Source organism: Halosimplex carlsbadense 2-9-1 (assembly GCF_000337455.1).
Lineage (GTDB): Archaea > Halobacteriota > Halobacteria > Halobacteriales > Haloarculaceae > Halosimplex > Halosimplex carlsbadense.
Genome location: NZ_AOIU01000031.1, coordinates 281,945 through 324,625, shown reverse-complemented (window position 1 = coordinate 324,625; position 42,681 = coordinate 281,945). Strand labels below are relative to the sequence as shown.

Sequence of the window (42,681 nt, the reverse complement as noted above, 5' to 3'; positions counted from 1 at the left end):
GCGCAGCCAGTCGGGAAGCTCCGCCAGCGTGTCGACCGCCCCCTCGAAGTGCTTGACGTGGGAGTTGACCGTCCCCACGAGCGCCTTGTTGTGCAAGACGAGTTCGTTGTGGATCCGCCCGCCGTCGACCTCGAACTCCCAGGAATCGGGGATACCCAGCAGCGCGCCGACGCCGTTGGGCGCCAGCGCCTCGACCGTCTCGAAGGCGTGGGGCGCGTAGCCCGTCGCCTCGTAGACGAAGTCCATCGGTTCGTGAGCCTCGGGAACGGTCTCCAACGGCGTTTCGTTGGAGTTGACGTAGGTCGCGCCTATCTCGTCGATGATGTCGACGGTCGGGTCGGGGCGCTCCCGGCGGCCCAGACAGTAGGTCCGTTCGAAGTCGTGAGCGGCGAACGACCGGTCGCTGTCGACGCCGTACTCCAGCATCGCGAGGGTGAGCAGGCCCAGCGAGCGGTTGCCCAGCACCAGGGCGGACTCGGGCGTCCACTCGAAGGCCGACCGGGCGGCGTAGGCGTGTTCCATCGCCTTCTCGGTGATGCTGATCGGTTCGACGAGGAAGCCGACCTCCCACAGCTCCTCGGCGATCGACACCAGATACTCCGGCCGGCTCGTGACGTACTCGGCCATGTAGCCGTGGTCGCCGACGATCCCGCGCTCGACGTACTCGCCCTCGGGCGCCATGTCTGGCTCGCCGCGCTCGAAGTACTCGTTGGACCCGTCTGCCGGCGGCCGCCGGACGGTCGGGACGACCACGTCGCCCTCGTCGAGGTCGGTGCCGTTCGCGTCTTCGACGACGGCGACGGCCTCGTGGCCCAGCACCATGTGGTCCTCGCCCTCGGGGAACCCGCCGTGGGAGCCGCTGATGACCTCGTGGTCGGTGCCGTCGACGCCGACCCTGAGCGTCCGCAGTAGCGCCTCGCCCTCGTCCGGTGTCGGTCGCGGCTTCTCTATCAGCGTCGGGCCATCGGAGCCCCGCTGGACAGCGATCGCTTTCATCAAGGAAAATAAGTACTCTATCCCGAGTTAAACCTTTCCTCGCGGGTCGGAAACCGGAGTCGGTCGGCAACAGATCGACCGACACGACGCTGTTCGGGGGTGGCAGCGTTCACGGACGGGATGTGTCGGTGGACCGCGGTCAGTCCTCGACCGGGACGGCTTCGCCGGTCTCGCTGGAGCGGTAGATGGCCGAGAGGACGCGCTGGACGGTCAGCCCCTGTTCGACGGTGTTCCGTTCGGGCGTCTCGCCGCGCGCGCAGTGTTCGAGGAAGTAGCCCTGCTCGGCCGCGTGGGCGTCGTTCCCGCGCGTCTCGACTTCGGACTCGACCATGTGGCCGGCCCCCTGGATGCCCGACTCGTGGAAGGTCACGCCCTCGCCCGGGCGGAACGTCGCACCGGACTCGGTGCCGCGGAGGACGTACTCCTGTTTCTTCGGGCGGTTGACGGCCCAGGCGACCTCCAGGGAGATGGTCCGGTCGTCGGCACAGCGGATGAAGGCGGTCGCGGAGTCGTCGACGTTGAACCCCTCGGGGCCCTGGTCGTCGCCCCACATCTGGATGTAGGTGTAGTCGTCGCGGCCGCCGAACTGCGAGCGTGTGACGCCGCTGACCTCCTCGACTTCGGGGTAGCCCAGCAGGTACAGCGACAGGTCGACGGCGTGGACGCCGATGTCGATGAGCGCGCCGCCGCCGGCGACCTCCTTGCTCGTGAACCACGACCCGCGACCGGGGACGCCCCGGCGGCGGATGTAGTTCGCCTCGACGTGGCTCAGGTCGCCGAATCGACCCTCCTGGCGGTAGCCGTTGATGACCTCGACCGGGTTCTCGAAGCGGGTGTGGAAGCCGACCATGCAGAAGCCGTCGGCGGCGTGGGCGGCGTCGGCGATCCGCTCGGCCGCCTCCAGGGTGTTGGCCAGCGGCTTCTCGACGAGCACGTCGAGCCCCTGTTCCAGCGCGTCGACGACGTACTGCTCGTGGAACTTGTTGGGCGTCGTGACGGCGACGGCGTCGACCTCGTCGTACAGTTCGTGGTGGTCCTGATACGTGGGGACCCCGAACTCGTCGCCGAAGGAAGCGCGGGCGCCCTCGGCGATGTCGACGCCGCCGACCAGGTTGGCCCCCTGGTCGACGAACCGCTCCGCGTGGTGGTGTCCGATGTTACCCAGACCGACGATGCCGAGTCTGACAGATGAGATATCGACCATAGTGTTGACTCCGTTCGGTTCTCACGGAAACCTACACGCCGACTGCCGTAAATCTCCCGCGATCGGACGCTGAACGCCGCCCCAGGTCGAACGACCGCCGACACCGTTCGACTTCCCGGGACACACAGCGCCGCTCGCCCGTGAATTCCGCGGTCACTCGACGGCGACCAGTCTGTCGAGCGCGTACACCGTCCGCAGCACGTCACCGGCGTCACCGGCGGGGAAGACCAGGTCGTCGCGCTCGCGGACGTGGTCGAGGACGACCGAGGAGGCGTGCTCGGGCGCGGCGGCGATGCCCGCGTCGCGCTCGGCGACCCACTCCATCACCCGCAGGTCGCTCTTGCTGTCGCCCAGCACGAGCGCGAACGGGTCGTCGACGCCCAGCACCTCGAACGCCGCCTCGACGCCGCCGGGCTTGTCGAGTTCGCGGCTCACGACTTCCGCCGCGTCGCCCTCGTAGTAGGCCACGTCCACGCGCTCGAGGAACGCCGCGACCGCGTCGGGAATCTCGGTGTCTGCGGGTTCCCTCTCCCCCGGGAGTTCCCCGCGCTCGCCGAGCGCCGCCGCGATCTCCGGATCGCGGGCGGCGTAGAACGCCCGGGTCCACTCGCCCGCCGCCGCGCCGAGGACGCCGTCGTCGTGTTCGGCCGAGCCGGCCGGCCCAGCGTCGTCGACGCGGTCCGCGACGACGACGCCGAGGAGGTCGAGCAGGTAGACGAGCGCGTCGTCGATCACCGCGACCGCGTCCTCGCTCCCCGTCTCGAAGTTCGGCTTGAGCGTGACGTTGAACTCGTTGCCCTGGAGGTGACAGCCGCGGGCGACGGGCTCGGGCGCCTCGGAGAGCACGCGCTGGCGCAGGCGGTCGAACACCGCGCGGACCGTCTCGTCGAGGTCCTCGTACAACAGGCGCTTGGTGTCGGGGCCGTGGCCGGGCGTGAACACGCCGGTCCCGCTCTCGTAGACGACGCTCACGTCGCCGGAGTTGACGACGGCGTTGCCCAGCCCCTGGCTGAGAAAGCCCTTGACGTTCTCGAGGGTCTGGCCGGTGCAGACGACGATCGGCACGCCGGCCTCGTGGAATTCGGTCAGGAGGTGGAGCGTCTCGCGCGGGATCTCGTTGTCGGTCGTCCCCGCCGAGCGCAGCGTCTCGTCCACGTCGAGGACGAGGGCGTTGACCGACCGGTCGTACTTCGTCGCGAGGTCGAGCCCGGCGAAGGCCTGGTCGCGGGTGGCGTGGGCGGCCACGTCGGCGTAGGTCTCGCCCGTGCCTGGGAAGGCGTCGCGGATCTCGCCGCGTAACTCGTCGAGTTCGTCGCTGGCGTCCTCCCAGTAGGTGAGCGCCACTCGCGAATCCAGCGGCGGGAACAGGTCGACGAACGCCTGGTGGGCGCCCAATCGTTCGGCGTCGAACTCCTCGTAGAGGCGATAGAGCTGGTCGTAGCGTTCCATTACTCGGACCTACCGTCGGGGCGCGTTGTGTAGGTTGGGGTCGGCGCTCGCGGCCCGACGGATCCGCGGTCGGTTCCGAGAGGCGGCCCGCTCGGTGGGACGGCGACCCGAGCGCGGCCGGTCGCGTACACGCGGTGTGCGGGACGGCGATGGGAACCCACAACGGGTAACACCCCCGCGTGCGAAAGAACAGGTAAGACGCATGAAGAACATCGACGATCTCATCGACAGCGCGGCGGAGCTGGCCGAAGGGGGCCTCTCGAAGGGCGAGATCGCGGACGAGCTCAACGTCTCGAAGGAGACGGCCTCGTGGCTCGTCTCGCGCAGCGGCGCCACGACGACGACGGCGACCGCCAAGACGTCCCAGAGCCCCCACGACATCCACGTCGACTGGTCGGCGATCGGCCGCGACAGCGCCCGGCTCACCCACGTCGGCCGCGCCGTCGCCGACCTCCTCTCCAAACAGGGCGAGGAGGTCGACCTGACCATCGGCATCGAGAAGGCCGGCGCGCCCATCGCGACGACGGTCGCGCGCGAACTCGACACGGACCTGGGCACCTACGCGCCGAGCAAACACCAGTGGGACGACGGCGAGAGCGAGGAGCTCTCGGGGTCCTTCTCACGCAATTTCGCGGGGATCCGCAACCGCGAGTGCTACGTCGTCGACGACACCATCACCAGCGGCACGACGATGACCGAGACGGTCGAGGCCGTCCGCGACCGCGGCGGCGAGCCCGTCGCCTGCGCGGTGCTGACGGACAAGCGCGGCGTCGAGGAGATCGAGGGCGTCCCCGTCTACTCGCTCGTGCAGGTGCTGCGCGTCGGGCAGTCCGAGTAATCGGGCGCGACCGGCCGACTCAGGGTTCGACGTCTTCCCAGTACGTCGAGGTGATGTGGGCGTCCGGCTCGTCGGGCGAAGACAGGGTCAGTTCGTCGTCGGTCCACTTGACGACCAGCTCGGGCCGGTCCTCGGACGGGCCGTCCCGGTCCGGCGCTTCGGCCGCCTGGGCGCGGACGAGGTCGTCGGTGACGGCGCGGCCGTCGCCCTCCACGACTTCCTCGGTGAGTCCGACGCACTGCACCGAACGCGCGCGGTCGGTTGTCTCCGCCTCGTCGACCGCCTGCGCGCGCTCGAAGGCCGACCGCTCCTCGTGGCCGGCCAGCGATCGGAGCCGGGCGCGGAGGGATCGGCCGACCGAACGGAGTCGTGCGGCGAAGCGACTGACGAGCGAATCGGGCTCGGTTCCCCGGTCGGGGTCCCCGACGGTCCGACCCTCCCTGTCGGACCCGTCGACGGGGGTCTGGCTCATACCTGTCCTTGGTGTGGAACGGTAAAAATCATTGTGCTAATCGGTGACACGGCCGTGGTACTACCGGGTTCCCGTCAGGTCCGCTCGGGAGCGACGGGAGCGGCTCCCGGTCGGCCGGTCGTCGCCGCCTCCGGCGCTCAATCGCCCGCCGGGGCGACGCCCTGGGGCGCGGGTTCGACGGTGTAGAGGCCGAAGAAGGCGAGCGCCGCGACGACGATGAACGCGCTGGCGGTGAAGAAGGCAGCGAAGACGGAGGTGGCGTCCCACAGCGCGCCGACCGAGACCGGGCCGACCACCTGCCCGACCTTCCAGGCGATAGACCGTAGCGACATGCTCCCTGCGACCGCGTCGAAGTGCTCGCCCTCCTCGACGAACAGCGCCATGCTCGCCGGGAGGCGGAGGCTGTCGGCGACCCCGCAGACCGCGAACGCGCCGAACAGCGGGAAGAAGGCGGGCGCCAGCGTCGTCGACAGGCCCGCGACCGTGACCGTGAACGGCGCGAAGTAGCTCGCGGCGTACTCCGCGAAGGGTATGATCGCCGCGCCGACGGCGTACAGCACCGCGCCGACGAAGACGAAGACGTGCTTGTGGCCCAGTTTGTCGGTGTACGAGCCGACGATCCCCTGGGTCAGCGACTTGGTGAGTTTCCCGCCGGCGAGGATGCCGCCGACGAGGACGGGGCTCATGCCGAAGCGGGTCCGCGCGTAGATGGGCAGGAAGAGGATGACCGCCATCTTCCCGAAACTCAGGCCCAGGCGGAAGACGACCAGCGCGCGGATGGCCGCCCGGCCGAGCAGCAACCGCAGGGTTTCGACACCGGTCGCATCCTCCGGGTCGGCCTGGCCGCCGGGGTCGTCCCGGAGGAAGAAGTACACCCCGACGAACGCCAGCAGCGTCACGCCGCTGAGGACGCTGTAGGTGAGGGCGAACCCGCTGGTCGCGAGCAGGATGCCGCCGACGAGGTCGCCCGCGAGGCTGGAGAACGCGCCGACCTGATTGTAGGTGCCGAGCCACTGGCCGCGCTCGGCGTCCGGGCTTATCTCGCCGACGACGGTCGAACCGGTGATCCACAGCAGGCTCGCCCCAAGCCCCTGGAACACGCGCATTATCACGACGTGACTCACCGTCTCGACCATCGCGAAGCCGACGAACACGGCGACGTTCAGCGCGAGTCCGACCAGCAGATACCGCTTGGCGTTGCCGGTGTCTATCTTCCGCCCGAGCGGCAGGACGATGATCAGCTGGATCAGCGCGAAGGCGGTCCCGAACAGGCCCTCGACGGTTCCCGAGGTAGCGAACTCGTCCGCGTACAGCGCGAGGGCGATCGCGATCGTCGAGTACGCCTGTGACCGCGCGAAGGCGGTGCCCGCCAGGGCCACGAACTCCGCGTTCCCGAACAGCCGCAGCGACCCGCCCGAGCCGTCGCTCACGATCGACCGGTTCGGCTACGACCGAAAGGGCGTTTCGTCTCCGGCGGACCCTTCCGGCAGTTCACGCCTCGCGAACGGCCCGAGCGGAGGATACCCGTCGCTACAGCTCGATCCGCTCGACGATGTTCTCGCCGCCCTCGGAGGTGTTGACGGCGACGATCCGGACGTCGTCCTCCAGCCCGGACCCGCGGAGCTTCGCCTTCAGCAGCTCGTCGACCTGGTAGACGCCGGCGGCGTTGTGCATCTCGATCTCCACGAGGACCGCCGCGCTGTCGCCCGCCTTCAGCGTCACCGACTCGATGGCCTGGCTGGAGACGGTGTTGATGCCGCGCCCGCCCCGTTCGTAGGGGTAGCGCGACCGACCGTGTTCCATGTCGAGCCCGTCGGCCAGCCGGAGGATCCCCGCCTCGGTCGTCAGCGGCGTCTCCGCGGTGTGGTGACAGAGGATCGCGTGCAGCACCTCGCCTTTCATCCGGACGGCGTCGGCCGTGTCGTACCACTCGTCGAGGATCCGGTCCAGCAGGTCGGCCGCCAGCGGGATCGAGTAGTAGGGGTGTTCGTCCCGGTGGACCACGTGGCCGATGTCGTGCAGCGTCGCCGCGAGGGCGACGATGACCGGCTCGTCCGCGGCGTCGAGCCCCTGATCGGCCGCACCGTTGAACTCCACGCCGCCTTCGTAGCAGAGGTCGTACAGCGTCAGCGCCCGGTCGCGGACGATGCTGACGTGTTTGGCGCCGTGGTCGTTGTAGCGCATCCGCGCCACCGGGTTGACGTTCTGGGCGTCGAGATACGTCTGGATCTCCTCGTCGCGCTCGACGAACGCGAGCACGTCGTTGAGCCGCTCGTCGGGGAAGGCGTGGTCCGCGTCGGGGTCGTACGACTGGTCGTCGACCGCGTCTCGGTCGTCACTCATGTCTCCACTGTCCGTCCGGGCGCGCAAAAACCCTCCTGCCTGCTCGGACTCCGCGGCCGACCCGCCGTCGCGACCGCGCGACAGTCACTTCAGTTCAGCGCTGCGACGGCGTCGCGCACCTCGTCGTAGTCCGGTTCGATGCTCGGGTCGCCCGCGACCCACTCGTAGCGGACGACGCCGTCGCCGTCGACCACGACCACCGCGCGCTTGGCCACGTCGTCGACGCCCAGCGACGCGAAGTCCATGGCGAGGTCGTAGGCGTCGACGATCCGTCTGTTCGTGTCGCTGATCATCCCGAACGTGAGGTCGCTATCCTCGCGGAAGGCGTCGAGGGCGAACGGCGTGTCGACGCTGACGCCGTACACCGTCGCGCCGAGGTCGTCGAACTCGCCGAGGCGGTCCTCGAAGGTCTCCATCTCGTGGGTGCAGGTCCCGGTGAACGCGCCCGGGAAAAAGGCGAGTACGAGCGGGGCCTCGTCGAGCCGGTCGGACAGCGTGAACTGTGTCACGTCGCCGTTGGCCAGCGGTGCGGTGAAGTCGGGCGCGGCGTCTCCCTCGTCGACCATACCGGACGGAACCGCTCGCGCGGCAAGGGTGTTGGGACACCGGCGGGCGCGGCCGGATCCGGGCCCGGCGAAAGATTGATGATATGAGGACCAAGCGGGGTGATAGACAGCAAAAAGGTTATAATTGGCGTCGAGTAAGCGTCGGGTAGAGATGATGGACACACTCATCCCCCTGTTCCCGGTCGGGGGCATGCCGGGCGGGACGGAACTGATCGTGATCCTGTTGATCGCCGTGCTGCTGTTCGGCGCCAACAAGATTCCGAAACTCGCGCGGTCGACCGGTCAGGCCATGGGCGAGTTCCAGAAAGGTCGCGAGCAGGTCGAAGCGGAGCTCGAGGAGATGAAAGAGGGCGCGACCATCGACGACGACGGCAACATCGTCGACGAGGACGGCGAGATCCTCAAGACCGAGGCCGAGCGCGAGACCGAGGCGTCCATCGAGTCCTCGGATTCGTCGTCGTCCTCCTCGGACTAACGGTTCCGTTCTTTCCACTTTCGCCGTCGGTGAGCAACAGCAAGGTTCTTTCTCCCGGCGGTCGCTGTCCTCCGTAGGGCGTGTGGCCTAGGGGACAGGGCGAGGGGTTCCTAACCCCTCGATCGCGGGTTCGAATCCCGCCACGCCCGCTTCGCGGTTCCTCGCGTCCGCTCGGAACACGCTCGCGGGCGTGGCGACCTTCGCGAAACCTCCGGTTTCGCTCAGTCCCGCCACGCCCGTGCAGGGAGCGCGAGCCGCTGGCTCGCGCGACCGAACCGGAACGGGATTCGAACCCTGGAAGTCGCGCGCAGCGAGCGAAGCGAACGCACCCGGGGAATCCTGTGGCGACACGACCGATCGGAGCGTTCGGAACGTGTCGCCGACACAAGATTTACCCCGTACAGACGACGACTCGTGATAGATGGACCACGAGCGCACACCAGCGGACGAGACGCGCGACCTCGGCGGCCTGCTCGTCGCGTTCGTGCTCGTGGGCTTGCCGATCGGGGGCACCGTGGCCGCCGTCGCCGGGCCCGCGGGTTATCCGTTCGGGCTGTCGATGACCGAAACGATGCTGGTGACCGGCGCCGTCCCGATCGCGCTCGCGGAGGCGACGGGCAACCGGCCCGACGCGGTCCAGTCGGTCGCGTTTTTCGTCGCCTTCGGGGTCGGACAGATCTCGACGGTGCTCGTCCTCGCGCTTCTCTTCGTGGGTCCGACGCCGTGGGCTCTCACTCACCTGTTCCCACTGCTGGGTGCGTACGGACTCGCGATCCGGTGGGGACCAGCCGAAACGGCCCGCCGGCTCCGGGCCGGGCTGGGCCGACTGACGTGGATCCCCGGCGAAGAGCCGCCGACGGACCGGCGCTGACGCGACTTACTCCCGCTCGTGTACCCGCATCTGCACGGGCTTTCGCGGCCGTGTGGTGATGGTCGCGATCAGGTCCAGTTCCGGAGCGGACACCAGTTCGAGGTGGTACCGCTGGAGCAGCGTCGCCAGCACCACTTTCGCCTCCAGCATGGCGAACCGGTCGCCGACGCAGCGCCGCGGTCCGGCCGAGAACGGGAAGTACGCGAGGGCGGGCAGTTCCTCGCGCATGTCGTCGGTCCACCGTTCGGGTCGGAAGGCCATCGGGTCGTCGTAGAACCTGGGGTCGCGGTGGACCGACCACTGGTTGATCGAGACCGTCGCGCCCTCGGGGATCGTGTAGCCGGCGATCTCGTCGCGGGCGGTCGCCTCGCGGACGATGCCCGGGACGGGCGGGTACAGGCGCATCGACTCCTCGACGACCTGCTCCAGATACGGCAGGTCGCGTATCTCTCCGATCGTCGGCGGGTCGCCACCGAGCGTCTCGTCGAGTTCCGCCAACAGGCGTCGCTCGACTTCGGGACGTTGCGCGAGCAGGAAGAACGTGAACGTCAGCGCGAGCGCGGTGGTCTCGTGGCCCGCCAGCAGGAGCGTCATCACCTCGTCGCGGATCTGCTCGCGGGACATCCCCTGGCCCTCGTCGTCCTCGACGGAGAGCATCCGCGAGACCACGTCGTCACCGGGGTTGCGGGCACGCTCGTCGATGATCCGGTAGACCACGTCCTCCAGGTCGTCGACGGCCCGTCGGAGGCGGATCTTGCCGGGCGTCGGCACGTCGACGGGGAGCATGTCCGCCGAGACGCCCTCCTGGTAGTTCATGACGACTGCCAGCGAGTCGGCGACGGTGTCCACGTCGCGGCCCACGTCGACGCCGAACAGCGCGTCGGCGACGATCTCGAGGGTGAGTTCCATCATGTCCTCGTTCACGTCGCGAACGGCGCCGTCGCGCCACCGCGCGGCCGTCTGCTCGGTGCGCTCGACCATCGTCTCGGCGTACTCGGCGATGCGGCCGGGCTCGAACGCGGGACCGATGAGGTGGCGCTGGCGGCGCCAGAACTCCCCCTCGCTGTTGAGCAGCCCGTTGCCGAGGACGGGGCCGAGCGACTCTTGGAACAGCTCGCCTTTGACGTAGTTCTCGTTGTTCTGCACGAGAACGTGTTCGATACCTTCCGGGCTGTTTACCTGGTAGAACGGCGTCCCGAGGACCTCGTAATAGGCGAGGTCGCCGTACTCGCGGGCGAGGCGTTCGACGAACTCGTACGGGTCGCGGACGTACTCGACGAGATTTCCGACGACTGGCTTTCCGCTCGGTCCCGGCGGACGAACTATCTCGCTCTCGGTCGCGGATCCGACCATGGTCCTGTTACGAGCGCGATAGCAATAACCGCTCACCCGACGCTCACTCAGTCGTCGATTCGAGACAGTCGGGTACGCTCCCCGGAACCCGGATCGCGGTCCCCGCGGGAAGCCGCCCGAGTCTCGGCGACAGTCCCGGTCACGGTCGGAACGCCGGTCGCTCGGCTGTTTCGGTGGTGGGGGAACGAGAGCGGGAGCAGCGAAAAGGGCACACGGACTCCTGGAACGACGAACTCCGGGCGGTCGATCGGTCGCGGTCGGCCGACTACAGCTTCTTCTCGGCGTCCTCGGCGAGTTCCTTCATGCGCTTGCCGACGCGGCCGGCGTCGGAGAACTCGTCTTCGCTCATCGCGGTCGCGAGGGCGTTGCCGAGGACGAACACGGCGTGTTTGTGCTCGCTTTTGGACTTGTGAACGTCCTCGGGCGTCACGTCGAGTTCCTCGTAGGGGTCGAACAGCGTGGCGTCGACGTCTTCCAGCCCGGCGAAGTAGTCCTTGATCGTGAGCATCTGCGCGTGGAGTTCGAGGAGTTCGTCCTTGTGCATGGGCGTCCCTATGTGAACCGTCGGTTTAACGATTGTCCGTCAGAGGGTCACACGCAACTCCCGGCGGTCAGAAAACGTACTCGTCCTCGTGGCCCATCATCCCGTCGTCCTCGTAGCCCCCCGCCTCGTCGTCGTCGTCCATCGGACCGCTCGTCTTGTACGCCTTCAGCCCCGTCGACAGCAGGTCCTCGATGGCTTCCTCCCGGTTGAGGAACTCACCCTGCTCGACGAGCTGGGTGATACGCATTTCGAGGTGTTCGGGGATCGTGAGATCTACCTTGGGCATCGGATCGGTCGATGCTTCGGGAAGGGGGTATTTAACTTTGGCGGGGGTGAGAGCCGAATCGATCACGGCACAGCGGTCGAATCGGTCGGCCCGCCTCCTCCGTCGGCGGACCGCCGCCTCGCTGGGCCGAGCGATCGCCAACTCGACGGGGTGACGGACCGCCGCTTCGGCGGGGTGACTGGCCTCAGTCGAGGATCCGGCGTCGCGGCGCGAAGTAGTTAGGCTGAAAGGCGTACGGTCCTAACCGCCTGGAGATGGAACCTCTCCGTGGTGACGAGTCGTCGGTCGAACCCGACGAGACGACCATCGCGACGCGCGGACGCGAGGTCGACGGCGTCGCGCTCGGGACCGTACTCGGCGAACTCCCGCGACCGACGGTCGCCTGGTCGGCCGAGGGCCAGCGAGTCGCCGCCGGCGGGTCGGCGGCGACGATCACCGCCGACGGTCCGGACCGCTTCGACCACGTCCGGCGGGCCGGCGAGGCGCTGTTCGCCGGTCGCGCCGTCGAGTCCGACCTGCCGCGGGCCGCCCGGCCGCGACTGTTCGGCGGCTTCGCGTTCCACGAGGGCGACAAAGACGAGGGCGAGTCGCCGTGGGACGGCTTCCCCGACGCGCAGTTCGTGCTCCCGGCCGTCCAGGTCGTTCGGACCGACGACGGCTCGACCTGGGTCGTCGCGACCGCGACCGGGCCGTCGGCCGGGACCGAGGCCGAGGCGCGACTCGACGAGTGGGTCGACCGCGTCGAGGGGCTCGAGGACACGCTCCCGGAGGACGGCCCCGGGATCGAGCGCCGCACGTTCACCCCCGACGACGCCGGCTGGCGCCGGCAGGTCGAGGCCGCCGTCGAGCGCATCCGCCGCGGGACGCTCCGGAAAGTCGTCCTCGCCGGGGCGCTGACGGTCGACCTGCGCGACGAGCTGTCGGTCCCGTCGGTGTACGAACGCCTCTCTGACACCTACCCCGACTGCTTCCGCTTCCTCGTCGCCCCCGAAGGCGGCGGGCACTTCTTCGGCGCGACACCCGAGCGGCTGATCAGCCGGGACGGCCGGACCGTCAGGACCGAGGCGCTGGCCGGTTCGACCGGTCGGGGCGACACCCCGGAGGAAGACGAGTGGCTCGCCAGCGAACTGCAGGACAGCGAAAAGGACCGTCACGAGCACGATCTGGTCGTCGAGGCGATCAAGTCCCAGTTGTCGCCGTACGCCACCTCGATCTCGACGGGCGACCGGACCGTGCGCCGGCTCGCGACGGTCCAGCATCTCCAGACGCCGGTGACGGCCGAACTCGCGGAGGACGACCACGTCCTCTCGCTGGTCGAGGCGCTGCATCCGACGCCGGCCGTCGGCGGCCTCCCGCCGGACGAGGCCCTGGAGACGATCAAGGACGCCGAAGCGTTCGACCGCGGCTGGTACGCCTCGCCGGTGGGTTGGTTCGACGCCGAAGGCGACGGCACCTTCGCTGTCGCCATCCGCTCGGCGGTCGCGACCGAGCGACGGGTGACGCTGTTCGCCGGCAACGGCATCGTCAGCGACAGCGACCCGGACCGCGAGTGGGACGAGGTACAGCTGAAGTACCGCCCGGTGCTGGACGCGCTCGAATGACCGCGCCCAACCGCGCGACGCTGTGGGGGCGGACGCTCGTCGACGAGCTCGCGAAGAGCGGCGTCACCGCCGCGGTCGTCTCGCCGGGGAGCCGCTCGACGCCGCTGACCGTCGCGCTCGCCGAACACGACGATATCGAGACGTACTCGGTGCTCGACGAGCGATCGGCCGCGTTCTTCGCGCTCGGTCGCGGCCGCCGAACCGGCGAGCCGACTGCAGTGGTCTGCACGTCCGGGACGGCCGCGGCCAACTACCACCCGGCCGTGATCGAAGCCAATCAGTCCCGCGTCCCGCTGCTGGTGCTCACGGCGGACCGACCGGCGGAACTCACCGACAGCGGCGCCAACCAGACCGTCGACCAGGCGAAGCTCTACGGCGACGCAGTCCGGTGGTACAAGACCCTGCCCGAGCCCGCGCCCGAGGCCCGACGACTCCGGTCGCTGCGGGTCGCCGCCGACCGCGCCGTCGCGGAGACGACCGGCTCCGATCCCGGTCCGGTCCACCTGAACTTCCCGGTGGCGAAGCCGCTCGAACCCACGGAAACGCCCGGCGACGTGCCCGACTCGCTGGCCGACGAGGCGCCGCTGGCAGTCGACGGCCGGGACGGGCCGTTCGTCCGGACGACGAGCGGGCGGCTCGAACCGAACGACGCCGCGATGGACGAGATCGCCGCCGCCCTCGGATCGGCCGAGCGCGGCCTGATCGTCGCCGGGCCGCTGAACCCGGGCGTCACCGACCCCGAGGTCGTCGGCGAACTGCTCGACGCGACCGGTGTCCCGCTGCTGGCCGACCCGCTCTCGGGGCTCCGGCACGGGCCGCTCGTCGCCGACCGACCGGTCTTCGGCGGCTACGACTCCTATCTCGACGCCGCGGGCTGGCCCGACCCCGATATCGCCCTCCGGATCGGCGCCTCGCCCACGTCGAAGGTACTGCGGCGGTACCTCGCCGAGGCGGACGCGCGGCAGGTCGTCGTCGATCCGGCGGGCGACTGGCCCGAAGCCGAGTTCACCGCGACCGACTACGTCGAGGCCGACCCCGGCGCGGCGGTTTCGGCGCTCGCGGAGCGAGTCGAAGACCGGTCGCCGGCCGACGGCGACCGGGGCGGAGACGCCTCCGCCGCGGCGTGGCGCACCCGCTTCGAGCGCGCCGAGGCCGCTCACTGGAATCTCCTCGACGAGGCCACCGAGTCGGCGACCGCCGGGACGCCCTTCGAGGGCGCCGTCCTCTCGGAAGTCGTCACCGGTGCGCCGGACCCGGCGACCGTGTTCGTCTCGAACAGCATGCCAGTCCGCGACTGCGACCGCTTCGGACGCCCGCGGCGCGCCGACCTCACCGTGCTGGGCAACCGCGGCGCCAGCGGCATCGACGGGATCACGAGCACCGCGCTTGGCGCCGGGAGCGCGACCGAGGGCCCGCTCGTGCTCGTCACCGGCGACCTGGCGTACTACCACGACGCGAACGGGCTGCTCTCGGTCGCCCGCTGCGGCGTCGACGCGACGATCGTCCTCATCAACAACGACGGCGGCGGTATCTTCCACATCCTGCCCATCGAGGCGTTCGACCCGCCGTTCACCGAGCAGTTCGTCACGCCCCACGGGCTGGACTTCGAGCACTCGGCCGACATGTACGACCTGTCGTTCCGGCGCGCGACCGACATCGACGACTTCGCAGGGGCCTATCGCGAGTCGCTCACCAGCGAGGGGACGCAGGTCATCGAGATACGGACCGACGGCGAGGCGAGCCACCGCCGGCGCGAGCGACTGCACGAGCGCGTCTGCGAGCGAGTCGCCGAGGACCGTTGACGTTCGCCGCGGCCGCTCTCAGGACCGCACGAGCGTGAACGTCAGCACCGACATGCCGAGCGGGACCCACGTCGCGGTCAGGCCGATCACGCCGGCCAGCGAGAAGACGGCGAGTCCCGGCACCGCGAGCAGGAGTATCGGCACGACGACGCTCCAGAGGCCGAACACGAGGATGGCGACCTCCGGGATCGACAGCAGGTAGGCGAAGGTCAGGAGCGTGCAGACGCCGACGGTCGCCCGGGCGACCAGCGGGAAGGCGGGGAACAGCGTGGCGGCGACGAAGAAGGGGTAACAGACGAACGTCGACACCAGCAGGACGACCGACTGGTCGACCGGGAACAGGCGGCTGAGTCGGAGCCCGCCGCCCCCGTCCGGGCCGTTCCGAACGGCCCAGGCGCCGGTGGCGTCCCACGCGTTCCACGACCAGTCGACGTTGGGGCCGTTCGAGGCGCCCGCGGCCGCCTGGCGCCGGGCGGAGGGGGAACTACCGCTCTTGGCCCCTCCGGCGCCGGCGGCCGCGCCGCTCGACTGCCAGGACGGCCCCGTCGACCCGCCCGTCGAACGGGTCGTCCCGTCGGCGGCCTCCCCGGCCGTCCCGCGGCCGTCCGCTCGTCCCCGCCCACGCGTTCGCTCGCGGCGATGCCGGTCCGTCCCGCCTGCCGACCGGCCGGCCCCCGAGCGCCGGCCGCGCTGCTGGGACCCGCGCCACGTGTTCCCGTCGCGACCGGACCGGTCCGTTCCGGTCGCGGTGTCCGAACTCGGACCGCCGGTTCCCGACTCGCCAGTTCTCGACGCCGTCGTCGCGGATCCGGAACCCGGGTCGGACTCGGGCGCCGAACCCGACCCGGTGTCGCCGCTCCCGGCGGCCGTCCGCGTCGACCCGGCGTCGGGCGTCCCCTCGCCGGTGTAGGCCGCGTGCCCGAGGCGGTCGTACCTGGCGCGCTCCGCCCCGTCGGTCAGCACGCGCTTGGCCTCGTTGAGTCGCTTCGTGCGCTCCCCGGCGTCCACGTCGTCGCTCACGTCCGGGTGGACCCGTTTTATCGCCTCGCGGTAGGCGTCCTCGATCTCCTCGGTCGTCGCGTCGGCGTCGATACCGAGGCGGTCGTAGAAGGTCTCTGTCATGGGGAACGCCCTGAATCGTCTCGACTTCGTGGGCCGACGATAAAATCCCTGTGCCCGAACTATCGGGATCGATAGCGTCCGGCTCAGGCGGCCTCGTCCGCGACGACCGGAACGCACTTTTCGACGCCCTTTCAGGTCACCCATATGTCACGGGGAACCGTCTCCAGCGGCACCGAGTGGGAAGCGCACGTCGGCTACTCGCGGGCGGTCGCGGTCGACGGACAGGTCCACGTCGCCGGCACGACTCCGGTCGACGAGGGCGGCGAGGTGGTCGGCGAGGGCCCCTACGAACAGACGAAGGCCGCGCTGGATATCGTCGACGGGGCGCTGAAAGAGGCCGGCGCGAGCGTCTCTGACGTGGTTCGAACGCGCATGTACGTCACCGATATCGACGACTACGAGGCCGTCGGTCGCGCCCACAGTGAGGTGTTCGACGAGGTGCGTCCGGCCGCGACAATGGTCGAGGTGAGCCGCCTCGTCGACGAGGAACTGTGCGTCGAGGTCGAGGCGACGGCGGTCGTCACAGACTGACTGCGCGGGGACGTGCGGGAACGTGCGAGAACGTGGGGAAACGTGCGGGAACGACCGGGTCGCCGCCGACTGAGGAATCTTTTTGCGCGGTCCGACCCGAGGGCCGCCATGGTATCCGAGATCTTCGACCCCGACCGCTGGGAGCCGGTCGACGCCGTCGACTTCCGCGACATCACCTACCACCGCGGGACCGACACCCCCGCCGTCCGCATCGCCTTCGACCGCCCGGAGAAGCGCAACGCCTTCCGCCCGGGCACCGTCGACGAACTCTCCACCGCGCTCGACCACGCCAAACGCCAGTCCGACATCGGCTGTGTCCTCCTCACGGGCAACGGCCCGTCGCCGAAAGACGGCGGCTGGGCCTTCTGCTCGGGCGGCGACCAGTCGGTCCGCGGCGACGACGGCTACGAATATCGCGACGACGACGCCGACCGCGAAGACGCCGCCGAGGCCGGGCGCCTCCACATCCTCGAAGTCCAGCGCCAGATCCGCCACATCCCCAAACCCGTCGTCGCCGTCGTCCCCGGCTGGGCCGTCGGCGGCGGCCACTCCCTGCACGTGATCTGCGACCTCACCCTCGCCAGCGAGGACCACGCGAAGTTCCTCCAGACCGACCCCGACGTGGCGAGCTTCGACGCCGGCTTCGGCTCGGCCTACCTCGCCCGGCAGGTCGGCCAGAAGAAGGCCCGCGAGATATTCTTCCTCGGCAAGACCTACGACGCCGACGAGGCCGCCGACATGGGCATGGTCAACGAGGCCGTCCCGCACGAGGAACTGGAGACGACGGCGCTCGACTGGGCCGACCGCATCACCGGCAAGTCGCCGATGGCCATCCGGATGCTCAAGTACGGCTTCAACGCCGCGGACGACGGCATGGTCGGCCAGCAGGTCTTCGCCGGCGAGGCCACGCGACTGGGCTACATGACCGACGAAGCCAAAGAGGGTCGCGACGCTTTCAACGAGGGCCGCGACCCCGAGTTCGACGACTACGACTGGTTTTACTAGGAGCCATCTTTTTGCCGCCCGGGTTCCCCGCAGCGCGCCAGAGGCGCGCGAGGAAACCGGGCGGCAAAAACTGGGTGAAAACACCGCCAGAGCAAGCTCTGGCGGGCCTTCGCTCGCGATGCTCGCGAAGAAGGCCGGACGACTCGCCCACTGCGTTCGCTCGCGTCCGGTGCTCGCCCTGGTGTCACCGCTACCGCCACCGCAACCGCGACCGCAACGCCCTCCCATTTTCGAACCGAGCTCGATCCACTACGGAGCCGCTCGAAAACTGTCCGCTCGGGAGCGGGCCCTACCGCTCCCCATCGCTACGTACGGCCATTATCAAGTTTCAATTGGTGGTTGTTTTGATGTGTAGGTGAACCGTGTCTACAGATCAGTCCCAATCGAGTCGCACAGTTCTCGCAGTAACGATGGCGGTGCTGCTGGTCGGGTCGGCGGTCCCGGCCGTCGTCCCGACCGCGGCGGCCCAGTCCGGCAACGCACAGGTGGCAATCGAGGAGATCCAGCGACCCGACGGCGCGACGGACGCCTCGCCGTACGCCGGGGAGACCGTCACCACGGCGGGGACGGTGACCGCCGTCGTCAGCGAGGGATACTACGTCCAGAACGGCACCGGCGCCTACAGCGGCGTCTACGTCTACACCGGGAGCCAGCCGAGCGTGGCGCCCGGCGACGCCGTCGCAGTGACGGCGCCGGTCACCGAGTACTACAACCTGACCGAACTCGACGCGACCGCCGAGAGCGCGTCGACGACCGTGACCGGTACGGCACCGGCGCCCGACCCGGTCGCGCTCGACACCGGTGCGGTCGGCGCCGAGCGCTACGAGGGCGTGCTCGTCACGGTGTCGAACGCGACCGCGACCGCCACGCCCGGCCAGTACGGCGAGTGGACCGTCGACGACGGCTCCGGTGCGGTCGCGGTCGACGACGTGACCGCCGGGGACGCGACGACGCCCAACGAGACCGGACGGGTCGTCACGAACCTGACCGGCCCCCTCTTCTACAGCTTCGGCGCGTTCAAGATCCAGCCACAGGCCGTCGGGCCGATCACCGCACCGCCGGACGACGGTTCGGAGGGCGACGATGGGTCGGCGGGCGACGGCGGTGCGCCAGGTGCCGGAACGCCCGCGAACGCGACGACGCTGACGCTCCTCTCGTACAACGACGTACAGACGGCGGCGTCGAATCCGACCGCGATGGGCCGGCTCGCCGGCGCGGTGAACGAGCGACGCGGGGCCCACGACAATCCGACCGTCGTGGTCGGCGGCGGCGACCAGGTGAGCCCGAGCTCGCTCTCGCCGGTCAGCAACTGGACGGTCCCGGTCGCGGCGACGAACGCCATCGACCCCGCGGCGGACGTGGTCGGCAACCACGACTTAGACTACGGCTTCGACGCCGTCCCGAACTACACGGCCGCCTCGGAGTACCCGTGGCTGCTCGCGAACGTCCGCGCCGAGGACGGCGGCGGCGTCCCCGGGACGGAGAACTACACGATCGTCGAGCGCGACGGCGTCCGCGTCGGCATCGTCGGCCTCGTCGACGAGGCCATCGAGCCCAAGACCGCCGTCGACTTCGACGAAGCGGGCTACGAGGTCGCCGACTACAGCGAGGTCGGCGCCGAGGTCGCGACCGAGCTGAAGACCGAGGAGAACGTCGACGTGGTCGTCGCCGCGGCGCACATCGGCGTCGGCGACTCGAAGGAACTCGCCCGCGAGACGGAGAACATCGACGTGATCGTCACGGGCGACGACGAGGTCGCCTACGAGCCCCAGGTCACCGACGGCGCGGTGATCATGGAGGCCGAGGGCCGCGCGGCCTACCTCGGCGAACTCAACCTCACCGTCGGCGCGAACGGCAGCGTCGCGATGGCCGACGGCCGGCTGCTGTCCGTCGCCGGCGAGGAGTCGGTCCCGGTCAACGAGACGGTCGAGGGGATCGTCTCCTCGGCCCGCGGGGAGTACCTCTCGGCGGTCATCGGCCGGACGACGGTCCCGCTGGATTCCACCTTCGCGGCCAACTACCACGACGAGACGGCGTGGGGCAACCTCGTTACCGACGCGTTCCGCGCGCAGACGGGCGCCGAGGTGGCGGTGACCAACGCCGGCGGCATCCGCGGCGACTTCACGTTCAGCCCCGGCAACGTCACCTACGACGACGTGTACACTTCCTTGCCGTTCGGCAACACGCTCGTCACCAAGCGCCTCTCGGGCGCCGAACTCACGGAACTGCTCGCCAGCCAGGTCGTCACGCTCGAATCGGGCGGCGGCCAGCAGTACGGCCAGGAGGCCCAGCTGCAGGTCAGCGGCGTCACCTACGAGATGGTGGCCCACGAGGGCGCCGACTCCGTCGTCCGCGACGTGTACGTCGGCGGCGAACCGCTGCGGGCGAACGCGACGTACAACGTGACGGTCAACTCCTACATGGCCGGCTGGGACGACCTCGCCGACGACCCGACCGTGAGCACCGACCTCACGCTGTACGGCACCGCCGTCGCCGACTACATCGAGCGACAGGGCACCGTCTCGCCGCGAGACACCAACCGCATCCGGCGGGTCGACCGCGAGGTCGGCACCGAGTGGATCTTCGCCGCCGACGGGTCGACCGTGCCGGTCCACTACGAGGTGCCCGAGGCGGTCGTGTCGGTGAACGACTCCGCCGTGCGCGTCGAGAACGCGACGGGCGCCGCCCTCGCCGCCGAGCGGGTCCGCCTGACCGGCGACGACCTGCTGGTCTCCTTCGACCGCGGCGACTTCGGCGAGTTCGCGGCCGCGAGCGACCATCTTCAGCTCTACGCCGGCTACACCGACGCCGAGTACGACGGCCAGCGGAGCTACTTCGACGACTCCGTGTTGAACGGCGATCTGGAGGGCTGGGAGAGCCTCGCGACGGAGAACGGGTCCGAGCCCGACGACGGCGGCGGCGAGGACCGCCGCAGTCCGCGGGCGCTGAGAGCCGACGCGGTCGAGACGGTCGACGCCCTCGACGCCGACGCCGGTCGTTACGAGTCCGCCCGCGACCGCGCGAGCGAGCGGTTCGACGGGTCGCGGGAGTACTACCGGGGGCCCGTCCGGACCGAATCGGCGACCCTGTTCACCGACGACGCCGTCGGCGTGCAGGCGTTGACGGCGTTCGCCGGCACCGGCGGCGAGACCAACGCCACCGCGGCCGCGGATCTCGTCGTGCGCGCCGACAACCGGACGGCCGCCCGGGAGGTCGCCGACGCTCGACGACTGCTGAACGACTCGCGCGAGGATATCGACAGCGAAGGCGTCCTCCGGAGCATGGCGTCGCACCTCGACAACGCCGACCGCATGTACGACCGGGCCGAGCGGACGATGGACCGCGCCCGCGACGCCGAGGGGCGACGGGCGATCCGACTGCGTGCCAGCGCGATCCGCCAGCTCCGACAGTCCTGGCGGCAGGCCCACCGCGTCGTCGAACGGGCGGTCGAACGCACCGACGCCACGATGCCCGAGTGAGCGGTCACCCCGCAAGGGACTGCTGTCACAGGAGCCGTCCGAACCGGCGGACGACTCCGATTCCCTCCACGCTCGACCCCGAGCAGCGTCCCGCAGTCGTCGGTTTCGCGCCGATACTCCTCGGCAATCTGGTCCCGCTGGTCGCGGGCGTATCCGGATTCGATCCGAACGTAACGTTCACCCCGTCGTCGTTCCAAACCAGCGTATGTCCGACGGCGTCCAGCGACGAGTGAGTTATCGGCTCCGCCGGGCGCTCGGCCCCGTCCTCGACCGGGCGATGCGGACGGTCACCGACGAGACGATCCGCGTGTATCCGAGCGGATACGCGGGGACGGTGCACACCGATATCGACCGCCTGGAGTCCGTCCTGTCCGAACACGGGTTCAGCTGGAACCCGGTGAGCATGTACCACTACACGCGCCTGGGCAAGCAGACGAACGGGAGCTGGGTGTCCCGCGAGTCGCCGTTCGCCGACCGACAGCTCCACGCCGTCCTCGTCAGGCAGGACGCCAGGCAGATCGACGTGTACGCTCACGAGGAGAACAACTGGCGCCGACACCCGCTGAAACACGTCCGGGACGCCGGCATCGACCGCGAGGCGGGCTCCGAGCGAATGCGGGCGATTCTCGACGACCTCGACCTCGACTATCGCCGGGAGTCGTACGTCCGGCGGAAGGTCGGTCACCTCGGCCAGCGGGTCCGCACGGGGCTGGCGCGACTGGCGAGTCGGTGAGGCTGGGGAGCGACGCGCACGGAGCCACGAGCCCGCGGCCGTGAGAGTGACGCGGCGCCTGGCAGCGCTCTCGGGCGGAGTCACTGCGACTAAGCCGGTCCGGTGCAGACCGACCGACGTGGACCGAGGACCGACGCCACGACCGGAACTGCGCGCGGCGCTCCGCGAGGCGCTCACGGCCGACCGCGGGTCGTTCCGCGACAGCGTCGACCGGCTGGCCTCTGAGTACGACTTCGACGCGCAGCGGCTGGGGGCGGATCCCGAGACGTTCGACCCGCCCGCCGCCGTCGCGCCCCTCGACGTGTCGGACAGGGAGCCGGTCTGGCGCGCGTGGATGCTGGCGGAAGCACCGCTCGGCGTCGTGGTCGCGGGCGCGGCCTACCACGACAACCCCGTGCTGTACGCCAATCGCGCGACGCGACGGCTGACCGGCCACTCGCTGGCAGCGCTGTGGGGCGAGAACCTGCGGCGACTACAGGGACCCGGAACCGACGGCGCCGCGGTGGACACCCTGCGGAACGCGCTGCGCAACTGGAACGGCGTCACGGTCGAACTGCGAAACTACCGGGCCGACGGCACGCCGTTCACGAACCGGGTGACGCTCGTCCCGAGCCCGGGCGACGACGGCACGGTCCGACACTGGTTCGGCCTCCAGGCCGCCGTCCCCGCGGACTGACCGGCGACCGGCCTCCGACCCGTCCGTGGATGCCAACTTTGACACTCGCCGGGTCCCGATTTACGGGTATGTCGACCGCAGACGCGCAGGTATCGAAGCGGCGGGCGTGGCTGATGGCCGCGCGGCCACAGACGCTGCCCGCGGGGTCGGCACCGGTCGTGGTCGGTGCCGGTCTGGCGGCCCACGCCGGGGTGTTCGCCGCCCTGCCGTGGCTCGCGGCGCTCGTCGGTGCCCTGCTCATCCAGGTGGGCACCAACTTCGCCAACGACTACTACGACGCCGTCAACGGCGCCGACACCGACGACCGCGAGGGGTTCACTCGCGTCACCGCCGGCGGGCTCATCCCGCCCGCCCAGGTCAAGTGGGCGATGGTCGCCACCTACGCCCTGGCCGTCGTCGTCGGCGCCTACCTCGTCGCTATCGGCGGGGTCCCCATCCTCGTCGTCGGGCTCTCGTCGATCGCCGCCGGCGTCCTCTACACCGGCGGGCCCTACCCCTACGGCTACCGCGGGCTCGGCGACCTCTTCGTGTTCGTCTACTTCGGCGTCGTCGCCGTGACGGGCACCTACTACGTCCAGGCGGTCACGCACGCCGATGTGGGGCTGTTCCCGACCGGTCTCCCGGCCGACACGCTCCCGCTGGCGGCCGTCATCGCCAGTCTCCCCGCCGCGGCCCTCTCGACGGCGATCCTCGTCGTCAACAACATTCGGGACAGAGAGACCGACGCCGAGACCGGCAAGCGCACGCTCGCGGTGATGCTCGGCTACCGCTGGAGCCGCGTCGAGTTCCTCGCCCTGGTCGGGATGGCCTACGTCGTCCCCGTCGTCTTCGCGCTCGACCCCGCCTACGGACTCCCGGCGCTCGCACCGCTTCTCTCGCTCCCGCTCGGGGCGATGGTCTCGAAGACGGTGCTCGAACACACCGACGGCGATGCGCTCAATCCGGCGCTCGAACGGGTTGGACAGACGCTGTTCGTCCACTCGGTCCTGTTCACGGCCGGCCTCGCCGCGCCCGCACTGCTATGAGCGGTGAGCCTTCGGCCCGTGACGATATCGACCCCTTCTCCCTCCCGCTCGAATCGCCGCTGGCGACCGCCGCGGGTGAGATTTCCGAGCGGTCGGGGTTCCTCGTCCGCTACGACCACCGGGGCGAGAGGGGGGTGGGCGAGGCGACGCCGCTTCCCGGCTGGACGGAGTCGCTCGACGAGTGCGAGACCGGGCTGGAGCGCGCGCTCGACGCTGGCGCGGGCGGCGCCCACAGCGCCGGGCTCCTCGAATTCGACGCCGACGAGATCCCGGCGGCCCGCCACGGGTTCGCGACCGCGCTGCTCGACGCCGACGCGCGGGCCGACGGGATCCCCCTCTACCGCTGGTTCGACGACTCCCGGACCGTCCGGTCGGTGCCGGTCAACGCCACCGTCGGAGACGGCGACCCGGAGACCACCGTCGAACACGCCAATGAGGCCGTCGAGGACGGGTTCGACTGCCTGAAATGCAAGGTCGGCGCGCGCTCGGTCGACGAAGATATCGAGCGGGTCCGCGCCGTCCGGGAGGCCGTCGGCGACCGCGTGACGCTTCGCCTCGACGCCAACGGCGGCTGGTCCCGTGCCGAGGCCGAGCGGGCCATCGAACGAGTCGAGCCGCTCGACGTGGCCTACGTCGAACAGCCGGTCGCCGCCGACGACCTCGCGGGACTCGCGGATCTCCGCGGGAACGGGGTCGACATCGCCGTCGACGAGGGGCTCGTCGAACACTCGATGGCCGAGGTCTTCGCCGCCGACGCCGCGGACGTGGCGATTCTCAAACCCATGGTCCTCGGCGGGCCGGGCAACGCCCAGACCCTCGCTCTGCGCGCTCGCGACCGCGGGATCGAACCCGTCGTGACCACCACGGTCGACGCCGTCGTCGCCCGGACCGCGGCCGTCCACGTCGCCGCCGCGATCCCCGACGTGGCGCCCTGCGGGCTCGCTACCGCCGAGATGCTCGCCACGGACCTGGCGGACGACCCCGCACCCGTCTCCGACGGACGGATCGCGGTTCCGCAGGACTCGGGGCTCGGCGTCGAAATCGCGGAGGGCCGGCGGTGACGCTCCCGAATCCGGCGGAGTGGCCGGTCGACGACCCCGTCGCGGACCCGTCGAGGGACCTCCTCGCCCAGCGCGCCGCCGCGAGCCCGGCGGCGACGGCCGTCGTCGACGCCGACGACGGCGGGGAGTGGACGTACGCCCACCTCGACGACCGAGCGTCCGCCCGCGCCGCGGCCGCCGAAGCCGTCGCCGACACCGACCTCGACGGGGCTCGCGTCGGTCTGTTGCTCGGGACGCGTCCCGCGGTGGCGGACCTGTATTTCGCGCTCGGCCGACTCGGTGCGGGCGCGGTCGCGCTGAACGTCGACCTCCCGACCGAGCGGCTCCGCTCGCAGGCCGAGCGAGCCGATATCGACCTGCTCGTCTGCGAGGGCGCGACCGAGGACCGAGCGAGCGCTGTCGCGCCGCCGGGGACGCCGGTCGCGTCGGTCGACGACCCCGCCGCCGACGAGGTCGCCCCGCTCGCGCCCGGTGACCCCGCGGCCGTCCCACCGTCGGCACGCCCGCTCGACGCCGAGCGCGTCGTCATGTTCACCTCCGGGACCAGCGGCGAGCCGAAAGGCGTGCGTCTCACCCGGCGGAACCTGATCGCGAGCGCGGTCGGCTCGGCCAACCGGCTCGGCGTCGAACCGGGCGACCGCTGGCTCGTCTGTCTCCCGACCTACCACATGGGCGGGCTCGCGCCGATCGTCCGGTCGACCCTCTACGGGACGACGACCGTGGTCCAGCGGGAGTTCGCCGCCGAGGCGACCGCCCGCGTCCTCGCCGAGTTCGATATCACCGCTGTCTCGCTGGTCCCGACGATGCTCACTCGATTGCTCGACGCGGGCTGGACGCCCGCTGACTCGCTCCGGTTCGTCCTGCTCGGCGGTGCGCCAGCGACCCGCGAACTGGTCGAGCGCTGCGCCGAGCGCGGCGTCCCCGCCTGCCCGACCTACGGGATGACCGAGACGGCCTCACAGATCGCGACCGCGACGCCCGCGGAGGCCCGCGAGTACACCGATACCGTCGGTCGCCCGCTCGAACCGACGACCGTGACCCTCGTCGCCGACGACGGGACTCCACTCGACGCCGGCGAGTCGGGCGAACTCGTCGTCTCGGGACCGACGGTCGCGCCGGGCTATCTGGACGGCGACCAGACGGCGGCCGCCTTCGACGACCTGGGATTCCACACCGGCGACCTGGGATACGCCGACGGGGACGGTCGGCTCTGGGTCGTCGGGCGCGTCGACGACGCCATCGTCACCGGCGGCGAGAACGTCCACCCCGCGCGGGTCGCCGACGCGCTCCGCGCGGTCGAGGGCGTGGCCGACGCCGCGGTCGTCGGCCTCCCCGACGAGGAGTGGGGCGAGCGCGTCGCCGCGCTGGTCGTGCCCGACGAGAGTGAATCCGAGACCGCCAGCCTCACTTCCGAGCGCGTCCGCGACGCCGTCGGCGACCGCCTCGCGGCGTTCGCCGTCCCGAAGACGGTCGGATTCACCGACGAGATCCCGCGAACGCACTCCGGGACGGTCGACCGCGAGACCGTGTGCGAGCGCCTCGCCGCGGTCCGCGACGGGGCGTAGACCCCCGGCGCGGACCTCGCCACGAGATTTAATCCGCTCGGTCGCCTATCGGGAGTCGTGTGTACGCTCGTCTTCGCCTGGCAGGTGTTTTCCGACGCGCCGGTCGTCGCCGCGGCCAACCGCGACGAGGCGCTCGATAGACCGTCGCGACCCCCGGAGGTGATCGAGGAGTCGCCCCGCGTCGTCGCCCCACGCGACGAGGAGGCCGGCGGCACCTGGATCGGCTACAACGAGCACGGCCTGCTCGTCGCGATCACGAACCGCTGGAACGGTCGGGAACCCGCCGGAGAGCGGTCGCGCGGGCTGCTCGTCCGCGACGCGCTCCGGCAGTCCTCGGCGGAGGACGCCGCCCGCCTGGTCGAGCGGGAACTCGACGACCGCGAGTACGACGGCTTCAACCTCGTCCTCGCCGACGAGAGCGCGGCCCTGCTCGTCGAGTGGGACGGCGAGACCCGCCGCGTGCGGAACTTCGACCCCGGCGTCCACGTCGTCGTCAACGTCGGCGCCGACGGCGACTACGCGATTCCCGAGTCCCGCGCCGAAGCCGGGGAAGCACAGGCCGAGAACGCCGGAAAGGTAGCGTCCGCGCTCACCGTCGAACCCGGCGAGACCAGCACCGCGTGGCTCGACCGCGCCGCGAACGTAATCGCCGACCACGAGTACGGCGTCTGCGTCCACCGCGACCGCTTCGGCACGCGCTCGTCGTCGCTGGTCGAGATCGGCCGCGAGGGATCCCGCTACCGATACGCCGACGGGCCGCCCTGCGAGACCGACTACCGGGACGTGGAGGGCCAGGTTTAAACCGGTCAGACACGGACCGTACCCGTATGGCCGCTGCCGAAGCCGACCTCAACGAGGACGAGTACGCGGGACTGGAACTCATCCGGGAGACGGGAGGCATCCACCAGAGCGACTTCTGGAAGGAGCTGGACGTGAGTTCCCGCAAGGGGAGCCGCATCGCCGACGCGCTGGCCGACCAGGACCTCATCCAGCGCGAGGAGACTGTCTACAACGGACACAACACCTACTATCTGACGCCCGCCGCCCGCGACCTGGACTTCTCGCTGCTGATGGCCGGCGACCAGCTCTCCCCGTTCGTCGGCGACGACGAGGTCAACGCCCACAGCGACACCTTCTCGCAGTTCGTCATGAACCTCGCCTACGAGGAGTAGCGCGGCGACCGTCCCTTTTCGACGTTCTCGGGCGACAACAGCCATGCCTGGCACGAACCGCGGCAACGATGGCCCCGACTGGTGGCGCCACGGGGAGGCGGTCGTCCGGCCGTTCGGCTACGAACACGACCGACCGATCGCTCGGCGAGTCGGCGAGCGGGACCTGTTCGTCGGGAACGCGGCGGCAGCCGCCTCGCCCCCGGGAGATCCGTCCGTCGAGTGGGTCCTCTCGCTGACAGCCGAGCCGCGACCGGCGACGACACATCACCGCCCTCTCGTCGACGGTCCCGACAACGAATGGACCGCGTTCGAAGCGGCCGCGGACGCGGCCTGTCGGCTCCTCGGGGAGTCGGCGGGCGCGCTGCTGATCCACTGTTCGCACGGGGTCTCGCGGAGCGCGGCCGTCGCCGCGGTCGCGGTCGCCGTGGCCGAGGGCCGGTCGCTCCGGTCGGCGCTCTCCGACGTGCAGTCGGCGCGACCGCCGGCACAGCCGCACCCGGCGCTCCACGAGCAGGCCGTCTGCTACCTCGCAAAACGGTGAGCGCGTCGGTCGGCGGGGCGATTCGGGAGCGGCGCTTCAGTCCTCGAGCGCGTCGGCGATGCGGCCGAGTTCGCGGCGGGCGTCGTGGACCTCGTCGCGGAGCTTGCGGACCTCGCGGACGAGTTCCTCGTCGGCCTTCGACGAGGACTCCTCCTCACCGCGACCGCCGGGGCCGCCGGGACCGCCGCCCATGCCGGGCGGGCCGCCGCCCCCGCCCATCATGCCGCCCATCATCTGCGCGAAGGGGTTGCCGCCGCCGCCACCGCCGCCCATGCCGGGCGGGCCGCCGCCCCCGCCCATCATCTCCTCCATGCGCTCCTCGCGGCTCATGCCCTCGCCGTCGCCCTCGCCTTCCTCGGCGCGCTGCTGGCGGATCTCCTCGACCCGCTCGCGGAAGGACTGGGACTCGCTCTCCTCGTCGCCGCCCTCGGCCTCGGCGGCCTCGTCGGCGGACTCCTCGGCGGCTGTCTCGTTCTCGTCGGAAGGGTCGTCTGCCATGGTCGCGCTTGGCCGCGGCGTCCCAAAAGGGTTGTCGTACCAAACTCGTCCGGCGCCGTCGCTCAGGCGATCCGTCGCACGAGCACCGAGATACCGATCGCCGACGCGGCGAGGACGCCCAGCCACGCTTCTCGATTCACGTCCGCCAGCGCGACGGCGACCGGTAAATGTCTTGTGTAAAACATCTACGACCGCCGGGCCGGCGGGAGCGCTCGGTCGCGGGTCGGTTCGGTCGCCCTACCCGAACGCACCGAGGCTGGACTGGAGGTTTCGCTCGCTCTCGCCCGAGCGCACGTCGTACCCCACGAGGTCGCGCATGTCGACGGCGTAGGTGCTGCCGCCGTTGTCGAGTAGCAGCACCCTACCCTGGACGCCCCTGACCGTGCCCGAAGCGAGCGTCTCGGACACCGGGCGGTCGGTCAGACCGAGCCCGTAGTCGAAGTCGTAGGTCTCGACCGGGTCGAACTCGGTGAGCAGCGCACTCCATGCTGAGTCGTCGACGCGCTCGTGGAGCCCCCGAACCTTCGTCGGGACGCGCACGCGGTCGCCGACTTCGGCCGCGATCTCGGCCTCGATCTGCCGTGCGACGCGGCCGTCGGCGACCGTCCGGAGGTGGGCGGCGCGGTCGGCGCCCTGTTCGCGCAGGCGGGTGTCCAGCCGCCAGGACCGGGTAACCCCGACCTTGAACGTCTCGGGAGCGAAGGCGGCGAGGTAGATAGCGTGTTCCTCGTGACAGGACTCGACAGGCATCGAGCACTCGCCGGTGCATCGCGCGCAGGGCCAGCGATAGGTGTGGTCGTCGCAGTAGGGCGCGCCGTCGCGAGGGCAGGGCGTGTGCGAGCCGTCGTCGAGCACGCCGGCGCAGTGGCGCTCGTCGAGCGCGTAGGAGAGGTCGGTACCGGGCTCGAGCGCCACCGTCGAGACGGACCCATCGTCGGCGATCAGCAGCGCTGGCGGGCCGTCGGTACCCGTCTCGTACCCCACTATCTGCACGCCCGCGGGTTGGCGACCCCCGGATATAGTCGTGGCGCTCCGCCGAGGGCGACTACTGCGGGTCCCGCGACGGCGACGGCGCGCTCGGCCCGCCGTCGCCGGAAACCTGTAGGCCGGGCGAACGGTGGGGCGGGTTTAACTGTCGGGCCGCCGTCGGTTCGCCAGTAGCATGGCCGACCTGCAACTCACCAGTCCGGCGTTCGAGGACGGCGCGACGATCCCCGACCGGTATGGCTACACCGAGGACAACGTCAACCCGCCCTTCGAGATCTCGGGGGTGCCATCGAACACGGAATCGTTCCTGATCGTCGTCGACGACCCCGACGCGCGCGAGCCCGCCGGGAAGATCTGGGACCACTGGGTCGTCTGGAACATCGACCCGGACACCGAGTCGATCCCCGAGGACTGGGACCCCGAAGACGCGGGCGCCGTCACCGGCGAGAACGACTACGGCGAGACCGGCTGGGGCGGCCCGAACCCGCCGGACCGCGAACACACCTACCGGTTCCTCCTCTACGCGCTCGACGACCGCCTGAACCTCGGGCGCGAGGCCACGAAAGACGACGCCTACGACGCCGCCGAGGGCTGCGTCGTCGGCAAGGCCCAGATCGAAGGCACATACGCGCCCTGAGCCGCGGGTGACGGACCGCGACGGCAGACACTCCCCGTTCAATCGGCGAGCAGTTCGCGAGTCGCGCGGCGGACGGCATCGTCGGACGACCCCGCGGGCTCCCAGCCGAGCGCGGAGAGCTTCTCGATGGAGAGGCGCATCCGCGGCACGTCGCCGACCCACCCGCGGTCGCCGCCGGTGTACTCGTAGTCGGGGTCAAGTCCCATCTCGTCGCTGATGATGTCGGCGATGGTCGTCACGGAGGTCGTCGTTCGCGTCCCCAGATTGTAGACGTTGAAGTCGCTGTCGGCGTGTTCGACGACGTGGCNGTCGTCACGGAGGTCGTCGTTCGCGTCCCCAGATTGTAGACGTTGAAGTCGCTGTCGGCGTGTTCGACGACGTGGCACATCGCGTCGACACAGTCGTCGACGTGCATGTACGATTTCTCCTGGCGCCCGTCGCCGAGGATCGTCAGCGACTCGGGGTCGTCTTCGAGTTTGTCGATGAAGTCCGGGATAACCGCGCCGAGCTGGAGGCGCGGCCCGACGATGTTGGCGAAGCGATACACCCACGCGGTGAAATCGTGGCTGTTGGCGTAGACTGAGAGGAGACTTTCCTCGCCGAGTTTGGAGGCGCCGTAGATGCTGATCGGTTCCAGCGGGGCGTAATCTTCCGGAGTGGGCCGAGGCGATTCGCCGTACACTGTCGACGAGGAGGTGAAGGCGATGTTGTCGACGCCCACCTCGTCCATGCGGTCGAGGACGGTCTCGGTGAGTTCGTTGTTGAAGCGGTACTGCTCGATGTCGTCGGCCGCGGCGTTCTTGTTCGCGGCGAAGTGGAACACGCCGTCGACGTCCTCGGTGATGGNTTGTTGAAGCGGTACTGCTCGATGTCGTCGGCCGCGGCGTTCTTGTTCGCGGCGAAGTGGAACACGCCGTCGACGTCCTCGGTGATGGCTTCGGCGGCCACCTCGGGGTCGGTCAGATCGCCCGCGACGACCTCGACCCCGTCGGGCAGCCACGCTCGCTCGCCGTTCGAGAAATCGTCGACCGCGACCACCTCGTTGTCCGCGACGAGTCGCTCACAGAGGTGCGAGCCCACGAAACCTGCCCCACCCGTCACGACCAGTCGCTTCCCGGAGAGATCCATGGGCGAACGTCGTCCAGCGCCGACATGTGTGTTGCGGTAGATTCCGGGCGGAGAGTCGGGTTCGTCCGAACGTGTCACCGACAACGGTAAACCGGCCAGGGGCCACAGACGACGTATGAACGACGGAACACGGGGGTCGAGCAAGCGTGCGTTCCTCGCGGGAGCGGCGGCGGTCGCCGGGACCGCGCTCGCGGGCTGTGGCGGACTCGCCTCCAGTTCGGGTGGTGGGAGCACGCCGACGGCCCGGGACGTGTCGCTGTCGGCGCCGACCAAGGGACCCGAGGACGCGCCGGTGACCGTCGGCGTCTACAAGGACTTCGCCTGTCCGGCCTGTCGCCAGTTCAACGAGCAGGTCGCCCCGCAGATCGAGCGCGAGTACGTCGACCAGGGGGTCGTCCGCTACGAACACTACGACTTCCCGCTGGACACCCACGCGCCGGTGTCCTACACGGCCGCGAACGCCGCGCGGGCCGTCCAACACGAGGCGGACGACGCGGCCTTCTTCGACTACGCCGACCTGCTGTTCGACAACCAGGGCGAGTTCGGGCCGTCGACGTACGCCGACCTGGCAGGAGAAGTAGATGTCGACGGCGAGCGCGCGCGTTCGGCCGCGGAAGGCCGGACGTATCGGCGGGTGGTCGGCGAGGACAAACAGCAGGGGATCGACGCGGGCGTTCGCGGCACGCCGTGGGTGTTCGTGAACGGGTCGGCCGTCGACGGGTTCGGCTGGGAGACCGTCCGGTCGGCGATCGAGAGCGCGCGCTCCGACGGCTGAGAGTGAGGATGGGACGGCGGGAACGAGGCGAAGGGGGTCCGGTCCCTCGGTCGGAAGGCTCCTAAACGGGGCTCGCGTAGCCGTCGCGCATGAACGACGAACCCGAAGTCGCGGTGTTGCGGCTGGGCCACCGGCCGGGTCGCGACGACCGGATGACGACTCACGTCGGACTCACTGCGCGGGCGCTGGGCGCCGACCGCGTCGTCTTCGGCCCGAAAGCGTCCGGGTCGGCCGACACCGTCCGGGACATCACCGACCGCTTCGGCGGCCCCTTCGAGGTCGAGGTCACCGACGCACCCAAGGCCACCATCTCCGACTGGAGCGGTCCGGTCGTCCACCTCACGATGTACGGCCTGCCGATCCAGGACGTGCAGGGCGACCTCCGCGCCTCGCTCGACGGCGGCGACCCGGTCCTGTTCGTCGTCGGCGCCGAGAAAGTATCGTTCGACGTGTACGAACGCGCCGACTACAACGTCGCCGTGACGAACCAGCCCCACTCGGAAGTGGCGTCGCTGGCGGTGACGCTCGACCGACTGTTCGACGGGCGGGAACTCGACCGCGAGTGGGCCGACGCCGACCGCGAGGTGATCCCGAAGGAAACCGGCAAGCGCGTCGTCGAACCGGGCGGCGCCGACCGACACGGGGACGCAGGGCCGGCCGACGGGGCCGAGTGAGGCGGGCCGAAGTTCGGATCCGGGTCGAGACGACCGGACGCGACGGTTCCGTCCATCCGGTGCTTTTAAACGCCTCACGGACTGAGACGGACGTAATGGCTTTTGACGAACTTCTGGAGAACCCCGTTATACAGAAGTACTTGCACGAGCTGGTCGGCCCGAAAGGGATGCCGGTGGCGGCGGCGCCGCCGGACGGCGAGGTGACCGACGAGGAACTCGCCGAGGAACTCGGCCTGGAGCTCAACGACGTGCGCCGCGCGCTGTTCATCCTCTACGAGAACGACCTCGCGAGCTACCGCCGACTGCGCGACGAGGACTCGGGGTGGCTCACCTACCTGTGGACCTTCGAATACGAGAAGATCCCCGAGCAGCTCCAGTCGGAGATGCATCGCCTGCTCGAAGCGCTGGAGGAGCGCGAGGACTACGAGAAGGACAACGAGTTCTACCTCTGTGAGCACTGCGGCATCCGCTTCGAGTTCGGGGAGGCCATGGAGTTCGGCTTCGAGTGCCCCGACTGCGGTAACCCCGTCGAGGCGATGGAGAACACCCGCCTGGTCGACGCCATGGAGACCCGGATCGCACAACTGCGCGACGAACTGAACGTCGAGCACGGCGAGGCCTGATGGTCGTACTCGCAACCAAGCTGTACGTCGAGGGCGACGCCCGCTCGCGGGCGACCGACTCGCTGCGCTCGCAGGTGAACAACGTCGTCGGCGACCTGGACGTGACCGTCGACCTGGAGATCCGCGGCGACGAGTTCCCCGAGGTCACCCTCGACGGCGAGGACGCGACGGTCGCGGCCAACGCCCTGGCCGAGGAGTGGGGCGAGGTCGCGCCCGAAATCGAACCGGGCGCGGAACACGTCGGGACCCTCGAATCGTGGGACGACGAGGGGTTCGTCCTCGACGCGGGGTTCGGACGTGACGTGCGGATCCCAGCCGGGGAGATCGGGCTCGGGCAAGGGACGCCCGAGCAGATCCGGACGCGGTTCGGTCTCGTCCAGCACCTCCCGATGCGGTTCGTCGCGGCCGACCCCGAGGAGGACGAGCCCGCGCGGCTGGCCGACGCCGAGCGCGACCGCCTCTACGAGTGGACGCGCGGCGCGGGTCGGGTCAACGTCAACTCGGCGACGCGGGCGGAGGCGCGGGCGACGGTCAACCGCGCGGGCCACGCCCAGGACATCGTGACCGTCGAGCGGCTCGGGCTGCTCGAACAGAGCATCGTCTGCACGGAGGACACCGACCCGCCGGGGCTGCTGGCCAGCATCGGCCAGTACATGTCGGCGGAGCTGCTCTGCGTCGTGCCATGAGGCGGCGACTGGTCCTCGCGCTCGGCCTGCTGGCGGTGCTCGTCGCGCTGGGCGGTTGCGCGTCGCCGTTCGGCGGCGGCGGCCCCGACGACGCCCAGCTCAACCAGAACGCGACCTACGAGTGGGACACCAACGCGACGACGACCTACGACGTGGGTCGCGGGAACTTCACGGGGATCCTCGGCGTCGAGAACGAGTCGTACGTCGAGCTCTACCAGCGGAGCGAACTCGGCACCGACGAGCCCCTGGACGTGGCCTCGCTCCGGTTCCGCTACCCCGACAACGGGACGGTCGTCGCGCCGTCGAACCGGTCGAACTTCTACGTCAACGCGACGAACTCGCGGCTGAACGTGACGCTGCCCCAGGCGGGCGGGCAGGTTGCGTTCACGGCCAACCGGCCTAACGCCAAGCGGTTCGCGATCCCGATGTTCATCGAGTCGTCCCACTCGGTCGAGGTCGTGCTTCCGCCCCAGGCCCGCGTCGGCGTGCCGCTGCTCTCGCAGGTCTCGCCCGGCGGGTCGACGGCGAAGATCCCCGACGGCTCGGACCGGATGATCGTCCGCTGGCAGTCGACCGACCGCGGACCGATAGTGACCCGGTACTACCTCGCGCGGGACCTGCTGCTGTTCGGCGGGATCGGCGGAGTCCTCGCGCTGGTCGGCATCGGCGGCGCGCTCTACTACCTGCGACAGATCCGCGTGCTGGAGCGCCGACGCGAGGAGATCGGGCTGGACGTGGAGACCGAGACCGACGAGTTCGACGACGACGACCCGCCGCCGGGGATGCGGTAGTCGCGACGGCCGGCCCGTCGCTCGGCGGTCGCGACGGGTGACGGAGCGGAGGCGGAGCCGCGCGGACGTATCTGACCGGAAGCAGGCGACCTTTTACGGGTCGGATGCCAACGGTCGGTATGCGCGTGGCTATCGTCACGGTCGGCGACGAGTTGCTCGTCGGCGACACCGTGAACACGAACGCCGCCTGGCTGGGGGAGCGACTGACGGAGCGCGGCGTCGACGTAGAGCGGGTCGTCACGCTCCCGGACCGGGTCGCCGACATCGCCCGCATCGTCAACGAGTACCGCGCCGCGTACGACGCCGTCCTCGTGACCGGCGGGCTCGGGCCGACCCACGACGACCTGACGATGGACGGCGTCGCCGCCGCCTTCGGCCACGAGGTCGTCGAGAGCGACGAGGCCCTGGAGTGGCTCGCCGAGGAGGGCGGGTACGCGGCCGACGACCTGGCGGAGGGGACCGCGGACATCCCCCGGGGCGCTCGCCTGCTGAAGAACCCCGAGGGCGTCGCGCCGGGCTGTGTCATCGGGAGCGTCTACGTCCTGCCGGGCGTCCCGGCGGAGATGGAAGCCATGTTCGAGACGGTCGCCGACGAGTTCGCCGGCGAGGTCGAACACGTCACCTCGGTGGTCGCCGACGAGCCCGAGAGCGCGCTGCTCGACCGGATCGACGAGTTGCGCGACCGCTTCGACGTGACCGTCGGGAGCTACCCCGGCGACTCCGTGCGGGTGAAGATCCAGGGCGGCGACGAGGAGGTCGAATCGGCCGCGGCGTGGCTACGCGACCGGGTCGAGCTGGTCGATATCGAGGAGGAGAGCGGCGAGTAACGCGGCGCTACCGGTAGAGGACTTTCCACCACAGCGCGGTCAACAGCAGTCCGCCCAGTAGCATCACGAACCCCGCGACGTTGATGAGCCCGCCCTGCACGGCCTCGGCGCTCTCCTGCAGCGGCATGTACATATCGGGGCGTTTCGCGTGACGCGATGTAAAACCGCCCGTTTTCCGCCGCGCTCGCGCCGGTCCGGGCGGAGTCGGCGGGGGAATCGGTCGCCGGAGAGACCGGTCGCCGGATTCGGCCGACAGGCTCTCGGAGTCGGGCCGCTTTTGCCCGGTCGCACCGAATCACGGGTGATGCGACGGATCGGCGTGCTCGTCAACCCGATCGCCGGCATGGGCGGGCGAGTGGGACTGAAAGGTACCGACGGGAAAGTCGGAGAAGCCCGCGAACGCGGGGCCGAGCCGCGGGCGCCCGAGCGGGCGCGGACCGCGCTGGACGCGCTGGCCGAAACCGACGCGGACGTTGAGATACTCGCCTTCGACGGGCCGATGGGCGAGGACGCCGCGCGCGCGGCCGGGTTCGACCCCCTCGTCGTCGGAGCGCCCTCGGACGACGAGGACGGGGAGACGACGGCGGCCGACACTCGCGCGGCGGTCCGCGCGTTCGTCGAGCGCGACGCGGACCTGATACTGTTCGTCGGCGGGGACGGGACCGCCGTCGACGTGGCCGAGACGCTGGCGGAGATCGACAGCGAGATCCCGATCCTGGGGGTGCCGGCGGGCGTGAAGATCTACTCGTCGGTGTTCGCGGTGCGGCCGCGGGAAGCGGGGATCGTCGCCGCGTCGTTCGACGACGTGGAGACGGGCGAGGTCAACGACGTGGACGAGGACGCCTACCGGGCCCAGGAGGTGTCGACCGAGCTACGGGCCATCGCGGAGACGCCCGTCGCCGAGCAGCGCCAGGCGAGCAAACAGACCGGCGGCGGTTCGGTCGCGACGCTCGCGGAGGGGGTCGCCGAGGAGGTCGAACCCGGGGTCACGTACGTCCTCGGTCCCGGCGGAACCGTCGGCGCGATCAAGGCCGAACTCGGGTTCGAGGGGACGCCGCTGGGCGTCGACGTGTGGCGGGCGGACGCCGAAGACGGCCGGGAGGGTGGTGCGGGCCCGTCGGGCGAGGTGGTCGTCCGCGACGGCGGCGCCGCCGACATCGAGGCGGCCCTGGGAGAGCGAAACGTGGTCGTCGTCTCGCCGATCGGCGGCCAGGGGTTCGTCTTCGGTCGCGGCAACCAGCAGATCTCACCCGCGGTGATCCGCCGGTCGACAGTCGAGATCGTCGCGACGCGTGCGAAACTCGACGGACTCGACGCCCTCCGTGTCGACACGGGCGACCCCGACCTCGACGACTCGCTGCGCGGCTGGCACCGCGTCAGGGTCGGCCGCTACGAGCGCCGACTCGTCGATATCGCGTGACCGAATCCCGCTTGCCGGCCCGTTCTCCGCCGGCGCCACGTCCCCCGAGATACCTAGTATGTGATCCATTCAGAACGGCGGTATCGATTTTCGGACGATCGTCCATCGAATGTAATAGTATTCGACGGTATCTTATACGGTGTATGGATACGTTTAAGGTCGACAGCGAATAAGAAAGGGTATGGAAACGCGGAAAGTCCAGCGGTTGGGTCCGTCGACGCTCGCGATGACCCTCCCTGCGAAGTGGGCCAAGGAGCACAACGTCGAGAAGGGCGACGAGGTATCGCTGCGGATGGGCGGCAAGGGGACGCTGACGGTGATGCCCGAGTCCGTCCAGGGCGAGGACTCCGAGGCGGTCATCCACGCCGAAGACCTCAACGCCGACGCGCTCGAACGGGCGATCCTCTCGCAGTACGTCCTCGGCCGTCGCATCATCCACGTCGACGCCGGCGAGAGCGGGACGCTCGACAGCGCACACATCAACGCCGTCTACAACGCCGAGACGCAGCTCATGGGGCTGGGCGTCGTCGAGGAGACGCCTGAGCGGATCGCCATCCGCTGTTCGGTCGACCCGGAGGACTTCACGCTCGATAACCTCCTCGAACGCCTCGAGAGCACGGGCTCGACGATGCGAAACGAGGCGATCAAGGCGCTCGCTCACGGCAACCCCGACCTCGCCCAGCGGGCGCTCAACCGCGAACGGCAGGCGAACAAGATCTTCGTCCTCCTGCTGCGACTGATCTTCACCTCCTACCAGAACCCGAACCTGGCGCGGGCGGTCGGACTCAACGACGGGTTCCCGCTCATCGGCTACCGCTCGATCGCGAAGAACCTCGAACTGACCGCGGACAACGCCGAGGACATCGCCGAGATCGCCCTGGAGACCGAGGGGCACTCGCTGAACGTCGACTCCTCGACGATGCGCCGCATCCGGGAGTTCACCGACCAGGTCAACGAGATCACCGAACTCGCCGTCGAGGCGGCCGTCGAGCGCGACTACGACATCGCCGTCGAGGTCCGCGAGATGTTCGCCGAGATCGGCGACCGCGAGGCCGAGATACTCGACGACCTCGACGAGATGTCCAACGACGACGTGTTGCGGGTGCGCGAGGTGCTCGTGAGCCTCCAGCAGACCGCCCAGTACGCCGTCCGGAACGCCGAGATCGCGACGAACCTCGCCCTCAGCGAGGAGTCCGAACACACGACCATCCAGTCGGACTCCACCGAGGACTGAGCTGCGGTCCGGGGCGACGCCCCGGAACCGTCCCGTCTCGGCCGAACCGGCCGTTGCGCCGACCTCGAATGAATTAAGTGGTGAGTGACGGAACGGGAGGGTATGAGCGAGGTTACCGCGGGCTCGGACATGGGCATCGGGCTGGGACTGGCGTTCGGCGTGCTCGCGGTGGCGGGCGCGGTCGGCATGCTGGTCGCCTACAGCAATCAGGTGGTGGCGGGCTGGAGCTTCGCCCTGGCGATCGTCGGGGGTATCTGCTCGATCGCCGGCATCCACCTCTACGGTGCCGGGGACGCGTAAGGAATTCTTAAGGGCGCTCGCGACCTAGCCCGGCGTATGAGCGAACTCGGCGAGGAGGACAGGGAGATTCTAGATTATCTACGCGACAGCGTCTCGCGCGGGCAGAGTTACTTCAGAGCGAAGAACATCGCGGAGCAGATCGGTCTCTCCTCGAAGCAGGTCGGTGCGCGCTTGCCGAAGCTCGACGAGGAGACCGACGACGTCGACATCGAGAAGTGGGGGCGCGCGCGCTCGACGACCTGGCGCGTCACGCTCAGTTAACGGGCTCTTTTAGGGGACGCAGTTCGAAGCACCGGCATGACTGTTCGGGTGGAGCGGTCGTTCGAGCTACCGGTCGACCGCGAGCGCGTCTGGGAGTTCATCGCCGACCCGGGGAAACGAGCCGGCGCCATCAGCGTGGTCTCTGATTACACGGTCCACGACGACGGGAGCGCCACCTGGCGACTCGACCTCCCGATCCCGGTCGTGAACCGGACCATCGGCGTCGAGACCGAGGACGAGGAGCGCCGAGCGCCGGAGTACGTTCGGTTCGTCGGTCGCTCGAAGGTGATGAAGGTGATCGGCGAACACGAGTTGACCGAGACCGACGAGGGGACGCGGCTCACCAATCGCTTCGTCGTCGACGGCTCGCTGCCCGGCGTCGAACGCTTCTTCAAACGGAACCTCGACGACGAGATGCAGAACCTAGAGCAGGCGCTGGCCGACGACCTCGGTGTCGAAGTGTGAGGCTCGCGCTCGCCCAGCTCCGGATCGAGGGCGGCGACGTGGCGGGCAACCTCGACCGCGCGCGGACGGCCGTCGCCGAGGCCGCCGCCGACGGTGCGGACCTCGTCGCGCTCCCCGAGATCTTCAACGTCGGCTACTTCGCGTTCGACAGCTACGAGCGGCGGTCCGAGAGCGTCGCCGGCCCGACCGTCTCGGCCCTCGCCGAGAGCGCGCGCGAACACGACGTGGGCGTCCTCGCCGGCAGTATCGTCGAGGATCTGGCGGCCTCGCGGGCCGACGGCGTCGAGACGCCCGCCGCCGATGGGCTGGCTAACGCCGCCGTCTTCCTCGACCGCGGGGGCGAGCGCCAGGCGGTGTATCGCAAACACCACCTGTTCGGCTACGGCTCCGCCGAACAGGACCTCCTGACGCCCGGCGAGGCGGTCCCGACCGTCGAGTTCGACGAGCACACGGTCGGCGTGACGACCTGCTACGACCTGCGGTTCCCCTCGCTGTATCGCGAGCTCGTCGACGCCGGGGCGACGATGGTCCTCGTCCCGAGCGCGTGGCCGTACCCTCGCGTCGAGCACTGGCGGCTGTTCCCGCGGGCGCGCGCCGTCGAGAACCTGCTGTACGTCGGCGCCGTCAACGGCGTCGGGAGCTTCGACGACGCCGACCTGCTCGGTCGGTCGGCGATATACGACCCGTGGGGAACGACGCGTTCGAGCGCCGGCGAGGAGTCGGCCATCGTCACCGCCGACGTGGACGCCGACCGCGTCGCCGAAGTCCGGTCGGAGTTCCCCGCGCTCGAAGACCGCCGTCGATAGCTCAAGGGCGCGTTTGAAGCCACGGCATCCCTTTATCTGTACGGTCGGATCCGTGGAGCATGGGACGAAAAGCGGCGGTTCTCGTGGTCGTGCTGGTGGCCCTGGCGGGCTGTGCGAGCATGGGATCGGGCGATTCGGCGAACCGTGAGGGCGCGGATCTCCAGGCGAACGGCGGCGACGGTGGCGGCAGTGACGGGGGCGACGGCAGTGCGGGCGCAAGCGGCGGTGACGGCGGAAGTGGGGGTAGCGACGCCGGCGACGCCGAGTTCAGCGCGAGCGACGGCGACGACGGCCGACCGAACGCGGCCGCGCAGGTGGACCGCGCGTTGATCAAGACCGGGACGGTCACCGTCGAGGTCGAGAACTACTCCGTCGCCGAGCGGGCGGTCAGGACCCGCGCGGCGGCGCTCGGCGGGTACGTCTCCGGGTCGAACGTCCGGCTCCACCACCGCGAGAACGAGACCTGGCGGACCGGCTACGTCGAGGTGCGGGTCCCCTCGACCAACTTCACGGCGCTGTACGAGGCCACCCAGGGTCAGGGGACGGTGCTGTCGGCCGACTCGAACACGAAGGACGTGACCGACCAGCTGGTCGACCTGACGGCTCGGCTGGAGAACCTCCGGGCCCAGCGCGACCGGCTGCGCTCGCTGTACGACTCGGCCAACACGACGGAGGACCTGCTGGACGTGGGCGAGCAGCTCTCCAACGTTCAGGGCGAGATCGAGCGACTGGAAGCCCAGAAGCGGTCGCTGCGCGACAGGGTCTCGTTCTCGACGGTCCGCGTCGAACTCCGCGAGCCCGAACCGGACGCGGTCGCGCCCGAGGGGCCGACGCCGTTCCACGAGCAGTCGCCCGCTGCGGTGTTCGCGTCTTCGGTCGGCGGCTTCGTCACCTTCGCTCGCACCGTGTTCGTCGCGGGAGTCGCCGCGGTCCCGTGGGTCGTCGGGCTCGGCGTGCCCGCACTGCTGGTCGTCGGCGCCGGTCGACGGGTGGGTATCAAGCGCCGGCTGCCGTTCGTCGGAGGTCGGTCGCGCTCGCGGCGTCCGTCCGACGGCCGCGATGGCGCGGACGGGGGCCTCCGTACCGAGTTCGAGACGGACGACGAGGGAACTGCCGACGAGTCGTCCGAAGAGCCTGAGGCCGGCGGCGGCGAGGGGGCGGACGGGTCCAGCGACGAGTGAGCGACTTCTGGGTGGTTCCGGCAGGCGCCCCGAAGCGTGAGACGGTCGCACGGGAACGCCACTCGTGGCCCGTCCCAGACACGAGATTTATATCGGAGGACGCGTAACCAATGAGTGCCGGCAAGACGCTTTTCACGTCGCACCCGGCAATCCAACCGCGCTCGGCCAGGCCCACGTCGACCACTCGCCGCGGCACCTGTCCGGACAGGCCGCCGCGGTTCGCCTCCTCGTCTACGGCCCGCCTCTCACCTTTCGATCGCCGGATTCGACCCGTCAGAGCCCTCGATCCGACGGTGACGGGAACTCGCGCTCGTCGGCGGCCCACGACTACAACTCGGGGACAAGATATTTACTCTCCGTCTGAAACGTTCCGAGACGACCATGGAGTACGAACTCGAGAACCGACCGTCGTACGCGGTCGCTTCGGTCGAGCTATCGTCGGGAGAGGAGCTCACCGCCGAGGCCGGCGCGATGGTCTCGCACACGGAGACGATCCGGATGGAGACGGGGATCGGCGACTCCGACGAGGGGTTCCTGGAGTCGGTCAAAGACTCCGTACTCGGCGACGAGTCGCTGTTCCGGAACCGGTTCACCGCCGAGGGAGGCGACGGAATCGTGCAGATCGCGGCGACGACGCCGGGAGACATGACCGCCCGAGAGCTCGACGGCGACGAGGTCTACGTCCAGTCGGGCGCCTACGAGGCCGCCGGGTCGGGCGTCGAACTCGACACCGACGTGGGCGGCCTGGACACGCTGTTCGGCGGTGAGGGACTCTTCCTGCTGAAGGCCGCCGGGACCGGCCCGCTGTTCCTATCGGCCTTCGGCGGGATCCAGGAGCGCGAGGTCGACGCCGGCGAGGTGTTCACGGTCGATTCGGGGCACGTCGTCGCCTGGGACGCGTCGATGGAGTACAACACCGAGCGGGTCGGCGGCATGAAGGAGACGCTGTTCAGCGACGAGGGGCTGGTCATGCGGTTCACCGGCCCCGGGACGGTGTTGCTGCAGACCCGCAACTACGGCGAGTTCGTCAGTGACCTCGCCTCGCGGCTCCCCTCCGGCAACTCCGGCGGCGGTGCCGACGTCGAAGTCGGTGGCGACATCTGAAAGGTCGCTCAGACGTCGAGCGCGTACAGGTCCCCCGTCTCCGTGAGACAGTACGCGACGCCGCCCACGACGGCGGGGACGCCCGGCCGACCGGCGTACACAGCGTCACCGTCCGACTCTTCGGGGAACGCGACCGTCGCCACCAGCGAGCCGTCCGACCGGTCCAGCACGGCCAGCGAACTCCCGATACTCAGGTAGACGCGGTCGTCGGAGACGGTACAGTGGCGCAGGGTGGCCCCCCATTCGTCGGAGACGCCGGCCTCTACGAGATCCGCCCCCGTTCGCTCCCACGAGACGGTTTGCTCACGAGTGTCGAGCGCGGTGATCTTCCGCTCGGTCACGGCGTACAGCGTGCCGTCCGCGACGGCGAGTGAGCGCGGACGCTCCCGAAACCGCTCGACCGTCCACTGATGGACGCCGTCGGTGGCGTCCCACCTCGCGATCGAACGGTCGTCGTGGGGCGCGTAGACGGCGCCGTCGGCGAGCACCGGTGGGCAGTACGCCTCGCCCGCGGCGGTCTCCCACGTCACGTCGCCGCTGGTCGCGTCGAGCCGCGCGATACGGCGCCCGACGA

General features: G+C 70.0%; 47 protein-coding genes, 1 tRNA gene and 1 pseudogene (1 of these 49 running past the window's edge). 32 read left to right on the top strand and 17 right to left on the bottom strand.

Going from position 1 to position 42,681, the window contains the following annotated elements; all coding sequences use genetic code 11:
- From C475_RS13810 to C475_RS13800, 3 genes are all read right to left on the bottom strand, one after another.
- Window positions 1–996 (bottom strand): glucose 1-dehydrogenase (locus C475_RS13810; protein ID WP_006884466.1); only part of this gene is annotated, 996 nt, incomplete at its 3' end.
- A gap of 139 nt (window positions 997–1,135) precedes the next feature.
- Window positions 1,136–2,200 carry a Gfo/Idh/MocA family protein gene (locus C475_RS13805; RefSeq protein ID WP_006884465.1) on the bottom strand — a complete coding sequence of 355 codons (1,065 nt, stop codon included), beginning with the start codon at window positions 2,198–2,200 and terminating at the stop codon, window positions 1,136–1,138.
- Window positions 2,201–2,353: 153 nt separating this feature from the next.
- On the bottom strand, window positions 2,354–3,649 hold the full coding sequence (locus C475_RS13800) for an HAD family hydrolase (RefSeq protein ID WP_006884464.1): 1,296 nt from the start codon (window positions 3,647–3,649) through the stop codon (window positions 2,354–2,356).
- Between the two features lie 202 nt (window positions 3,650–3,851).
- On the opposite strand from C475_RS13800, the gene gfcR reads away from it, so the two are divergent.
- Window positions 3,852–4,487 carry a transcriptional regulator GfcR gene (gene gfcR, locus C475_RS13795; protein ID WP_006884463.1) on the top strand — a complete coding sequence of 212 codons (636 nt, stop codon included), beginning with the start codon at window positions 3,852–3,854 and terminating at the stop codon, window positions 4,485–4,487.
- A gap of 19 nt (window positions 4,488–4,506) precedes the next feature.
- Here gfcR and C475_RS23905 read toward each other — a convergent pair whose 3' ends face one another.
- The 4 genes from C475_RS23905 to C475_RS13775 form a co-directional block, all read right to left on the bottom strand.
- Window positions 4,507–4,959 (bottom strand): hypothetical protein, encoded by a 453-nt coding sequence (locus C475_RS23905; RefSeq protein WP_006884462.1) that lies wholly within the window; start codon window positions 4,957–4,959, stop codon window positions 4,507–4,509.
- A 137-nt stretch (window positions 4,960–5,096) separates the two neighbouring features.
- Window positions 5,097–6,389, bottom strand: a complete 1,293-nt coding sequence (locus tag C475_RS13785) for an MFS transporter (protein WP_006884461.1) — start codon at window positions 6,387–6,389, stop codon at window positions 5,097–5,099.
- 100 nt (window positions 6,390–6,489) lie between these two features.
- Window positions 6,490–7,302, bottom strand: a complete 813-nt coding sequence (locus tag C475_RS13780) for an HD domain-containing protein (RefSeq protein ID WP_006884460.1) — start codon at window positions 7,300–7,302, stop codon at window positions 6,490–6,492.
- Window positions 7,303–7,391: 89 nt separating this feature from the next.
- Entirely contained in the window at window positions 7,392–7,868 is a 477-nt protein-coding gene (locus tag C475_RS13775; protein WP_006884459.1) for a redoxin domain-containing protein, read from the bottom strand.
- 151 nt (window positions 7,869–8,019) lie between these two features.
- On the opposite strand from C475_RS13775, the gene C475_RS13770 reads away from it, so the two are divergent.
- The 3 genes from C475_RS13770 (at window position 8,020) to C475_RS13760 (ending at window position 9,214) form a co-directional block, all read left to right on the top strand.
- Complete coding sequence (locus C475_RS13770) at window positions 8,020–8,343, top strand: Sec-independent protein translocase subunit TatA/TatB (RefSeq protein WP_049930599.1); 324 nt, start codon at window positions 8,020–8,022, stop codon at window positions 8,341–8,343.
- A 76-nt stretch (window positions 8,344–8,419) separates the two neighbouring features.
- Window positions 8,420–8,492, top strand: a tRNA-Arg gene (locus tag C475_RS13765).
- Window positions 8,493–8,764: 272 nt separating this feature from the next.
- On the top strand, window positions 8,765–9,214 hold the full coding sequence (locus C475_RS13760; protein ID WP_006884457.1) for a hypothetical protein: 450 nt from the start codon (window positions 8,765–8,767) through the stop codon (window positions 9,212–9,214).
- 6 nt (window positions 9,215–9,220) lie between these two features.
- On the opposite strand, the gene C475_RS13755 is transcribed toward C475_RS13760, so the two are convergent.
- The 3 genes from C475_RS13755 to C475_RS13745 all read right to left on the bottom strand — a co-directional run bounded on the left by C475_RS13755 (window position 9,221) and on the right by C475_RS13745 (window position 11,397).
- Window positions 9,221–10,567: a cytochrome P450 gene (locus C475_RS13755; protein WP_006884456.1), complete on the bottom strand. Its 1,347-nt coding sequence runs from the start codon at window positions 10,565–10,567 to the stop codon at window positions 9,221–9,223.
- 265 nt (window positions 10,568–10,832) lie between these two features.
- Window positions 10,833–11,111: a UPF0058 family protein gene (locus C475_RS13750; protein WP_006884455.1), complete on the bottom strand. Its 279-nt coding sequence runs from the start codon at window positions 11,109–11,111 to the stop codon at window positions 10,833–10,835.
- Between the two features lie 67 nt (window positions 11,112–11,178).
- A complete protein-coding gene (locus C475_RS13745; protein ID WP_006884454.1) occupies window positions 11,179–11,397 on the bottom strand; it encodes a ribbon-helix-helix domain-containing protein in 219 nt (72 codons plus the stop codon).
- Between the two features lie 254 nt (window positions 11,398–11,651).
- Here C475_RS13745 and C475_RS13740 point away from each other — a divergent pair, with 254 nt between their 5' ends.
- Together C475_RS13740 and menD are read left to right on the top strand one after the other, a co-directional pair.
- Entirely contained in the window at window positions 11,652–12,998 is a 1,347-nt protein-coding gene (locus C475_RS13740) for an isochorismate synthase (RefSeq protein ID WP_006884453.1), read from the top strand.
- Window positions 12,995–14,800 (top strand): 2-succinyl-5-enolpyruvyl-6-hydroxy-3-cyclohexene-1-carboxylic-acid synthase, encoded by a 1,806-nt coding sequence (gene menD / locus C475_RS13735; RefSeq protein WP_006884452.1) that lies wholly within the window; start codon window positions 12,995–12,997, stop codon window positions 14,798–14,800. Before C475_RS13740 ends, menD begins: the two co-directional genes overlap by 4 nt.
- 18 nt (window positions 14,801–14,818) lie before the next feature.
- Here the strand turns inward: menD and C475_RS13730 are convergent, their stop codons facing one another.
- Window positions 14,819–15,922 carry a J domain-containing protein gene (locus tag C475_RS13730; RefSeq protein WP_006884451.1) on the bottom strand — a complete coding sequence of 368 codons (1,104 nt, stop codon included), beginning with the start codon at window positions 15,920–15,922 and terminating at the stop codon, window positions 14,819–14,821.
- Window positions 15,923–16,066: 144 nt separating this feature from the next.
- On the opposite strand from C475_RS13730, the gene C475_RS13725 reads away from it, so the two are divergent.
- The 11 genes from C475_RS13725 to C475_RS13675 all read left to right on the top strand — a co-directional run bounded on the left by C475_RS13725 (window position 16,067) and on the right by C475_RS13675 (window position 27,710).
- Window positions 16,067–16,453 carry a RidA family protein gene (locus tag C475_RS13725; RefSeq protein WP_006884450.1) on the top strand — a complete coding sequence of 129 codons (387 nt, stop codon included), beginning with the start codon at window positions 16,067–16,069 and terminating at the stop codon, window positions 16,451–16,453.
- Between the two features lie 108 nt (window positions 16,454–16,561).
- Window positions 16,562–17,458 carry a 1,4-dihydroxy-2-naphthoyl-CoA synthase gene (locus C475_RS13720; RefSeq protein ID WP_006884449.1) on the top strand — a complete coding sequence of 299 codons (897 nt, stop codon included), beginning with the start codon at window positions 16,562–16,564 and terminating at the stop codon, window positions 17,456–17,458.
- 410 nt (window positions 17,459–17,868) lie between these two features.
- Window positions 17,869–20,937: a 5'-nucleotidase C-terminal domain-containing protein gene (locus C475_RS13715; RefSeq protein WP_006884448.1), complete on the top strand. Its 3,069-nt coding sequence runs from the start codon at window positions 17,869–17,871 to the stop codon at window positions 20,935–20,937.
- A gap of 205 nt (window positions 20,938–21,142) precedes the next feature.
- Window positions 21,143–21,670 carry a hypothetical protein gene (locus C475_RS13710; protein ID WP_006884447.1) on the top strand — a complete coding sequence of 176 codons (528 nt, stop codon included), beginning with the start codon at window positions 21,143–21,145 and terminating at the stop codon, window positions 21,668–21,670.
- A 118-nt stretch (window positions 21,671–21,788) separates the two neighbouring features.
- Window positions 21,789–22,346 (top strand): PAS domain-containing protein, encoded by a 558-nt coding sequence (locus C475_RS13705; protein WP_006884446.1) that lies wholly within the window; start codon window positions 21,789–21,791, stop codon window positions 22,344–22,346.
- A 68-nt stretch (window positions 22,347–22,414) separates the two neighbouring features.
- Window positions 22,415–23,371 carry a 1,4-dihydroxy-2-naphthoate polyprenyltransferase gene (locus tag C475_RS13700; protein WP_049930596.1) on the top strand — a complete coding sequence of 319 codons (957 nt, stop codon included), beginning with the start codon at window positions 22,415–22,417 and terminating at the stop codon, window positions 23,369–23,371.
- Window positions 23,368–24,432, top strand: a complete 1,065-nt coding sequence (gene menC / locus C475_RS13695; protein WP_006884444.1) for an o-succinylbenzoate synthase — start codon at window positions 23,368–23,370, stop codon at window positions 24,430–24,432. The genes C475_RS13700 and menC overlap by 4 nt, the downstream gene beginning before the upstream one ends.
- Window positions 24,429–25,997 (top strand): class I adenylate-forming enzyme family protein, encoded by a 1,569-nt coding sequence (locus C475_RS13690; protein WP_006884443.1) that lies wholly within the window; start codon window positions 24,429–24,431, stop codon window positions 25,995–25,997. Before menC ends, C475_RS13690 begins: the two co-directional genes overlap by 4 nt.
- Window positions 25,998–26,054: 57 nt before the next feature.
- Complete coding sequence (locus tag C475_RS13685; protein WP_006884442.1) at window positions 26,055–26,798, top strand: NRDE family protein; 744 nt, start codon at window positions 26,055–26,057, stop codon at window positions 26,796–26,798.
- A gap of 26 nt (window positions 26,799–26,824) precedes the next feature.
- Window positions 26,825–27,169: a helix-turn-helix transcriptional regulator gene (locus C475_RS13680; RefSeq protein WP_006884441.1), complete on the top strand. Its 345-nt coding sequence runs from the start codon at window positions 26,825–26,827 to the stop codon at window positions 27,167–27,169.
- A 43-nt stretch (window positions 27,170–27,212) separates the two neighbouring features.
- Window positions 27,213–27,710, top strand: coding sequence for a protein-tyrosine phosphatase family protein (locus C475_RS13675; RefSeq protein ID WP_006884440.1), 498 nt, complete (start codon window positions 27,213–27,215; stop codon window positions 27,708–27,710).
- Window positions 27,711–27,746: 36 nt separating this feature from the next.
- Here C475_RS13675 and C475_RS13670 read toward each other — a convergent pair whose 3' ends face one another.
- The 3 genes from C475_RS13670 to C475_RS13665 form a co-directional block, all read right to left on the bottom strand.
- Window positions 27,747–28,208: a hypothetical protein gene (locus tag C475_RS13670; RefSeq protein WP_006884439.1), complete on the bottom strand. Its 462-nt coding sequence runs from the start codon at window positions 28,206–28,208 to the stop codon at window positions 27,747–27,749.
- A 62-nt stretch (window positions 28,209–28,270) separates the two neighbouring features.
- Window positions 28,271–28,393: a hypothetical protein gene (locus C475_RS25175; RefSeq protein ID WP_268869917.1), complete on the bottom strand. Its 123-nt coding sequence runs from the start codon at window positions 28,391–28,393 to the stop codon at window positions 28,271–28,273.
- A gap of 52 nt (window positions 28,394–28,445) precedes the next feature.
- Entirely contained in the window at window positions 28,446–29,201 is a 756-nt protein-coding gene (locus C475_RS13665; protein WP_006884438.1) for a DUF2797 domain-containing protein, read from the bottom strand.
- Between the two features lie 169 nt (window positions 29,202–29,370).
- Between C475_RS13665 and C475_RS13660 the strand changes: the two genes are divergently transcribed.
- Entirely contained in the window at window positions 29,371–29,832 is a 462-nt protein-coding gene (locus tag C475_RS13660; protein ID WP_006884437.1) for a YbhB/YbcL family Raf kinase inhibitor-like protein, read from the top strand.
- 38 nt (window positions 29,833–29,870) lie between these two features.
- Here C475_RS13660 and C475_RS13655 read toward each other — a convergent pair.
- Window positions 29,871–30,960: pseudogene (locus C475_RS13655) on the bottom strand (NAD-dependent epimerase/dehydratase family protein).
- 115 nt (window positions 30,961–31,075) lie between these two features.
- On the opposite strand from C475_RS13655, the gene C475_RS13650 reads away from it, so the two are divergent.
- The 6 genes from C475_RS13650 (at window position 31,076) to C475_RS13625 (ending at window position 35,336) form a co-directional block, all read left to right on the top strand.
- Window positions 31,076–31,735, top strand: coding sequence for a DsbA family protein (locus tag C475_RS13650; RefSeq protein WP_006884433.1), 660 nt, complete (start codon window positions 31,076–31,078; stop codon window positions 31,733–31,735).
- A gap of 89 nt (window positions 31,736–31,824) precedes the next feature.
- Entirely contained in the window at window positions 31,825–32,409 is a 585-nt protein-coding gene (locus C475_RS13645; protein WP_006884432.1) for a tRNA (cytidine(56)-2'-O)-methyltransferase, read from the top strand.
- 95 nt (window positions 32,410–32,504) lie between these two features.
- On the top strand, window positions 32,505–33,032 hold the full coding sequence (tfe, locus tag C475_RS13640) for a transcription factor E (RefSeq protein ID WP_006884431.1): 528 nt from the start codon (window positions 32,505–32,507) through the stop codon (window positions 33,030–33,032).
- Window positions 33,032–33,718: a DUF2110 family protein gene (locus C475_RS13635; RefSeq protein ID WP_006884430.1), complete on the top strand. Its 687-nt coding sequence runs from the start codon at window positions 33,032–33,034 to the stop codon at window positions 33,716–33,718. Before tfe ends, C475_RS13635 begins: the two co-directional genes overlap by 1 nt.
- Entirely contained in the window at window positions 33,715–34,509 is a 795-nt protein-coding gene (locus tag C475_RS13630) for a DUF5803 family protein (RefSeq protein ID WP_006884429.1), read from the top strand. The genes C475_RS13635 and C475_RS13630 overlap by 4 nt, the downstream gene beginning before the upstream one ends.
- Before the next feature lie 119 nt (window positions 34,510–34,628).
- Window positions 34,629–35,336, top strand: a complete 708-nt coding sequence (locus tag C475_RS13625; protein ID WP_006884428.1) for a competence/damage-inducible protein A — start codon at window positions 34,629–34,631, stop codon at window positions 35,334–35,336.
- A 7-nt stretch (window positions 35,337–35,343) separates the two neighbouring features.
- Here the strand turns inward: C475_RS13625 and C475_RS25170 are convergent, their stop codons facing one another.
- Window positions 35,344–35,469, bottom strand: a complete 126-nt coding sequence (locus C475_RS25170) for a hypothetical protein (RefSeq protein WP_268869916.1) — start codon at window positions 35,467–35,469, stop codon at window positions 35,344–35,346.
- 171 nt (window positions 35,470–35,640) lie between these two features.
- On the opposite strand from C475_RS25170, the gene C475_RS13620 reads away from it, so the two are divergent.
- From C475_RS13620 to C475_RS13585, 8 genes are all read left to right on the top strand, one after another.
- On the top strand, window positions 35,641–36,756 hold the full coding sequence (locus C475_RS13620) for an ATP-NAD kinase family protein (RefSeq protein ID WP_006884427.1): 1,116 nt from the start codon (window positions 35,641–35,643) through the stop codon (window positions 36,754–36,756).
- Window positions 36,757–36,937: 181 nt separating this feature from the next.
- Window positions 36,938–37,990, top strand: a complete 1,053-nt coding sequence (locus tag C475_RS13615) for a phosphate uptake regulator PhoU (RefSeq protein ID WP_006884426.1) — start codon at window positions 36,938–36,940, stop codon at window positions 37,988–37,990.
- 102 nt (window positions 37,991–38,092) lie between these two features.
- Window positions 38,093–38,290, top strand: a complete 198-nt coding sequence (locus tag C475_RS13610) for a DUF7525 family protein (RefSeq protein WP_006884425.1) — start codon at window positions 38,093–38,095, stop codon at window positions 38,288–38,290.
- A 36-nt stretch (window positions 38,291–38,326) separates the two neighbouring features.
- Entirely contained in the window at window positions 38,327–38,551 is a 225-nt protein-coding gene (locus C475_RS13605; protein WP_006884424.1) for a DUF7123 family protein, read from the top strand.
- Between the two features lie 36 nt (window positions 38,552–38,587).
- Window positions 38,588–39,016, top strand: a complete 429-nt coding sequence (locus tag C475_RS13600) for a CoxG family protein (RefSeq protein WP_049930594.1) — start codon at window positions 38,588–38,590, stop codon at window positions 39,014–39,016.
- Window positions 39,013–39,822 (top strand): nitrilase-related carbon-nitrogen hydrolase, encoded by an 810-nt coding sequence (locus C475_RS13595; protein WP_006884422.1) that lies wholly within the window; start codon window positions 39,013–39,015, stop codon window positions 39,820–39,822. The genes C475_RS13600 and C475_RS13595 overlap by 4 nt, the downstream gene beginning before the upstream one ends.
- Window positions 39,823–39,881: 59 nt before the next feature.
- Window positions 39,882–41,003, top strand: a complete 1,122-nt coding sequence (locus C475_RS13590; protein WP_006884421.1) for a DUF4349 domain-containing protein — start codon at window positions 39,882–39,884, stop codon at window positions 41,001–41,003.
- Between the two features lie 381 nt (window positions 41,004–41,384).
- On the top strand, window positions 41,385–42,107 hold the full coding sequence (locus C475_RS13585) for a TIGR00266 family protein (protein ID WP_006884420.1): 723 nt from the start codon (window positions 41,385–41,387) through the stop codon (window positions 42,105–42,107).
- An 8-nt stretch (window positions 42,108–42,115) separates the two neighbouring features.
- Here the strand turns inward: C475_RS13585 and C475_RS13580 are convergent, their stop codons facing one another.
- Window positions 42,116–42,681: the end of an outer membrane protein assembly factor BamB family protein gene (locus tag C475_RS13580; protein WP_049930592.1), read on the bottom strand. The gene runs 736 nt beyond the window's last position; only the last 566 of its 1,302 coding nucleotides appear in the window; the start codon falls outside the window, past its right edge; it ends in the stop codon at window positions 42,116–42,118.

Excerpts from the sequence above, each read along its gene's own strand:
- C475_RS13805 (WP_006884465.1), bottom strand. The coding sequence starts at position 2,200 with ATGGTCGATATCTCATCTGTCAGACTCGGCATCGTCGGTCTGGGTAAC.
- C475_RS13800 (WP_006884464.1), bottom strand. The coding sequence starts at position 3,649 with ATGGAACGCTACGACCAGCTCTATCGCCTCTACGAGGAGTTCGACGCC.
- gfcR (WP_006884463.1), top strand. The coding sequence starts at position 3,852 with ATGAAGAACATCGACGATCTCATCGACAGCGCGGCGGAGCTGGCCGAA.
- C475_RS23905 (WP_006884462.1), bottom strand. The coding sequence starts at position 4,959 with ATGAGCCAGACCCCCGTCGACGGGTCCGACAGGGAGGGTCGGACCGTC.
- C475_RS13780 (WP_006884460.1), bottom strand. The coding sequence starts at position 7,302 with ATGAGTGACGACCGAGACGCGGTCGACGACCAGTCGTACGACCCCGAC.
- C475_RS13775 (WP_006884459.1), bottom strand. The coding sequence starts at position 7,868 with ATGGTCGACGAGGGAGACGCCGCGCCCGACTTCACCGCACCGCTGGCC.
- C475_RS13770 (WP_049930599.1), top strand. The coding sequence starts at position 8,020 with ATGATGGACACACTCATCCCCCTGTTCCCGGTCGGGGGCATGCCGGGC.
- C475_RS13760 (WP_006884457.1), top strand. The coding sequence starts at position 8,765 with ATGGACCACGAGCGCACACCAGCGGACGAGACGCGCGACCTCGGCGGC.
- C475_RS13755 (WP_006884456.1), bottom strand. The coding sequence starts at position 10,567 with ATGGTCGGATCCGCGACCGAGAGCGAGATAGTTCGTCCGCCGGGACCG.
- C475_RS13750 (WP_006884455.1), bottom strand. The coding sequence starts at position 11,111 with ATGCACAAGGACGAACTCCTCGAACTCCACGCGCAGATGCTCACGATC.
- C475_RS13745 (WP_006884454.1), bottom strand. The coding sequence starts at position 11,397 with ATGCCCAAGGTAGATCTCACGATCCCCGAACACCTCGAAATGCGTATC.
- C475_RS13740 (WP_006884453.1), top strand. The coding sequence starts at position 11,652 with ATGGAACCTCTCCGTGGTGACGAGTCGTCGGTCGAACCCGACGAGACG.
- menD (WP_006884452.1), top strand. The coding sequence starts at position 12,995 with ATGACCGCGCCCAACCGCGCGACGCTGTGGGGGCGGACGCTCGTCGAC.
- C475_RS13730 (WP_006884451.1), bottom strand. The coding sequence starts at position 15,922 with ATGACAGAGACCTTCTACGACCGCCTCGGTATCGACGCCGACGCGACG.
- C475_RS13725 (WP_006884450.1), top strand. The coding sequence starts at position 16,067 with ATGTCACGGGGAACCGTCTCCAGCGGCACCGAGTGGGAAGCGCACGTC.
- C475_RS13720 (WP_006884449.1), top strand. The coding sequence starts at position 16,562 with ATGGTATCCGAGATCTTCGACCCCGACCGCTGGGAGCCGGTCGACGCC.
- C475_RS13715 (WP_006884448.1), top strand. The coding sequence starts at position 17,869 with ATGGCGGTGCTGCTGGTCGGGTCGGCGGTCCCGGCCGTCGTCCCGACC.
- C475_RS13710 (WP_006884447.1), top strand. The coding sequence starts at position 21,143 with ATGTCCGACGGCGTCCAGCGACGAGTGAGTTATCGGCTCCGCCGGGCG.
- C475_RS13700 (WP_049930596.1), top strand. The coding sequence starts at position 22,415 with ATGTCGACCGCAGACGCGCAGGTATCGAAGCGGCGGGCGTGGCTGATG.
- menC (WP_006884444.1), top strand. The coding sequence starts at position 23,368 with ATGAGCGGTGAGCCTTCGGCCCGTGACGATATCGACCCCTTCTCCCTC.
- C475_RS13680 (WP_006884441.1), top strand. The coding sequence starts at position 26,825 with ATGGCCGCTGCCGAAGCCGACCTCAACGAGGACGAGTACGCGGGACTG.
- C475_RS13675 (WP_006884440.1), top strand. The coding sequence starts at position 27,213 with ATGCCTGGCACGAACCGCGGCAACGATGGCCCCGACTGGTGGCGCCAC.
- C475_RS13670 (WP_006884439.1), bottom strand. The coding sequence starts at position 28,208 with ATGGCAGACGACCCTTCCGACGAGAACGAGACAGCCGCCGAGGAGTCC.
- C475_RS25175 (WP_268869917.1), bottom strand. The coding sequence starts at position 28,393 with ATGTTTTACACAAGACATTTACCGGTCGCCGTCGCGCTGGCGGACGTG.
- C475_RS13660 (WP_006884437.1), top strand. The coding sequence starts at position 29,371 with ATGGCCGACCTGCAACTCACCAGTCCGGCGTTCGAGGACGGCGCGACG.
- C475_RS13650 (WP_006884433.1), top strand. The coding sequence starts at position 31,076 with ATGAACGACGGAACACGGGGGTCGAGCAAGCGTGCGTTCCTCGCGGGA.
- C475_RS13645 (WP_006884432.1), top strand. The coding sequence starts at position 31,825 with ATGAACGACGAACCCGAAGTCGCGGTGTTGCGGCTGGGCCACCGGCCG.
- tfe (WP_006884431.1), top strand. The coding sequence starts at position 32,505 with ATGGCTTTTGACGAACTTCTGGAGAACCCCGTTATACAGAAGTACTTG.
- C475_RS13635 (WP_006884430.1), top strand. The coding sequence starts at position 33,032 with ATGGTCGTACTCGCAACCAAGCTGTACGTCGAGGGCGACGCCCGCTCG.
- C475_RS13630 (WP_006884429.1), top strand. The coding sequence starts at position 33,715 with ATGAGGCGGCGACTGGTCCTCGCGCTCGGCCTGCTGGCGGTGCTCGTC.
- C475_RS13625 (WP_006884428.1), top strand. The coding sequence starts at position 34,629 with ATGCGCGTGGCTATCGTCACGGTCGGCGACGAGTTGCTCGTCGGCGAC.
- C475_RS25170 (WP_268869916.1), bottom strand. The coding sequence starts at position 35,469 with ATGTACATGCCGCTGCAGGAGAGCGCCGAGGCCGTGCAGGGCGGGCTC.
- C475_RS13620 (WP_006884427.1), top strand. The coding sequence starts at position 35,641 with ATGCGACGGATCGGCGTGCTCGTCAACCCGATCGCCGGCATGGGCGGG.
- C475_RS13615 (WP_006884426.1), top strand. The coding sequence starts at position 36,938 with ATGGAAACGCGGAAAGTCCAGCGGTTGGGTCCGTCGACGCTCGCGATG.
- C475_RS13610 (WP_006884425.1), top strand. The coding sequence starts at position 38,093 with ATGAGCGAGGTTACCGCGGGCTCGGACATGGGCATCGGGCTGGGACTG.
- C475_RS13605 (WP_006884424.1), top strand. The coding sequence starts at position 38,327 with ATGAGCGAACTCGGCGAGGAGGACAGGGAGATTCTAGATTATCTACGC.
- C475_RS13600 (WP_049930594.1), top strand. The coding sequence starts at position 38,588 with ATGACTGTTCGGGTGGAGCGGTCGTTCGAGCTACCGGTCGACCGCGAG.
- C475_RS13590 (WP_006884421.1), top strand. The coding sequence starts at position 39,882 with ATGGGACGAAAAGCGGCGGTTCTCGTGGTCGTGCTGGTGGCCCTGGCG.
- C475_RS13585 (WP_006884420.1), top strand. The coding sequence starts at position 41,385 with ATGGAGTACGAACTCGAGAACCGACCGTCGTACGCGGTCGCTTCGGTC.